General features: G+C 56.9%; 50 protein-coding genes and 1 pseudogene (1 of these 51 cut by a window edge). 23 read left to right on the plus strand and 28 right to left on the minus strand.

The annotated features are described in order from the left end of the window. A pseudogene (locus tag B3M52_RS20000) lies at nucleotides 1–119 on the plus strand (maleate cis-trans isomerase); the annotation flags it as partial. On the opposite strand, the gene B3M52_RS02870 reads toward B3M52_RS20000, so the two are convergent. Together B3M52_RS02870 and B3M52_RS02875 are read right to left on the minus strand one after the other, a co-directional pair. Beyond that, nucleotides 116–1,009 carry a DMT family transporter gene (locus B3M52_RS02870; protein ID WP_075197011.1) on the minus strand — a complete coding sequence of 298 codons (894 nt, stop codon included), beginning with the start codon at nucleotides 1,007–1,009 and terminating at the stop codon, nucleotides 116–118. The pseudogene B3M52_RS20000 and the gene B3M52_RS02870 overlap by 4 nt on opposite strands. A 144-nt stretch (nucleotides 1,010–1,153) precedes the next feature. Further along, complete coding sequence (locus B3M52_RS02875) at nucleotides 1,154–1,633, minus strand: hypothetical protein (RefSeq protein ID WP_051947025.1); 480 nt, start codon at nucleotides 1,631–1,633, stop codon at nucleotides 1,154–1,156. 221 nt (nucleotides 1,634–1,854) lie between these two features. Here B3M52_RS02875 and B3M52_RS02880 point away from each other — a divergent pair, with 221 nt between their 5' ends. Next, entirely contained in the window at nucleotides 1,855–2,031 is a 177-nt protein-coding gene (locus B3M52_RS02880) for a DUF1328 domain-containing protein (RefSeq protein ID WP_007152648.1), read from the plus strand. A gap of 26 nt (nucleotides 2,032–2,057) precedes the next feature. On the opposite strand, the gene B3M52_RS02885 is transcribed toward B3M52_RS02880, so the two are convergent. Then, nucleotides 2,058–2,582 carry a shikimate kinase gene (locus B3M52_RS02885; RefSeq protein WP_036210277.1) on the minus strand — a complete coding sequence of 175 codons (525 nt, stop codon included), beginning with the start codon at nucleotides 2,580–2,582 and terminating at the stop codon, nucleotides 2,058–2,060. 179 nt (nucleotides 2,583–2,761) lie between these two features. Here B3M52_RS02885 and B3M52_RS02890 point away from each other — a divergent pair, with 179 nt between their 5' ends. Then, nucleotides 2,762–3,463, plus strand: a complete 702-nt coding sequence (locus B3M52_RS02890; RefSeq protein WP_286748692.1) for a lytic transglycosylase domain-containing protein — start codon at nucleotides 2,762–2,764, stop codon at nucleotides 3,461–3,463. Nucleotides 3,464–3,468: 5 nt separating this feature from the next. Here the strand turns inward: B3M52_RS02890 and B3M52_RS02895 are convergent, their stop codons facing one another. Continuing rightward, nucleotides 3,469–4,095, minus strand: a complete 627-nt coding sequence (locus B3M52_RS02895) for a LysE family translocator (RefSeq protein WP_036209386.1) — start codon at nucleotides 4,093–4,095, stop codon at nucleotides 3,469–3,471. Between the two features lie 36 nt (nucleotides 4,096–4,131). Then, complete coding sequence (mtgA, locus tag B3M52_RS02900) at nucleotides 4,132–4,833, minus strand: monofunctional biosynthetic peptidoglycan transglycosylase (protein ID WP_036209384.1); 702 nt, start codon at nucleotides 4,831–4,833, stop codon at nucleotides 4,132–4,134. A 64-nt stretch (nucleotides 4,834–4,897) separates the two neighbouring features. On the opposite strand from mtgA, the gene B3M52_RS02905 reads away from it, so the two are divergent. Then, the gene (locus tag B3M52_RS02905; RefSeq protein WP_036209383.1) at nucleotides 4,898–5,590 is read left to right on the plus strand and encodes a pseudouridine synthase; all 693 of its coding nucleotides are present in this window, start codon (nucleotides 4,898–4,900) and stop codon (nucleotides 5,588–5,590) included. A gap of 55 nt (nucleotides 5,591–5,645) precedes the next feature. On the opposite strand, the gene B3M52_RS02910 is transcribed toward B3M52_RS02905, so the two are convergent. After that, nucleotides 5,646–7,388 carry a PHB depolymerase family esterase gene (locus B3M52_RS02910; RefSeq protein ID WP_286748694.1) on the minus strand — a complete coding sequence of 581 codons (1,743 nt, stop codon included), beginning with the start codon at nucleotides 7,386–7,388 and terminating at the stop codon, nucleotides 5,646–5,648. Nucleotides 7,389–7,620: 232 nt separating this feature from the next. Between B3M52_RS02910 and B3M52_RS02915 the strand changes: the two genes are divergently transcribed. Beyond that, nucleotides 7,621–8,265, plus strand: coding sequence for a DsbA family oxidoreductase (locus tag B3M52_RS02915; RefSeq protein WP_085679603.1), 645 nt, complete (start codon nucleotides 7,621–7,623; stop codon nucleotides 8,263–8,265). 49 nt (nucleotides 8,266–8,314) lie between these two features. Here B3M52_RS02915 and putA read toward each other — a convergent pair whose 3' ends face one another. Continuing rightward, on the minus strand, nucleotides 8,315–11,944 hold the full coding sequence (gene putA / locus B3M52_RS02920) for a bifunctional proline dehydrogenase/L-glutamate gamma-semialdehyde dehydrogenase PutA (protein WP_085679600.1): 3,630 nt from the start codon (nucleotides 11,942–11,944) through the stop codon (nucleotides 8,315–8,317). Nucleotides 11,945–12,113: 169 nt separating this feature from the next. Next, entirely contained in the window at nucleotides 12,114–15,614 is a 3,501-nt protein-coding gene (locus tag B3M52_RS02925; protein WP_127401753.1) for an NAD-glutamate dehydrogenase, read from the minus strand. A gap of 158 nt (nucleotides 15,615–15,772) precedes the next feature. On the opposite strand from B3M52_RS02925, the gene B3M52_RS02930 reads away from it, so the two are divergent. Further along, nucleotides 15,773–16,225, plus strand: coding sequence for an Lrp/AsnC ligand binding domain-containing protein (locus B3M52_RS02930; RefSeq protein ID WP_007152658.1), 453 nt, complete (start codon nucleotides 15,773–15,775; stop codon nucleotides 16,223–16,225). A 43-nt stretch (nucleotides 16,226–16,268) separates the two neighbouring features. On the opposite strand, the gene yeiP is transcribed toward B3M52_RS02930, so the two are convergent. Both yeiP and B3M52_RS02940 read right to left on the minus strand, forming a co-directional pair. Then, a complete protein-coding gene (gene yeiP / locus B3M52_RS02935) occupies nucleotides 16,269–16,835 on the minus strand; it encodes an elongation factor P-like protein YeiP (protein ID WP_075197003.1) in 567 nt (188 codons plus the stop codon). Between the two features lie 88 nt (nucleotides 16,836–16,923). Continuing rightward, nucleotides 16,924–17,961, minus strand: a complete 1,038-nt coding sequence (locus B3M52_RS02940) for a threonine aldolase family protein (protein WP_036209376.1) — start codon at nucleotides 17,959–17,961, stop codon at nucleotides 16,924–16,926. A 256-nt stretch (nucleotides 17,962–18,217) separates the two neighbouring features. Here B3M52_RS02940 and B3M52_RS02945 point away from each other — a divergent pair, with 256 nt between their 5' ends. The 4 genes from B3M52_RS02945 to B3M52_RS02960 all read left to right on the plus strand — a co-directional run bounded on the left by B3M52_RS02945 (nucleotide 18,218) and on the right by B3M52_RS02960 (nucleotide 22,297). Beyond that, complete coding sequence (locus tag B3M52_RS02945; RefSeq protein WP_286748697.1) at nucleotides 18,218–20,311, plus strand: TonB-dependent siderophore receptor; 2,094 nt, start codon at nucleotides 18,218–18,220, stop codon at nucleotides 20,309–20,311. Nucleotides 20,312–20,470: 159 nt separating this feature from the next. Then, complete coding sequence (locus B3M52_RS02950; protein ID WP_227517877.1) at nucleotides 20,471–21,019, plus strand: sigma-70 family RNA polymerase sigma factor; 549 nt, start codon at nucleotides 20,471–20,473, stop codon at nucleotides 21,017–21,019. Further along, nucleotides 21,016–21,771 (plus strand): anti-sigma factor, encoded by a 756-nt coding sequence (locus B3M52_RS02955; RefSeq protein WP_085679589.1) that lies wholly within the window; start codon nucleotides 21,016–21,018, stop codon nucleotides 21,769–21,771. Before B3M52_RS02950 ends, B3M52_RS02955 begins: the two co-directional genes overlap by 4 nt. A gap of 106 nt (nucleotides 21,772–21,877) precedes the next feature. After that, nucleotides 21,878–22,297 (plus strand): DUF7282 domain-containing protein, encoded by a 420-nt coding sequence (locus tag B3M52_RS02960; RefSeq protein WP_036209368.1) that lies wholly within the window; start codon nucleotides 21,878–21,880, stop codon nucleotides 22,295–22,297. A gap of 47 nt (nucleotides 22,298–22,344) precedes the next feature. Here the strand turns inward: B3M52_RS02960 and B3M52_RS02965 are convergent, their stop codons facing one another. The 3 genes from B3M52_RS02965 to B3M52_RS02975 form a co-directional block, all read right to left on the minus strand. Beyond that, on the minus strand, nucleotides 22,345–24,921 hold the full coding sequence (locus B3M52_RS02965; protein ID WP_286748698.1) for a DUF2339 domain-containing protein: 2,577 nt from the start codon (nucleotides 24,919–24,921) through the stop codon (nucleotides 22,345–22,347). Between the two features lie 40 nt (nucleotides 24,922–24,961). Further along, nucleotides 24,962–25,288 (minus strand): hypothetical protein, encoded by a 327-nt coding sequence (locus tag B3M52_RS02970; RefSeq protein WP_036209362.1) that lies wholly within the window; start codon nucleotides 25,286–25,288, stop codon nucleotides 24,962–24,964. A gap of 121 nt (nucleotides 25,289–25,409) precedes the next feature. Continuing rightward, nucleotides 25,410–26,030 (minus strand): pyridoxamine 5'-phosphate oxidase family protein, encoded by a 621-nt coding sequence (locus B3M52_RS02975; RefSeq protein WP_085679583.1) that lies wholly within the window; start codon nucleotides 26,028–26,030, stop codon nucleotides 25,410–25,412. Between the two features lie 93 nt (nucleotides 26,031–26,123). Here B3M52_RS02975 and B3M52_RS02980 point away from each other — a divergent pair, with 93 nt between their 5' ends. The 3 genes from B3M52_RS02980 (at nucleotide 26,124) to B3M52_RS02990 (ending at nucleotide 30,257) form a co-directional block, all read left to right on the plus strand. Beyond that, the gene (locus B3M52_RS02980; protein WP_213479494.1) at nucleotides 26,124–27,554 is read left to right on the plus strand and encodes a PLP-dependent aminotransferase family protein; all 1,431 of its coding nucleotides are present in this window, start codon (nucleotides 26,124–26,126) and stop codon (nucleotides 27,552–27,554) included. 41 nt (nucleotides 27,555–27,595) lie between these two features. Continuing rightward, entirely contained in the window at nucleotides 27,596–27,739 is a 144-nt protein-coding gene (locus B3M52_RS02985; RefSeq protein ID WP_007152669.1) for a DUF3096 domain-containing protein, read from the plus strand. A 94-nt stretch (nucleotides 27,740–27,833) separates the two neighbouring features. Then, on the plus strand, nucleotides 27,834–30,257 hold the full coding sequence (locus B3M52_RS02990; RefSeq protein ID WP_085679577.1) for a putative bifunctional diguanylate cyclase/phosphodiesterase: 2,424 nt from the start codon (nucleotides 27,834–27,836) through the stop codon (nucleotides 30,255–30,257). Between the two features lie 24 nt (nucleotides 30,258–30,281). Here B3M52_RS02990 and B3M52_RS02995 read toward each other — a convergent pair whose 3' ends face one another. Beyond that, nucleotides 30,282–31,145: a DMT family transporter gene (locus tag B3M52_RS02995; protein ID WP_199447130.1), complete on the minus strand. Its 864-nt coding sequence runs from the start codon at nucleotides 31,143–31,145 to the stop codon at nucleotides 30,282–30,284. 121 nt (nucleotides 31,146–31,266) lie between these two features. Between B3M52_RS02995 and B3M52_RS03000 the strand changes: the two genes are divergently transcribed. From B3M52_RS03000 to B3M52_RS03010, 3 genes are all read left to right on the plus strand, one after another. Further along, a complete protein-coding gene (locus tag B3M52_RS03000; protein ID WP_041334166.1) occupies nucleotides 31,267–32,190 on the plus strand; it encodes a helix-turn-helix domain-containing protein in 924 nt (307 codons plus the stop codon). Between the two features lie 135 nt (nucleotides 32,191–32,325). Continuing rightward, nucleotides 32,326–33,069 carry a substrate-binding periplasmic protein gene (locus tag B3M52_RS03005; protein ID WP_051947020.1) on the plus strand — a complete coding sequence of 248 codons (744 nt, stop codon included), beginning with the start codon at nucleotides 32,326–32,328 and terminating at the stop codon, nucleotides 33,067–33,069. Between the two features lie 251 nt (nucleotides 33,070–33,320). Next, entirely contained in the window at nucleotides 33,321–34,943 is a 1,623-nt protein-coding gene (locus tag B3M52_RS03010; protein ID WP_085679571.1) for a M28 family metallopeptidase, read from the plus strand. A 12-nt stretch (nucleotides 34,944–34,955) separates the two neighbouring features. On the opposite strand, the gene B3M52_RS03015 is transcribed toward B3M52_RS03010, so the two are convergent. Then, entirely contained in the window at nucleotides 34,956–36,689 is a 1,734-nt protein-coding gene (locus tag B3M52_RS03015) for a BamA/TamA family outer membrane protein (protein ID WP_286748699.1), read from the minus strand. 130 nt (nucleotides 36,690–36,819) lie between these two features. Next, entirely contained in the window at nucleotides 36,820–37,194 is a 375-nt protein-coding gene (locus B3M52_RS03020) for a hypothetical protein (RefSeq protein ID WP_286748700.1), read from the minus strand. A 110-nt stretch (nucleotides 37,195–37,304) separates the two neighbouring features. Here B3M52_RS03020 and B3M52_RS03025 point away from each other — a divergent pair, with 110 nt between their 5' ends. Then, nucleotides 37,305–37,874: an NnrU family protein gene (locus B3M52_RS03025; protein WP_286748701.1), complete on the plus strand. Its 570-nt coding sequence runs from the start codon at nucleotides 37,305–37,307 to the stop codon at nucleotides 37,872–37,874. Nucleotides 37,875–37,878: 4 nt separating this feature from the next. Here the strand turns inward: B3M52_RS03025 and B3M52_RS03030 are convergent, their stop codons facing one another. Both B3M52_RS03030 and B3M52_RS03035 read right to left on the minus strand, forming a co-directional pair. Beyond that, nucleotides 37,879–38,772: a sigma-70 family RNA polymerase sigma factor gene (locus B3M52_RS03030; protein ID WP_286748702.1), complete on the minus strand. Its 894-nt coding sequence runs from the start codon at nucleotides 38,770–38,772 to the stop codon at nucleotides 37,879–37,881. Nucleotides 38,773–38,797: 25 nt separating this feature from the next. Beyond that, nucleotides 38,798–39,250 carry a carboxymuconolactone decarboxylase family protein gene (locus B3M52_RS03035; protein ID WP_286748704.1) on the minus strand — a complete coding sequence of 151 codons (453 nt, stop codon included), beginning with the start codon at nucleotides 39,248–39,250 and terminating at the stop codon, nucleotides 38,798–38,800. Nucleotides 39,251–39,394: 144 nt separating this feature from the next. On the opposite strand from B3M52_RS03035, the gene B3M52_RS03040 reads away from it, so the two are divergent. Continuing rightward, nucleotides 39,395–40,240, plus strand: a complete 846-nt coding sequence (locus tag B3M52_RS03040; protein WP_040474317.1) for a DUF72 domain-containing protein — start codon at nucleotides 39,395–39,397, stop codon at nucleotides 40,238–40,240. A gap of 1 nt (nucleotide 40,241) precedes the next feature. Here the strand turns inward: B3M52_RS03040 and B3M52_RS03045 are convergent, their stop codons facing one another. From B3M52_RS03045 to B3M52_RS03065, 5 genes are all read right to left on the minus strand, one after another. After that, nucleotides 40,242–40,883 carry a response regulator transcription factor gene (locus B3M52_RS03045; protein WP_286748705.1) on the minus strand — a complete coding sequence of 214 codons (642 nt, stop codon included), beginning with the start codon at nucleotides 40,881–40,883 and terminating at the stop codon, nucleotides 40,242–40,244. Between the two features lie 54 nt (nucleotides 40,884–40,937). Then, nucleotides 40,938–42,287 carry a cache domain-containing protein gene (locus B3M52_RS03050; protein ID WP_007152681.1) on the minus strand — a complete coding sequence of 450 codons (1,350 nt, stop codon included), beginning with the start codon at nucleotides 42,285–42,287 and terminating at the stop codon, nucleotides 40,938–40,940. Between the two features lie 193 nt (nucleotides 42,288–42,480). Then, the gene (locus tag B3M52_RS03055; RefSeq protein WP_075196986.1) at nucleotides 42,481–43,773 is read right to left on the minus strand and encodes a TRAP transporter large permease; all 1,293 of its coding nucleotides are present in this window, start codon (nucleotides 43,771–43,773) and stop codon (nucleotides 42,481–42,483) included. After that, nucleotides 43,770–44,315, minus strand: coding sequence for a TRAP transporter small permease subunit (locus B3M52_RS03060; protein ID WP_007152683.1), 546 nt, complete (start codon nucleotides 44,313–44,315; stop codon nucleotides 43,770–43,772). The genes B3M52_RS03055 and B3M52_RS03060 overlap by 4 nt, the downstream gene beginning before the upstream one ends. A 120-nt stretch (nucleotides 44,316–44,435) precedes the next feature. Continuing rightward, nucleotides 44,436–45,518 (minus strand): TRAP transporter substrate-binding protein, encoded by a 1,083-nt coding sequence (locus B3M52_RS03065; RefSeq protein ID WP_286748706.1) that lies wholly within the window; start codon nucleotides 45,516–45,518, stop codon nucleotides 44,436–44,438. 536 nt (nucleotides 45,519–46,054) lie between these two features. On the opposite strand from B3M52_RS03065, the gene B3M52_RS03070 reads away from it, so the two are divergent. Further along, nucleotides 46,055–47,347 (plus strand): hypothetical protein, encoded by a 1,293-nt coding sequence (locus B3M52_RS03070; RefSeq protein ID WP_286748707.1) that lies wholly within the window; start codon nucleotides 46,055–46,057, stop codon nucleotides 47,345–47,347. Between the two features lie 12 nt (nucleotides 47,348–47,359). Here B3M52_RS03070 and B3M52_RS03075 read toward each other — a convergent pair whose 3' ends face one another. After that, on the minus strand, nucleotides 47,360–49,303 hold the full coding sequence (locus B3M52_RS03075; protein WP_286748708.1) for a sigma-54-dependent Fis family transcriptional regulator: 1,944 nt from the start codon (nucleotides 49,301–49,303) through the stop codon (nucleotides 47,360–47,362). Between the two features lie 377 nt (nucleotides 49,304–49,680). Between B3M52_RS03075 and B3M52_RS03080 the strand changes: the two genes are divergently transcribed. After that, complete coding sequence (locus B3M52_RS03080; protein ID WP_075196983.1) at nucleotides 49,681–51,483, plus strand: flavin-containing monooxygenase; 1,803 nt, start codon at nucleotides 49,681–49,683, stop codon at nucleotides 51,481–51,483. Between the two features lie 118 nt (nucleotides 51,484–51,601). Here B3M52_RS03080 and B3M52_RS03085 read toward each other — a convergent pair whose 3' ends face one another. From B3M52_RS03085 to B3M52_RS03100, 4 genes are all read right to left on the minus strand, one after another. Next, the gene (locus B3M52_RS03085) at nucleotides 51,602–51,778 is read right to left on the minus strand and encodes a hypothetical protein (RefSeq protein ID WP_178380819.1); all 177 of its coding nucleotides are present in this window, start codon (nucleotides 51,776–51,778) and stop codon (nucleotides 51,602–51,604) included. An 87-nt stretch (nucleotides 51,779–51,865) separates the two neighbouring features. Continuing rightward, nucleotides 51,866–53,476, minus strand: a complete 1,611-nt coding sequence (locus B3M52_RS03090; protein WP_007152688.1) for a BCCT family transporter — start codon at nucleotides 53,474–53,476, stop codon at nucleotides 51,866–51,868. 129 nt (nucleotides 53,477–53,605) lie between these two features. Then, nucleotides 53,606–54,463, minus strand: a complete 858-nt coding sequence (locus B3M52_RS03095) for a DMT family transporter (RefSeq protein WP_286748709.1) — start codon at nucleotides 54,461–54,463, stop codon at nucleotides 53,606–53,608. 186 nt (nucleotides 54,464–54,649) lie between these two features. Next, nucleotides 54,650–55,531: an AEC family transporter gene (locus B3M52_RS03100; RefSeq protein ID WP_007152690.1), complete on the minus strand. Its 882-nt coding sequence runs from the start codon at nucleotides 55,529–55,531 to the stop codon at nucleotides 54,650–54,652. Nucleotides 55,532–55,791: 260 nt separating this feature from the next. On the opposite strand from B3M52_RS03100, the gene B3M52_RS03105 reads away from it, so the two are divergent. The 3 genes in view from B3M52_RS03105 to B3M52_RS03115 are tightly spaced (at most 19 nt apart) and all read left to right on the plus strand, a layout consistent with a single transcriptional unit that may run on beyond the window. Then, on the plus strand, nucleotides 55,792–56,604 hold the full coding sequence (locus B3M52_RS03105; RefSeq protein ID WP_127401771.1) for a gamma-glutamylcyclotransferase family protein: 813 nt from the start codon (nucleotides 55,792–55,794) through the stop codon (nucleotides 56,602–56,604). Between the two features lie 9 nt (nucleotides 56,605–56,613). Then, entirely contained in the window at nucleotides 56,614–57,339 is a 726-nt protein-coding gene (locus tag B3M52_RS03110) for a hypothetical protein (protein WP_075196979.1), read from the plus strand. A 19-nt stretch (nucleotides 57,340–57,358) separates the two neighbouring features. Continuing rightward, nucleotides 57,359–57,671, plus strand: partial view of a diguanylate cyclase gene (locus tag B3M52_RS03115; protein WP_286748710.1) — the 5' end (the start) only. The gene runs 4,742 nt beyond the window's last position; 313 of the gene's 5,055 nt are visible here — the first part of the coding sequence; the start codon lies at nucleotides 57,359–57,361; its stop codon lies off the right edge, out of view.

The following is a 57,671-nucleotide window of genomic DNA, read 5'->3' on the forward strand; positions in this document are numbered from 1 at the left end:
CGGGCAAGCCGGTACTGACCGCTAATCAGGTCAGCTTCTGGGAGGGGCTGAGGCTGTGCGGCAAACTGACCCCGCAATCCGGCCTGGGTACCCTGTTCCGGGTAGACCCCTGGAACTAGGCCGCCTGTTTTCGCTGCTGCGTTACCACCAGGGCAACCCCGGTGATGGAGATAACACCCCCAATCATCGCAAGCACGCCCAACCTTTCATCAAAGAGCCAGTATGCTTCCAGCGCAGTGACAGGTGGCACCAGATAGAAAAGACTGGCCACCTGTGAGGCAGCACCGCGCCTGATAAGCCACATCAACAGCAGAATCGCCCCGATGGAAACACCGAACACCAGCCAGACCATCGACCAGATCAACGGCTGAGCCCACACCACCTCACGGGTTTCAAACGCAAAGGCACCAACGGCGAAAAACGTTGCCGCAGCACTGTACTGAATGAACGTACCTGCGACGAGATCCGACTGGGTGCCGTTACGTTTCTGGTACACCGTGCCCAAGGATATGCCGCCCAGGGACAGCGCAGCCCAAAGCAGAGTCCAAAGCGGGAAATCGGAAGCAGAAGCACCACCGCCGAACTTTTCCAGCAACACCAGTGTTACACCGACCAGGCCCAGTGCCAGGCCCAGCCATTGCCGGCTCGAGACACTTTCCTTCAGCACCAGAATGGCCACGGCCGACGTTACCAGCGGCTGCAGGCCGACAATAAGCGACACGATTCCCGACGGCATGCCCCCCTGAATCGCGTAGTAAACCCCGCCCAGATAACAGCCATGCACCAGCAGGCCGGTAACCGCCAGATGACCGGCACCACGCCAACCAGGCCAGCGGGTTTTCATTATCCAGGCGAGTACGCTGAGCAGTACCAGCGTAAACAGCATGCGTATCAGCAGGAGCGTAAACGGCTCAGCGAAGGGTAAACCATACTTGGCGCCAATGAAGCCCGTGCTCCACAGCCAAACAAAGAGCGCCGGCACAAAAAACGAATAGAAAATCGGGGGCATACGGTTAACCGAGAGGCAGACGAATGTGAGTCTGCCCACTGTAACCTGTGACTGACAAACAAAACAGATACAGTAAACGGAATTAACAACCAGTACAGATGTTCAGGGCGGGTCTGTATGGCCGGTGCAATTCCGAAACGCCGTCTAGATGCTGTCGTTCTTCTTGTCCGAGTCGTCCATCAGTTTGCGCTCGGTTTCATTCCACTGTTCTGATAAAGCGTCGTAGGCGTTGGAGAAGCCCTGCTTGGCACGTTCCCAGGCGGAGGATGAACTGGCCTGCAGCTCGTCATACCATTGCTGGACGCGTTGCCGCTGCTCCTGCAGTGACTCAAGGCTTTTCCTTGACCGTTCCCGGGCCGTGTCACTCATGTCGTCCCAGTTCTGATCCAGTTCCTGCTGTAGCGTGTCTATGCGCTTGTCGAGAGCTGAGAGCGTATTTTCAATGGCTGTTTCCGCCTCTGCTTTCTGGTCCGCACCGAACTCCTGCAACGCCTGGCCAAGCTCGCGGGTTTCTTTTTTCAGCGACTCAACCGAAGAATCCCCGGACGATTCCGCCTGCAGGGAACCGGACATGCCAAGTGCAAGAACGAAAGCCAGAGAATAACCGAGTTGTTTGAAGAGCATTGAAATTCTCCCGATATTATTTGGTAGACAGTAACAACTTTTGTCGTAAAACCGCACCTTAGCAAAGCTTAATCAACCGACAATAAAGGTAATTAGACCAACAAAACAATCGTTTGCAGCACAAATCATTCTCTTGCGAAGCGTTTTCGGACTTCCACTATTTGTGGCTTTCAGGCCCATGTGCCACTTTGAAGGTGACGTTACACAACAGGAGAAATACTATGCTCTATTGGGCTATTGTATGCCTGATCGTCGCGGTAATCGCCGGCGTACTTGGTTTTGGTGGTATCGCGGGGACAGCCGCAGGGTTTGCGAAAATTCTGTTCTTTATCTTTCTGGTTCTGCTGGTTATTTCACTGGTGGCCAACGCGCTTCGGGGCAAAGGACCGAAACCCTAGAAGTCTTCGCGTCCGGCGGCATGTTTTTAACGTGTCGCCGGCATCTGCAACATCACCGCCGATATGTCGTCGCAAACGTCTTCCTGACTCTTACCAACACAATTGACTGCCACGTCCGCAGCCCGCGAGTAAAGCTCAAAACGTTCCCAAAACAGCTGTTCCAGCGACTGATCCGGTCGTCGGGAGATGCCACGGGCGCTGTAATCCCCTATCCTCGCAATGACCACCTCCAGCGGAATATCAAGAAACACCACGAGACCATCAGCTTTCAGGTGGCTCATCGCAGGTTCGCTGTAGACGGCGCTGCCGCCCGTGGATATCACCTGACGCCGCACATCCAGCCTCAGCAATACCTGCTCCTCAATTCGCCTTAGTGCCTGATAGCCATCCCCGTCGACAATGTCCTGCAAGGTGCGACCTGCTTCCTCCTGAATCAGCAGGTCCGTATCGATAAACCCCAGGCCAAGCTGTTTTGCCAACAGCACCCCAACCGTACTTTTGCCGCTGCCGGGCATTCCGATGAGTACAAGGTTGCTGCGGGACGTATTCAAAGGCACAGAATCTCCAGGATGTCGCCAACAATGAGAATTGACCGGCTATATTGAGAAAAGTAACACTTTTCCGACAAACATTGCGGTTTCTTCAGGCAATTAACGCCGTATAATCCGCCTTACGGTTGTTATTTACGAATGCAGGCGGCGTTCTTGATCATGCACTCCAAGAGTCAACGATGATAAGCGGCAAAACCCTTCTCACTTCCTCGCTGGCATTTCTGCTACTGGCTTTCGTTGCGCCCGTATCGGCGGACAGTATCAAGCGTATTGTGCACCCCGACGGTACCGTGGAGTACACCAACGTCAAGGGCATTGGCGACAAGCGTGCGTCAACAAAGGATGAAGTGGTTTACCGCTACACTGACGACAATGGCGTGGTTGCCTACAGTGGTATCCAGCCCGCCAGCTCGAATTTCAGTGTCATCCGGTTCCACTGCTACGCCTGCGATCCGGATTCCAACGTGAATTGGCGCACCACACCGCTGTTCCTGTCGCCCTACCGGGATGAAATCAAGACGGCCGCCAGGGAGTTCAACGTTGACCCCGCTCTGGTTCGGGCTGTCATCCATGCGGAATCGGCGTTTAATGACAAAGCCCTGTCGCCCAAGGGAGCCCAGGGGCTGATGCAGTTAATGCCTGCCACCGCAGAGGAGCTGGGTGTTCGCAATGCCATGGTGGCCCCGGAGAATATTCGCGGTGGAGTCAATTACCTGGCCCGTATGCTCAAGCGCTTCGACGGTGACATCAAGCTGGCAACGGCCGCCTACAATGCCGGCCCGGGGGCCGTCGGGCGCCATGGCGGCATACCACCCTACGCGGAAACCCGCGCCTATGTGGAGCGGGTTGGAATCCTTCATCAGCGCTACGCCAGTAACTGACCGGCCTAACCGAACGCCAGCCAGGCGCCCACCAGCATCATCAGACTGCCCGCCACACGGTTAACCGTGCGAACACCACCGCCTTGCTTTAGAGCCTTGCGCAGAGTCTTTCCACCGTGGGCGTAGAGCTGTAGGCAGAGGAACTCCAGGGCCAGTATGATCAGGATGAGAACCGTGAGTTGTGGCGCCATTGGCAGTTTACTGTCGATAAACGGCGGCAATAGCGCAATGAAAAACGCCCAGCCCTTCGGGTTGGCAATAGCGGTCACAAACCCCTGGAGCGCCAATTGCACCCTTGAACTCTCCACCGGTTGCGAATCCTCCTCCGGCATGGCCATTTTGCCCCGGGACTGCCACATCTGGATGCCCAGCCAGGCAAGGTAGGCGCCGCCTACAACCTTGAATACGTCGAAGGCCGTCGGGTACTTCAACATGAAGGTTGCCACACCCACCGCCGCTGCAGTCGCCACTACGGCCACACCAACCAATTCTCCGGCCATCATCCACAACGCCCGCTTCACGCCAATGGTAATACCAAGGGACAGCGCCAGGGTCATACACATGCCCGGCGTAATGGACACCACAAAAAACGTCGGGATAAACGCGGACAGCAGGGCCAGGTTCAGTGACATCACAGACAGACTCTTACGTTGAGAGAAACCGAACTCTTAATTATACAGACCACGCAGATAATGCAACCCGGACAGCTGAGCCATCTGCCCACGAATCCAGGCCACCCTCTCCCATACATAGGAGGAGGGGCTGGCGGCACTGAGCACTTTCGGATTGGGAAGAACCGCAGCAAGCCGTGCTGCCTGGGTTTGCGACAGCCGGCTGGCGGGGATGCCGAAAAAGGCCCAACTGGCAGCCTCAACACCGTAGATCCCATGGCCGAATTCGGCGATATTCAGGTACACCTCCATGATCCGACGCTTCGGCCAGATAGCGTCGATACCGAGCGCCAGTCCGGCCTCCAACGACTTGCGCACGAAACTGCGTCCGTTCCACAGGAACAGGTTTTTTGCCGTCTGCTGGGTGATGGTGCTGGCGCCCCGCAAACCCTGGCCCGCACGGTATTCCGCAAGTGCCTTGCGAATGGCGCTGAAATCCACCCCCTGATGGTACGGAAAGCGTTGATCCTCACTGGCCACCACTGCCAACGGTACCCAGGGTGATATCTCGTCCAGGCTAACCCACTCCTGTCTGAGCTCGTGGCTGGAACCGGAAAACAGATGCCCCAGCATGAAGGTGGACGTCGGCGGATTCACGAACCGTAGCAGGACAATCAATGCGATTATCAGCAGCAAAAAGCCCACCAGTAACCAGGCAAGCGCGCGCAGGGATTTTTGGATCACGGATCGTTGAGCCACGGTGTTATCATCACCCAGGTTTGGGAATCACGGAGAAAGTCGGAAAGACTATAACATTGCCACTATGAAGCTTTCCCGAATTCTCAGTAATCAAAACGGTGTCAGCCGCAAGCAGGCCAACGCCCTGGTCGCGGCCGGAACGGTTACAGTGGACGGTTGTATCTGCAGGGAGACAGCCCGGGAAGTCGACCGTTTCAGCACTGTAGCCTGCAACGGCAGGGTTATCCAGCACGGGGACCGGGCCCACTACCTGATGCTGAACAAACCGGCCGGATACCTCAGTGCCACGGCGGACAAGATTCACAAAACCGTAATGGAGCTGATCGACCCGGAACTGCGAAAAGACCTTCACATTGCCGGCAGGCTTGACCGCGCCAGCACCGGTTTGTTGATACTGACCAATGACGGAACCTGGTCACGAAGGGTTACGGAGCCCAGGGTAAAGCTCCCCAAAGTCTATCGGGTCACCACGGTCGAACCGGTTTCAACCGATGCCATAGAGCGCTTCGCACAAGGAATCTGGTTCGAATACGAACAACTGACCACCTCTCCTGCGCGCCTGGAACCACTGTCTGCCAACGAATCCAGGGTAACGATCTACGAAGGCCGCTATCATCAGATCAAGCGTATGTTCCACGCAACGGGCAACCGTGTGAGTAGCCTGCACCGGGAACAAATGGGCGCGATAACACTGGACCCAACGCTGAAGCCCGGGGAATTCCGACCACTCACCACCCGCGAAATTATTCTGGAATAACAACGAAACAGGGGGCGGTTTCCCGCCCCCTGTGATCGCCTGTCTTCGATGGCGATCAGTTACATTGGCCGGCTTCGAAGACGCCGCTGTCGGTCTCCTTCACCCAGCTGTAGGTGCCGGATACCGCGCCCAGGTAATCGTTACCACCGGTGGTGTAGTACCCCCCTGAATAGTACGCCCGGCCAGCGGTATCATGGTTGAGATGGGTATCGTTCCAGTCCTGGCAGGTGATATCGCCGCCGGAGCCACCACCATCACCGCCTCCGCCGGTTCCGCTGCAAGCGCTGGGTTCGGACGTATACCAGAGCCCCGGATCGCCCTCATAGAGGGTGACATTGCTCCAGGTGTCGAAGGAGCCCCCGATGTCGATGTCGTCGCCACTGGCATAGGCCCTCAGGTTGGAGTTACCTCCAGCGTAGGCCCGGTTTGCCGAGATGTGGGCATTGGGCGACGCTGTCGCCTGCTCGCAGGTCTCGGTAGGTGCGTTGGGGTCATACACCTCGACCTGACGGCTTTTCGTCGTGGTATTGCTGTCGCTGTCAGTCGCACTGTAGTCGCAGGTGTAGGTTCCGACCGTTGACGTATCCACCGCACTGCAGTCAGCCGTTACCGTCAGTGAACCGTCCTCGGCATCCTGCCCGGTGGCACCCGGATCGGTAAACGTGGTGTTGATCGCCACGGTCATCGGGTTATCGCCGATTAGTGTGATGACCGGAAAACCCTCGGGCTCGGTTCCATCGCGGCTGTGGCGGTTAAAGAAATCCCAGATGATATCCGGATAGCTGGGCCCCACCCTCACGGACCATTTGCCATTATTACCATGCTCTCCGCCAACCCAGTAGTGACCATGATTGGTATCCTGGGTATTGGGGGTCGACAGGGGGCCGTCCAGGTAGACGGTTTCAACCACCGAACGCGCTCCGTTGGTGCCATCCTGGGTATAACGGATGTGCTCGCAGCTGTGGTTGTTCTGATAATAGGGTGAACAGGCGACTGACGAGGCGTAGGCCTGGCCCGTGGTCTGGAACCCGGACTCGCCAAACACCTGCAGGTGCGCATCCCGGGTGTTATCAGCCGCCTCTCTCAGCACGGTACAGTCGTTCTCGTTCTGCAACACCATAAGCGGGATCGGATACTGGTCGTCCACCTCCGACTGCATGTCGGAGGATACCCGCGATACGCTGTGAAACGTCGCACTACCGGGGCACTGTCCGGACAACGAGACAGACGCAGAATCCTCACCGTACGGCAGGCCCGAGGCAGGCGCGGCCGCCGCCCAGTATTCGTTATGGGCCACCGAGGCTACGGTTGCCATGGCACCGCCGGAAGACAGGCCGGTGATATAACGGCGATTGGCGTCAATGGTGTAATTGGATTCAACAGCCTGTGCAATCTGGTGCAGGTCCTCCACTTCGCCAGCGCCTTCATGGCGATGGTGATCAAACCAGAAGCCCCAACAGTTTTCATTACGCAGCCCGTCGTAGCTGGTAATGAAGGGGGCAACCAGAATGAATCCGTACTCATCGGCTGCGGCTTTCAGCCCCCAGTCATTGAGCACGTCGTTGTTGGTCTGTTTGCAACCATGCAATGCCATCACCATGGGTGCAGGCGATTGCACGTTCGAGGGCACGTACACCTTGTAGTTACGGGCCCTGGACTGATTGTAGGATTGTTGTGGCAGGGTATAGGAATCTGTCTGGCCCGCGACCGCGGGAAGAGCAGGAATCATCAGGGCGGCGGAGGCCAGCAATGCCGATAGCGTGCCACCGCGCACCTGACGTGCGATGAGTTGGAACATCTTGAGCTCCTTTTATTGGATTTATTGTTCGGCAGTGTTGCAACTGAAAGATACGTGCCAGGATTGCAGGTTGCTGATTTCCCTCATCCCAGGGATTGTTCCGAATAACGATATGCCCGGAACGCCGGACAGAGGTGTCCGAGCGCCCGGACGGCCAAGAGCCTGCACGGGCAGTCATCCGCTTAACTTTCAGGTACCCTGCCCTTATTCGCCCTTACACACAGGAGCCACCATGACCCCAATAGCCATCGACATTGTTTCCGATATTGCGTGCCCCTGGTGCGCCATTGGTTATGCCCGCCTGGAAAAGGCGATGGACGCCCTGAAAGACGACATGGACTTCACTGTTGCATGGCATGCCTTTGAGCTGAACCCGGACCCATCCGGTGACGGCGAACCCATCCTGCCCGCCCTGAGCCGCAAATACGGCCGTAGCGAGGACGAGATGAGAGCCAATCAGGCGCAGATGATGGATATTGCCAAGGGGCTGGGACTGAACTTCGAGAAGCTACAGGAACGTCACACTCGCAACACCTTTGACGCCCACAGGCTGGTGAAGTGGGCCGGTGAGCAGGGCAGGCAGACCGATATGAAAATGGCGTTTTTCGAGGCCTATTTCGGACGCGCCGAGAATATCTCCAATCCGGATACGCTGATCCACTGTGTGGAAACGATTGGCCTGGACGGCTCGCAAGCGCGCGAGGTACTGGCGTCTGACCAGTATGCAGAGGCTGTTCGGGAGGAAGAGGCACAGTATCAGCAGGCAGGTGTGTCGGCAGTTCCTGCTTACATCATTAACCAGAAGTACCTGATATCCGGTGCGCAGGAGCCAGACACCCTGATCAACGCATTCCGGGAGATCGCTGATTCTGCCTGACCAAAACCCTTGCAACGCCCTTCCCTGGGCGTTGCAAGGTGACAGGTCGTTACTCGGATGCTGCAATCAGGCTGGCGTTGCCACCCGCCGCCGTGGTGTCCACACACAGGTGGCGCTCAATCACAAACCTCTGGTCTAGCCTGTGTTCGGTGATCAGCGGTAGCAGCGCACCTTCCCGCTTCGCCAGGGCCTGACGGTACTCCTTCAGCAAGGACGGCTCAGCGCAGCTTACGGCTGCCTGGAAACCACGCGCCTGGGACAATGCCTCTGGCTCCAACAGGCCCTCAATACCCACGATCGGCAAACCGGCCTTGGCAGCACGGTCAACCGTATCCTGGGTGCCCGGCGCAACCACAACCACCTTGTTGCCCTGGGACAGAGCCATTGCAGCCTGCTCCAACGCGGTTTCCTTGTCCGGACCAAGACAGAGCACCACACCCCGGGCATGATTGCTCAGGCGGTTCAGCTCACCCGTTGGCCCCGGCAATTCCTCGGCATGGGCGTCCAGCGGTGCTGGCACATCACCGAAAACAGGCTTCATGGCTTCAATTCTGGGCTCCGGCGCAGGCGCTTTCACATCCACTACCTTGCCAATCAGCCCTTCAAGCTTCTTGATATCCACCGCTTTGGCACTGACATCCGCCGGGCGTTCAACCGTTTCGCCTTTCAGGAAACGACGCACGTACTGCGGGCCGCCGGCCTTGGGGCCGGTACCGGAAAGACCTTCACCACCGAACGGCTGAGAGCCGACAATGGCACCGATCTGATTGCGGTTAACATAGGTGTTGCCCACCTTGATACGGCTGGCGATGCGTTCGACGCGGCGGTCAACCCGGCTGTGAACACCGAAGGTCAGTCCATAGCCCTTGGCGTTAACGCTATCGACGACTTTGTCCAGGTCCTTGGCCGCGAATGTGGCCACATGCAGCACCGGGCCGAAGATTTCCTCTTCCAGCTCTTCAATGCCGCTGACACTGATCACCGCAGGTGACACGAAGTTGCCTTTCTCCGGCACCGTCATTTTCTTCATCAGCCGGCCCTTGGCTTCATATTTGTCACAGTGGTCGACAATCTTTTTTCTGGCCGTCTCATCGATGACCGGGCCAACATCGGTGGACAGTAACCAGGGATCACCAATGCCCAATTCATCCATCGCGCCATACAGCATTTCCAGCAGGTGGTCGGCAATGTCTTTTTGCACATACAGCATGCGCAGTGCAGAACAGCGCTGGCCCGCGCTCTGGAAAGATGACGCCAGAACATCCCGCACCACCTGTTCCGGCAGCGCCGTGGAGTCCACGATCATGGCGTTCAGACCACCGGTTTCCGCCACCAGGGTGGCATCGGGGGCCATGTTCTCGCTCATCTTCTTGTCGATGCGCTGGGCCGTCGCAGTCGAGCCGGTGAAGCAAACGCCGGCGACCCGCGAATCGGATGTCAACGCCCCGCCAACCGTCGCACCGGTGCCCGGCAGCAACTGGATCACATCTTCCGGAATACCGGCCTGGTGCATCAGCTCCACGGCCCTTACCGCCAATAGCGAGGTCTGCTCGGCCGGCTTGGCCAACACAGCATTGCCTGCTACCAGGTTGGCAAGAATCTGGCCGGTAAAGATCGCCAGCGGGAAGTTCCAGGGCGAAATACACACCACGACTCCGCGCGACTCACCGCTGTCCTTGTAGCGAATACCTTCGTTGGCATAGAACTGGGCGAAGTCCACCGCCTCCCGAATCTCAGCGACGCCATCCAGCAGCGACTTACCGGCTTCGCGGGTGGCCAGCGCAAACAGCTCGTAGGCATTTTCCTCATACAGGTCAGCGACCTTGCGAAGACACTCGGCCCGCTCTTCGGCGGACCGGGCCGACCAGGCCTTGAAGCCTTCCTGAGCTGCGGTGATTGCTGTGTTCACGTCCTCCTCGGACGCCTGCGTCACATGGCCAACCGTGTCTTCCGCGTCGGCGGGGTTACGGACCATTTGCACTTCCGCACCGGATACTTCGCCAGCGATGATCGGACCGCCTTTCCAGCGATGGTCACGATAGGCGTCCCGGCCTTCGTTGATTTCCGCAACCGTCACCGGATCGGTGATGTCCCAACCCTTGGAGTTTCTGCGCTGTTCGCCGAAGAGCTTGAAGGGGTGGACGATCGCCTTGCTTGAGATATTACTGCCCATCTCTTTAACGGAGTCTATCGGGTCTTTGGCGATTTCTTCCGGCGTAATGCTCTTGTCCACGATCTGGTTCACGAAGGAACTGTTGGCGCCATTTTCCAGCAGGCGACGTACCAGATACGCCAACAGGTCTTTATGGGGGCCAACCGGGGCATAAATCCGGCAAGGCACACCACTGGTTTTCAACACTTCGTTGTGGAGTGATTCACCCATACCGTGCAGGCGCTGAAACTCATAGTTATCCACGCCTTTGGATTTGGCCAACTCGAGCACCGCCGATACCGAGTGGGCATTGTGGGTGGCGAACTGCGGATAGATCCGGTCGGTCATGTTCAGCAGCTTGGTTGCGCAGGAGAGGAACGAAACGTCACTGCAGGCCTTGCGGGTGAATACCGGGAAACCGCTCAGGCCCATTACCTGGGCGCGTTTGATCTCGGCGTCCCAGTACGCGCCTTTTACCAGGCGCACCATAAAGCGACGGTCGTACTTCTCAGCCAGCCCGTACAGCCAGTCCAGCGCGAAGGCTGAACGCTTGCCGTAAGCCTGAACCACAACACCAAAACCGTCCCAACCGGCCAGTTCCGGGTCCGCGACCAGGGCTTCAATGACGTCAAGGGACAGATCAAGCCGATCCTGTTCCTCGGCATCAATATTGAACCCCATATTGGCCGCTGCGGCCTTCTTTACCAGCTCTTTGGCGCGGGGTAGCAGTTCGCTCATCACCCGCTCTTTATTGCCATATTCGTATCGGGCCAGTAGTGCGGACAGTTTGACGGAGATACCCGGATTCTTGCGCACATCGCCTTTGCAGGCCTTGGCAATACTATCAATGGCATTGGAGTAGGAGTCGAAATAGCGCTTGGCGTCCTCATCGGTGCGGGCAGCCTCACCCAGCATGTCATAGGAATAGGTATACCCCTTTTCCATGTATTCTTTGGCTTCGTCCTGGGCTTCGTCGATATCACGGCCCAACACGAACTGACGGCCCATTTCCTTCATGGCCTGACCGGCAACCGTGCGAATGACCGGCTCGCCGAAACGCTTCAGCAGCTTACGCAACGTGTCACCCACGCTGTGTCGCTCAGAGTCTTTCAATAGATTGCTGGTCATCAACAGCGCCACGGTCGCCGTGTTGATCAGTGCTGAGGACGCCTTGCCTACGTGAGTACCCCAGGCGCCAGAAGTGACCTTGTCTTCGATCAGCTCGTGAATGGTCATATTGTCCGGCACACGCAGCAACGCCTCAGCCAGACACATCAGTGCAACGCCTTCCTTGGTCGTGAGGCCGTACTCCGCCAGGAATTTTTCCATAATGGTGGACTTGGCATTCTTGCGGACGCTGCGTACCAGATCGGCGGCGCGCTCCGAGATTCCATCGCGCTCTGCCCGGGTCAACTGGGCGCCAGCAATCATCTCACTAATCACCTTGTGTTCGTCCGCGAGGTAATAATTGCGGATGGCCTGCCGGCTATCGACCAGTGTGGGAGTCTCTGATTGCTGCGGTCTCATGGTTGAACCCTCTCAGTTGTTTATCTTTCCCGCATTCTACCGGGAACGACAAAGACTATTTGACTGTAAAAACCATACAAGCGCGACGTTCAGGCTTTTTTGGTTAATTAAAATTTACATTTTTCCTGTGAAATGATTAATTTTCAGACGAAAACACCCTGACAGATGACTAAGCTGCCTTTGCAGCCAGCTCCCGAAGCACGCCGTGGGCCACCGAGAACACGGCACAATCCACGTCACTCGCGGCCTGCATATCAGCCAGCATCTTTTGCCAACGGCTCAACAGAGCCTGCTTGTCTTCACGCCAACGTTCAAGCGACTGCTCAGGAGACATCGATCCGCCCCCTTCGGACGCGAAGGACAGTACACTCGCGGTCAGATTCCGCAACTGGTGGTCCAGTTCGTCCCTGTAATGAAGCGTCGCCAGTACCTGCCAGTGCCCTCGGGCCTTGAAGGCACGCATCTGACGGTCCAGCCAGGTCAGTTTGAGACCTTCACCCAAGCTGAAGTACACCCAGGCCACCGACTCGAGATCCCGATCCAACTGACGGCCGATTTCGATGATATCCATCAGCCAATAGCGGCTTTCTGCAGAGGCAGCATAGGCTGCCAGTTTCTCCGGAACACGGTGTTCACAGTATTTATCATAGCGTTCCTGCCACCGACTTGCAGGAATTACCGCCTTCAGACTCTCTGTCGATGCCAGCACTTCCGCCAGTGGCTGCTGATAGTGGGCAATGCAGGCTTTCGGGTCCAGGTCAGCCCGGCGATTGTGCAGCAACCAGCTGGTACTGCGGGTAACCAGTCGAATCACATCGCTGAACAACTCCGCCTGTACGCCGGCACTGATTTTCCCGTCAAGCGCTTCAATCGCTTTCCACTGGGTCTCTACGTCATGGATCTGGAGGGAGATCAGGTAGCCGGCGGCAATCCGGCCACAGTCGGCACCGGTGGCATTACGCAGCTTGTCCGCCCAACTGATGCCCATGCGATTCACCATATCGTTGGCAATCTGCGTTGCTGCGATTTCCCCGCGCAGGGGATGGGCATCGATCGCGTCTGGAAAACGTTTGAGCAACGAGCCGGGAAAAGCGGAATACAGGGCCTTGGCGAAACGATCGTCGTGAACAATAGGAGCAGCCTGCAACGCCTGCTTCAGTTCAATCTTGGCGTAGGAAATCAACACCGAAAGCTCAGGGCGAGTCAGCCCCGAAGCACGCTCTCGCCGCGAGCGGAGTTCCTCGTCGTCGGGCAGAAATTCGAGGGACCGATCAAGTTTCCCCTCTGCCTCCAACCGCCGCATCAGGCGTTCGTACTCGTCCGTAGTGGCAACCGCCCCCGTGGCGGCCAGGCTCAGAGCCATGGCCTGACGGAAATTGTTCCGCAGCACCAGCTCCGACACTTCCGGAGTCATTGCCCGGAGCATCTGGTTACGCTGCCTCAGCGTCATCTTCCCGCTTCGCACCCGCTCGTTGAGCAGAATCTTGATGTTTACTTCATGGTCCGAACAGTCCACCCCACCGGCATTATCAATAAAGTCGGTATTGGCGGCACCACCGGTTCTGGCAAAACCGATGCGAGCAAGCTGGGTGAAACCGAGGTTTCCGCCCTCACCAAGGACCCCGCATTGTAGCTGGTGGCTGTCTATCCTTACGGCATCGTTGGACTTGTCGCCGACGTCGTCATGGGTCTCGCCAGCCGCTTTCACGTAGGTGCCGATACCACCATTCCAGAGCATGTCCACCGGGGCCTGCAACAGCACACTGATCAACTCATTGGGCGGCAGGCGGGTTTCACGGATGCCGAGGCGTGCCTGCATCTGCGGCGACACGGGAATCCATTTGGCAGCCCGCGAGAACACACCACCACCCTCGCTGATCAGTTCTGCACTGTAGTCCTCCCAACTCGATCCCGGTGTTTCAAACAGGCGCTTGCGTTCGGCGAACGACGCCGCTGCATCCGGCTCCGGATCCACAAAAATGTGCAGGTGATTGAAGGCTGCCACAAGGCGAATGCGATCCGACAGCAGCATACCGTTGCCAAACACGTCCCCGCCCATGTCGCCAATACCCACAACGGTGAATTCGTCGGCCTGGGTGTCGATGCCTTTCTCAAGGAAATGACGTTTGACCGACTCCCAGGCGCCCTTCGCGGTAATACCCATTTTCTTATGGTCGTACCCCTCACTGCCGCCGGAGGCAAAAGCGTCACCAAGCCAGAAGCCGTATTCCCCGGAAAGCCGGTTCGCAATGTCAGAGAAGGTCGCCGTGCCTTTGTCGGCGGCCACCACCAGGTAGGTGTCATCGGCGTCGTGACGGACCACGTCAACCGGTGGCACTACGCTGCCTTCATTCAGGTTGTCGGTCAGGTCCAGCAGACCGCGGATGAATGTCTGGTAGCAGGCAATACCCTCTTCTTTCAGCGCCTCGCGTGAGCCGCCTTCCGGAGGCTGCTTGACGACAAAGCCCCCTTTGGCACCCACGGGTACGATGACCGAATTCTTGACCTGCTGGGCCTTCACCAGCCCGAGTATCTCTGTGCGGTAGTCTTCGCTACGGTCGGACCAGCGCAAACCACCACGGGCCACGGCGCCTCCCCTGAGGTGAACCCCTTCCACCCGAGGGGAACACACGAATACCTCGAAACGCGGGCATGGCTTGGGAATATCCGGGATGCTGGAAGGATCGAGTTTAAGCGAGATATAGCCTTTGAACTCGCCGGTGTCCTGGCGTTGGAAATAGTTGGTTCTGAGGGTGGCCTTGATCAGTACATAAAACCGCCGGAGGATACGGTCGTCGTCAAGGCTAGTTACGGCTTCGAGAGCCCCAAGAATCCGGTTCTCGATGTGCTCGGATTCTGTTTCCCGATTGCCCAAAACAGGATCGAAACGAGCGCTGAAGAGGGCGACCAGCAACGCCGTGATATCCAGGTGCCGGGCCAGGGTGTCGGCAATAAAGGGCTGGCTAAATCCGAAGCGCAACTGCTTGATGTAGCGGGAGTAGGCTCGCAGCAGGCTGACTTCACGCCAATTCAGACCCGCCGCCATCATCAACTGGTTGAAGTCGTCGTTTTCAGCGAAACCATTCCAGATTTCCCGGAACCCTTCCTGAAGTCGCGGTTTGGCCGCTTCGACATCTGCGCCACGGCAGCGGGAATGACATTCCACGGTAAAATCACTGACACCGAACTGCTCGCCGTCACGCCGCCGAATACGATACGGGTGCTCCCCCAACACTCGCATGCCAAGATTCTCAAGGATCGGAATCACATCTGACAGAATCACCGGCTTGCCCTGACTGTAGAGCTTGAAGTTCAGTTCCTGCTCTCCCTGCTCCGATGATGTGTAGAACCTCATGGGCACATCAGAACTGAGGGCAATGGACTGGATTTGCTGGATATCGCCAGCGGCCTCCGCGACGGAGAATCTCGATCGGTAACTCGAAGGGAACCCGCCGCTGAACATCCCCGCCCAACGCTTTCCTTCCGCTTTACCCAACACCTCGGTCAAACGGCGGTGCAACGCGTCGTCCCAGGACTGGGACTCCTCCAGCATCGTCGCCACAACATCACGCAGATGGCCGGAATCGTCCGGGTCGTAGTCCTCACCCTCCAACGCCTCGGAGAGCTGTTCCAGGAGGGTTTGCTTTTGAGGGGAATCGGAATGGGTCATCGGAGATCTCCGGGGATATCAACTGGGGCATGTATGACGGAACATCCCCAGTATAGACAACTCACGAAAGACTCTTTGCCCATAAAGTTTTAAAATGCAGGCAATTTGATTATATTCTTGGCTTTGTATAGCCGTATATCCATATCGAGAAATAAGTTATGGTCGAATTGGACAGGATCGATCACTCCATCATCCGCGAACTGCAAAAACACGCACGGGTGACCGTCACCGAACTGGCGTCACGTGTTGGTTTGTCAAAAACCCCCTGCCAGGTCCGTATGAGGCGCCTCGAAGAACAGGGCTATATCACGGGTTACACAGCCCTGATCAATCAGACCAAACTCGGACAGAGTCATATTGCCTTTGCCCAGGTCACCCTGAACGACACCAGCAGCAATGCCCTTGCGGCCTTTAACCATTCGGTGAAGCAGATTTCAGCGGTAGAGCAATGCCACATGATTGCCGGCAACTTCGACTACCTGCTGAAAGTACGCACGCGGAACATGGCGGAATACCGGCAAGTGCTGGGGGAGCAGATATCGGCGCTGCCCCATGTGTTGCAGACCAGCACGTTTGTGGTCATGGAGAATGTGAAAGACGCGGGGCTATGAGCCACAACGGCACCGAAAGCCCCGCTATCGGGTAAGCCGAGGATCAAACCCGCCCCAGAAACCGCCGCTCATCGACATTGACCTTAATGCGGTCGCCCGTGGAAATATGCTCGGGCACCTGCACCACCAGGCCGGTGGTGAGTCTGGCCGGTTTGGTGCGGGCAGTGGCCGAGCCACCCTTTACCGACGGGTCGGTTTCTTCGATCAGCAGGTCCACCGTTGGGGGCAAATCCAGCGCCACTGGCGCATCGCTCACCAGAATCACCATCAAGCCCTGAGTCTCTTCGTTGATGAACAGCAGCTCATCGGCAATGGCCTCGCCATTCAGGCTGTACTGCGTATAGTCCTCGCTATCCATGAAGACGTACTCCTCGCCATCCGAATAGGAGAACGTTGCTGGCCGACGGACCAGATCCGCCAGGTTCAGCATATCGGAGTCCTTGAAGGTCTGGTCGATCTTGTAGCCGGTTACAACGTCGTAAAGGCGCATGCGATACAGGCTGCCACCGGCACGCCCCTGCGGGACAGAACGCTCAATATCTTTTACGAAGTAGACACCACCTTCGTACTCGATCGCCGAATTCTTTTTGATTTCACCTGCTTTTGGCATTGCTACGGATTCCGGAATTTAAAGTGGGACAAACAGGGTGCTGATATATCATGAAGCGACGACGCTGGCGAGAGGCCCGACACCAAAATCAGGACACCAGCGCCCGCAAGTCCGCCAGAAAGCGATCAACCTGCTCCGGGGTGGTCGACCAGGAGCACATCAAACGGGCACTTCCGCCGATGAAATTGTAGAACTTCCACCCTTTGTCACGCAGCGCCGCCTGCACCGGGTCAGGCATTTCTACAAATACGCCGTTCACTTGCCTGGGGTAACGGAGCCCGATACCCGGCAAGCCTTCCAGGCCCTTCGCCAGTCGCTCTGCGCAGGCATTCGCGTGCCGGGCATTCTCCAGCCATACATTACCTTCAAGCAGCCCGCACCAGGGCGCGGAAATGTAGCGCATCTTTGACGCCAATTGCCCCGCCTGCTTGCAGCGCCATTCGAAGTCCTCTGCCAACGCACGATTGAAGAACACAACGGCCTCCCCCAGAGCCAGGCCGTTCTTGGTGCCCGAGAAACACAGTACGTCCACGCCAGCTTTCCAGGTAATCTCGGAAGGGTGAACATCCAGCGCCGCTACGGCATTGGCGAAACGAGCTCCGTCCATATGGATATTCAAGTTGAAACGATCAGCCGTTTGCCGGATCGCGCGTAGCTCGTCTGGAGAATAGACAGTACCCACCTCAGTTGCCTGGGTCAGGCTCAGGGCCTTGGGTTTGGGGTAGTGGATATCCGTGCGTTTGGTAACCAGGTGCTCAATACTCTCTGGCGTCAGCTTGCCGTTCGGCCCCTGCCCCAAAAGCAGTTTTGCACCGTTGGAAGCGTACTCCGGCCCGCCACACTCGTCGGTCTCGATGTGCGCCAGTTCGTGGCAGATCACACTGTGGAATGACTGCCCCATGGATGCCAGTGCCAGTGAGTTTGCGGCAGTGCCGTTGAACACAAAAAAGACATCGCAGTCGGTATCGAATAGGCCCCGAAGCCCATCGGCGGCTCGTTGTGTCCAGCGGTCTTCCCCATACGCCGGCTCGTCAGAACCATTCGCCTCGGCCATTGCGGACCAGGCTTGCGGGCAAATGCCACTGTAATTATCACTGGCAAACTGTTCTGACTCAGACACGGGCATACTCCTGGAAGGCTGTATCGAAAAGACTGATAAGACCTTAACTCTATTTGCAAAACTCCGAATTTGCTACTCAAAAAAGTGCTTTCCTCAGCTCGTCACGACATGCCGCCGAACACAGACCTACGAGTGAGAATGCCACCCGAAATTATTAATCATAATGAGATTGATTTGCATTATTTAATGCGGCTGATATGATTGCCGCCATCCAACATGAACATCCGTTCATTTCTCTCCCAGCGTTTTCCGGAGGTTTTCGATGGCCCAGTCTCCCACCCCGCACCAGCTCACGCTGGCGATCAGGCGCACACTAACCCTTTTGGCAACCTGCTCGGCAATCTGTGTTCCAGCTATCGCGGCTGCGCAGGACGATGACAGCGAACCAACGAGTCTGGAGGAGCTGGTTGTGTCCGCAACCGCTTTGAAAGTGGAAGCCCCGTTGATGGAAACCCCCCGGCCCGGCTCGGTGGTGGAGCAGGAGGAAATGGAAGAGCGCAACGTGCAGGCGCTTGATGAAACCTTCCGCTACCGTGCCGGAGTGCTCTCGGGACAGTATGGTGAGGACAACGATACCGACTGGTTGAAGATACGTGGTTTCGACCAGTCGACTTATCAGGACGGCCTGAGAATCTATCGCGAGGGGTTCTATCAATGGCTGCCAGAGCCCTTTGGCCTGGAGCGCATAGAACTGCTCAAAGGCCCTGCGTCCATTCTGTACGGCGAAGCGCCTCCGGGTGGTGTGATTAATGCCATCAGCAAGCGACCTACCGATACTGTTCAGGGCCAGATCAATCTGCAGGCAGGAACCGATGAGCATCGCCAGCTTGGGGTCGATACGTCCGGACCCGTCGGCGATCGAAACGATCTCAGCTACCGTCTGGTTGGCTTGTACCGCTATAACGAAGGCGATCTGGATTTCACCGAGAACGAGCGCTACTACCTGGCCCCAAGCCTGACCTGGGAGATGTCTGATAGCACCGAGCTCACCTTATTGGCAAGTATCCAGAAGGACGACGCCATTCCGACCAATCCGTTCAAGCTGCCATTTGGCACCATAGACGACACGCCTTTTGGCAAAGTGGACCCGTCCACCAACTACAGCGAGCCAGGCTACGACACCAACGAACGCACCCAGTCAGCCATCGGCTATTCACTGAGTCATCGCCTAAACGACACCTGGACCTTCGAGCAGGACTTCCGCTACAGCCAGGTAGACCTGCTGTTACGCAGCAGCTTTATCTTCTTCCAGACAGGTCCGCGGGAAGGTCAGCGCTATCTGGTCTACCGGGACGGCGAGATCAACAGCTGGACAATAGACAATCGCCTGGTGGGCAAGTGGTTTACCGACCGCACCGAACACACGTTGCTGTTCGGGGTGGACTATCAGGATCTTGAAAACGAGGGCAAACAGAACGGCGCTGGAGGATCTACTCCGTTTGGCGGTCCTATCGACCTGTTCGACCCGCAGTACGGCAACTTCACGCCAATCACTGCCACAGATCTGATCGTACAGGACATCAACAAGCAGCAGACAGGCTACTACCTGCAACATCAACTGCGCCTGGATGATCGCTGGGTGTTCCTGGCCGGTGGTCGCTTTGACCAGGCCGAAGTCGACAGCGTTAATCGTACGGCCGGCACACGCCAGGAAGCCGATGCTGATGAATTCTCCCTCTCCGGTGGTGTGATGTACCTGGCGGACAACGGATTCTCGCCCTACGTGTCCTACACCGAATCATTTCAGCCTATTTCAGGTACTGATGGCACTGGCGACCTTTACGAACCAAGGAAAGGCAAGCAATTGGAGGCCGGCGTCAAAATCGCTCCGGACGATCTGGATGGCTACGTAACAGCGGCGATTTACCGGATCGAAGAAGAGAATTCCCTCGGCACCAGCCAAAGCGGTTTCCAGATCCAGGACCGGGAGCGCACCACGGCTGGCTTTGAACTGGAGAGTGTCAGCTACCTGACCGACCAACTGGAACTGACCGCCGCGTACACGTACAGCGATGCCACGATCAAGGAAACCGAGACCGACAACAGCGAACGCGCAGCCCCGCTTATCCCTAGACATATGGCGTCAGCCTGGCTGGATTACAGTTTCGTCGACCACGTGCCAGGCCTGAAAATCGGCGGCGGCGCACGCTATGTGGGCTCTACTCGCGACGGCACGACCGATGTTCCCTCTTACACGGTTCTGGACCTGATGGCCCAATACGATGTAACCCGCAACTGGCAGGCACAGGTGAACGTCACCAATGTTGCGGACCGGGAATACGTCGCAAGCTGTGATTACTGGTGCTACTACGGCGAAGCCCGCAGCGTGGTTGCCAGCGTCCGCTACCGTTGGTGAAGGGCTCACACACAAACTTGCTTGACGAAATAAACCCGAACACGGCAATCTGCGTATCACGAGGCAACTTTTCACACACCCGTTGGCGACTCCTGCATGTCTGAACCGTTCAGTTCATCCACCACTGGCCGCGCCCCATCAGGCGCGGAGTCGCCATCCATGTCAGAGTCCCCCGACCAACTCAGCCAGCTTCTTAAGGGCGTTGCCGCAAAAGACCGCGCAGCGTTTGCAACACTGTATGAAGCAACGGCGCCGAAACTTCTTGGCACCATCACCCGTATCTTGAATAACCGGGGCTGGGCCGAGGAAGTCGTGCACGATACGTATATCAAGATCTGGCGAAAAGCGGATCAGTTCGACGCGTCCAAGGCCTCTGCGATTACCTGGATGGTCACCATTGCCCGCAACGGTGCTATCGACGAGCTGCGAAAGCAGCCGGCAAGTCGCAAGGCACCGGAAGATGAGCTGGAGCAGCTTGCCAGCAAAGAACCCAATGCCCAATCACAAGTGGAAAGCCAGCAGACCGTGAACCGACTGAACCTATGCCTGGAGGAGCTGGAAAAAGATCGCCGCGACATGGTGCGGTTGGCCTATCTTAACGGCTGGTCCAGAGCAGACCTGGCCACGCATTTCGATCAACCGGTGAATACTGTCAAAACCTGGCTACACCGGGCGCTGAAACAACTGAAAGGGTGTCTCACACCATGACCGACCGCGACGATCTGGACATGCTGGCAGCAGAGTTCGTCCTGGGCACACTGGATGCCCGGGAGCGGGCCACTGTGGCCGTGCGTCGGCAAAGCGAACCGGATCTCGACGAGATGATCTCTGCCTGGGAGCAGCGTTTGTCTGCACTGGCTGATGAAGTAACGCCGGTCACGCCAGACCCCGAGCTGTATCAGCGGATTGAACAAGATATCGATGCCCTCGAGACGCGCCGGGCAGGTGTCGATACTGACAGCCTCGATAAATCCAACGTGATTTCCCTGCACAAGCGCCTCCGGCGTTGGCAGTGGAGTACAGCCCTGGCGTCAGCCGCTGCCATGGTGCTGGTTGCGGTTCTCGTATTCCAACCTGCGCCAGAGCAGGGCCCGCAGTCGTTTGTGGCCGTGTTCCAACAGAATGACCAGCAGCCGGCCTTCATGCTCTCGGTAGACCTCAACAACCGTCAAATGCAGATTCGTCCGGTAACGGCCAAACCCATGCAGGGAAAATCCTACCAGATGTGGATAAAGGCCGATTCGCTTGGTCCGAATCCGCGCTCCCTGGGCGTACTTAACGACAACTTTGAGCTGGAGCGTGCAGCCCTTCGTGACTACGATCCTGAACTACTGAAGGAAGCCACCTTCGGTATCAGCGTAGAGCCCGAAGGCGGTTCACCTACTGGCCAGCCCACCGGGCCGGCTATACATGGCTACCTTTATCCCGTTGCTGATGGCACATCCGACCCTTCTCACTGATTCTTTTTTCCTTGCTGAAACTTTTGGGAATCACATCCCGTAGCTGTAGTTACACCCATCGAACAAGACATCAAGATGGGATCAACCCGAAAGCAAGGAGAACACAATGAAGAAGCATTTGATGACAAGCGCATTTCTAGCCGCAACTCTGGCTTCTGGTTCCGCATTGGCAATGGACAACATGAAAGTCGGGGTTTGGGGAGACAATCAGTCAGTTGCGGACGGCACCGTCACTGCCAAAAAAGTCGTTGCCGAGGAAAATGGCTGGCTCGTAGTGCATCGCACGGATGAAAGTGGCAAGCCCGGCCCGGTCGTGGCACACGCGCCCCTTCGCAAGGGTAAAAACACAGATGTGGCCGCCATTTTGACTGAAGACGTCAAATCCGGTGACATGCTGATGTTGATGCTTCATAGCGAAGACGGCGGCATGAAAACGGGCATTTTCGAATACACCCTGGGCGCCAAGGAAGATGGTCCCATCAAGAAAGACGGTAAGCTTGTGATGAAAACCATCACAGCGAAGTAAGCGACCGGCAAACAACTGGGTGGGGCCGCTCCCGCGGCCCCACCTGATCAGTCGGAGGGGGCATGATTACCCGCTGAAGGCTGCGCTTTCCGATACATCCAGGCCAGTCCCAGTAACGCCAGCCCAAGCCCCATAAACGCCGCCACTCGCCAAAGCCCCTGTAGGCCGGCCATATCGACCAGAAAGATCTTGGCAATCACCAGTCCCAACAGAGCCATACCAGCCTTGTAGAGCACCGCATTGTCACGCTTGGCGGAGTAGGCAATAGCGCCGATCGCGTACAAAAGGCTGACAACCGAATAGCTGTAAAGCTCACCCTCTGACATACCGAACGACAACCCCATGTCACTCCCCTGCCAGAGTTGCCGGATCTCCAGCGCGGTAAACAGCAGAAAACCGGCAGACGCCACGCACAACGACCAGAACCGGGGCGCAAGCAAGGGAAACCGGCTGACCGCAAGCGCCAGCAGAATGGGACCACCGTAGGCGGGAAGCAGCATATTGATGATCGGTGTATCACCAATATGGCCGCCGCCCCACCAGGGATTGTGCAGCGTCACCAAAGCGAGATAACTCAACATCGACAGCGCAACCAGTATCCGCGAGAACAACCGGTACAGCCAGGCCAGTGACTCACTTGCCCCGGCACGCACCATATAGGTCACGCCCAGTGCACCCCAGAGCAGTGTGTTGATTGCGGCCTCGGTAAAGCTGTACTGCTGGGAAAAAATATCGCCATCGTAAAGCCAGTAACGCATCTCGGCACCCAGGAACAGCACCAGTAGATGCAGGGTTGCCCCCTCCAGCCAAGGACGAATGGCACGATCCTTCCCCGCCAGCCAGGTAGCAATGCCGGCAAACAACGTCGCCCCACCATAGCTCCAGAGTGACCAATGGAGACCGGTATCGTAATCCTGTAGCCAGGGGTTGAACGTCAGCCGTGCCACCACCAGGGCCAGGGCCACCTTCAACAGCAGGTGAAGTTCGGGCATCTGATAACGACGCGCCAGCCAGGTAAGGCTGACAAACTGAGCAGACAGGGCGAGGGTGAGTGACGCCTCACGAACAATCATTATCGCCGCCAGGGAATAGCTGACGTGTGCCGCCATCACTGCCCAGACAACGCCCACTCGATAGCGCTGCACGCTTTCGAGCTTCCACGCGAGAACGCCGTAAACGCCGCCAACCAGCAACATTGCAACCGACCAGGCGGACGACGTCTGGTAGCCGTGTACTAACAGCCAACCCAGCACCGCCCAAACCAGTGGCGACAACAGTGTAAAGGAGGCCCATCGGCGGCGATCATTCTGGCGAACCCAGTGCCATAATCCGAGCCCGGTGGAGAGTATGGCGGCCCCAATCAGGTAGGACAGCAAACCACCCTGATGCTCCGGCGCCATCTGCGTAACATAGGTAACCTCAGAGCCGTTGCGCCCGACGTATCCGAGCCACCCCAGCGCACTGACCAGCACCGCGGCCCAGGGCAGGAACCAGAACGCTCCACGACTCTGCGGCACCAGAGCTGCTGCCGGCAATATGAAAAGCCAGCTCCAGAAAAACGGGCGATCACCCTGCCCGACCATCGATAGCGCCCAGAGAACCAGCAGCGATATCAAGACTTCCCGTAAATACGGCAACGCCTGCTTTGCGCGAACCGGAACCATGGCAAATACCACAAACAGGGCGGCGATGTACCAGGCTGTTGATGCGCCGACGGCGGCTCCGCTGGACGTGGCCAACCACCACAGCAACGCGCCGGATAACGTGGCGTACCAAAGCCAGTCCCGATAGACATAACGCATCAACATCAACGAACTGACGGTGATCAGGAAACTGTAAGACAGCACAAAAGCCACGCTGCCATCATCGCCACCGATCAATAACGGCACCAGATAGGCGCCACTCAACCCCATGACAGCAAGCAACGGGCCATGAAACAGCGACAGCACCATGGTACCCAGAGACACAATGGCCAGCCCGAACAGGCCCACGGTAGGGCCGACCAGCCCGTAATGGTGAACGCCCGCCAGCAATGCCGCATAGAGGGTGATACTGCCTCCACCCGCTAGCGCCGCAAATACTTCGTTTGCACCCCGGTTGCGACGACGCAGGTACTCCGCTCCCGCATGCAACGCAAGACCGCTGAATAGCGCCAACATCAATTGCTGCGATGGGCCGATCATTCCTGCGTTGATGGAGTGGCTGACCATGAAAATACCGGCCAACCCAACGCTCAGGCCACCAAGCCAGACCATCCAGTTATCCTTCAGGGCCTGGACAAAGCGAGATTTATCGCGTGACGTCGCATCCGCTCCCGGGGAGCTTGTGTCAGGAAAGGGGCTTGTGTCAGAAGAGGGGCTTGATTCAGAAGGGGCTGGCGTGTCCTCGACAACGGCTTCGTCGAGTTCAAGCTCCAGCTCCGGGGCCGGCTGGCCTTGGTCTTTTCCGCCCAAATGTTGCTTTAGATAAGTCACTTCTTCGCGCAAACGGGACACTTCCCGGTTCAGGGACTCAAGGCGTTCCGACTGATCACGACGTCGGGAAAACGCAAGAATACCCAGCACGGAGCCCACCGGCAGGAGTATGGCAAGACCAAGTGCCAGAACAATCAATAATGCTTCCATGCTGCCCCTCGTGTGTCAGGCGCCCGACATAAGGGCCCGCTTATCCAAAATAATCCTGCATCCAGTCCACCAGCGTTTGGGCACTGACCTCCGACAACGCCATGCCCTGGAACTCATCACCCACTTCATCATCGATGGTCACGAACTGATACAACAACACGCCTGGCTGGTTGTCGTGCAGGATCAACGTTATGCGGCGACGGGTGCGCAGACAGTCAATGGTCATGACATCCGCAGGAATACCCGAATCACGCATGCCCCGGCGCACTTCCAACACCGGGTTGATGTGCTCATGGGCAGCCTGGATGCGGGTATGGGCATCACTGGCAATATCGGACAAGGCTTTCAGGGGATCAACATCGGACATGCGTTGCTGCCTGTGTTATCTGGCAAGTAAATGAAACGATTGTGAACACAGTTTACCTTGAATGACCCCCAATCATAACCTGCCGGCCAACGATCGGGGTGCATCAACGCCTACACTCACCTTACGCGGGCAGCACACCGTGCCACACCGGGAGCGCCATATCCTCGGGTTCCTCTCCAGGACCGCCATCCCGGCTTTTGAACGCGCCCTCCTCGATCGGAATCCGGAACAATGCCGTCGCCTTCCGCTCCTTCGCATTGGGGGCACGCACCTGCTCCCAGCGGCCCGGTTCAATCTGATTAATGATGGCCTGAAACGCGGCGTCGAACTCACGATCATCCGACACTGGCGAGGCCCTGCCGAACAGCACCAGCGATTCATAGTTGGCACTGTGGTGGAACGCTGACTTAGTCATTACCCACTGGTTTGTCACGGCAAATGAAATGCACAACTGTTGTCCCGATGCCAGCGTCTGCGCCAACCTGCCACCGCTGAGTGTATGCAGGTAAAGGTCGTCAGCAAGACGCCAGGCCGTGATCGGGATGATGCGTGGCTCACCTTCTTCAACAAAACCCACATGCGCTGTTTTTAACCGATCGATCAGGGCGTAAGCCGGCGCCCGCTCATAACTGGCTCTCCTGGCCGCGCGCTTCACCCGACTGCGAGGACAGCAAGACAGCGGTGATGACGGCGGTGATAACGGTAGTGATAAAGGGATATCCGTGATTTCCTTCCGAGACATCGTATGCTCCTTATGCAAAGTACGCCTTTATTAGAAGCAACATCTGATACCATGGAAAGATCCAGATTATATATTTCAATAGGACCAGTTAAAGTGATTGACGATATACGGTTCGAGCACACCACACCGCTGCAAACACAGCTTTATCAACACCTGTCCCAACGCATTATCCATCGACGTTACCTGCCGGGAAGCCAACTGCCCTCCAGCCGTCAGCTGGCAGCAGACCTGGGTATCAGCCGCAACACCGTCAATGCCGTTTACGACCAGTTGAAAGCCGAAGGTTTCCTGCAAAGCCGGGCTGGTCGGGGCGTATTCGTGCATCAAGACCTCAACCTGGCCATCAACCAACCCACCGGTGGAGCCATTCAAACCACGCAGGCCATGACCTTGCCGCCACTGCCGCCGGCTCCGGCCAGCCGCCTGAAGCTCGGGGAGGACGCCAACCTGCCCTTCCAGCCCGGGCTGCCCGACATCAACGCCTTCCCCATTCGCAGTTGGAACCGAATACTGCACCATCAGGAGAGCCGAACAAGCCTTCGCGGCTATGACACAACCCAGGGTTACCAGCCATTGCGCAGAGCCATTGCTGATTATTTACGAGCTTCCCGCGGGGTGCGTTGCCAGGAACACCAAGTGATCGTGACCAATGGGGCTCAACAGGCGCTGTCGCTGATTGCAGACGTGTTGTTAGAACCCGGTGACAGGGTCTTTGTTGAGAACCCCGGCTACCGGGGCGCCCGATACGCCCTTGGCCGTCACGGCAACCCACTGCTGCCCGTACCGCTCAAGCAACAGGTTCTGGATGTCGGCGTCCTGGACAGCCTTGGCGACGCCAAACTGCTGTTCTGCACACCGACTCACCAATACCCCATGGGCGGTATTCTCGATGTCTCCCAGCGCATGGCACTGCTACAGTGGGCGCGCCGAAACCAGACGTGGATCGTGGAAGACGATTACGACAGCGAGTTCCATTTCTATAACAAACCGTTTGCAGCCATTCAGGGCATGTTCGATACCGCCCCCGTTCTCTATGTGGGTAGCTTCAGTAAGACACTGCTGCCAGCCCTACGCGTCGGCTACCTGATCGTACCGGAGGCACTCGTCGACCATTTCCTCTGGGCCAAGCGTGTCAGCGGCGGAGAGACACCGTTACTGACCCAGGCAACCATCGCCGAGTTCATCGACAGCGGCCAGTTCACACGGCATCTGCGCCGTATGCGCCAACTCTATCGTGATAAGTGGCATCATTTTCAGGCGCGGGTTACCGAAAAGCTTGGCGGCAGGCTGGCCCCTATAGCGGAAAGTGCCGGGATGCATTTGGTTCTGAAAGGCAATGTGGATGACCTTGCCCTGAGTCAGCAACTGAGAGACCTGGGCTTCGGCAGCACGGCCCTCAGCGAGCACTACATCGGAAAAACCGCGCTAACCGGGCTGGTGATGGGATTCGCGAGTGCGAGCGAGTCACAGATCGAGGCGTGCGTGGATGCACTGTGCAGACTTACCGACTACGATGAAAGATAGAAAAAACACGCTCCAACGTACTCGACGAGGATATTACGCTTATGACACTTCACCTTGAACTGGCGCCACTGATCAGCCTGGGCGCGGGCATTGGCATACTCGTGTTTCCAAAGCTGCTGAACTACATCGTGGCGGGCTATCTGATCATCCTCGGTGTCCTGGGGTTGTTGGGGCATACGTTGTAAGCCGACGCCCCATTGAGAAAATGCCACCTACTGGCACCATTTGTGGTGCGCCATTTATGTTGTTTTGCACCATGTATGGAGAGTACCGGCAGCCATGCGACGCAAAGGACAGCAACCCAATCTTCAAAGACAACTGATTGCGCTGGTGGCAGGACTGTGCCTCACGATCATCCTGACGGTGTGTTTCATGGTCGCCGTGGTGCAGGTGCAGTCGGCAATCACTGCCTATACCTGGGGCGAAAGCGTCTGGTCCCGAGCGCAGATCGATACTGTCCACCACCTCAACCGGTTTTCCGAATCTGGTGATTTTTCGCACCTTGCGAAGGCGAGGCAGGCGCTGGCGGTTCCCATCGGCGATCTGCACGCCCGCGTCGCCATCACCTCCGATACGCTCGATTGGCAACGTGCCAGGCATGGTTTTCTCCAAGGGGGCAACCATGAAGAAGACCTGACCCGCATGATTCTGCTGATCCGTCTTTTTTCGTGGCTTGATCAACTGGAGCGGGCGTTAACCGCCTGGGAGGGCGCCGATGACCTGCTGTTTGAACTGGATCAGATCGGCAACGCGATGGAACGAGAGTGGTTGGCGGCACCTCCGGATCGCGAGCAACTGCAGGCCCTGCGAGACAAGCTCGCGATTGTTGACCAGCAACTGCAGGTGAATGCCCGGGAATTCCGCCTTTCCATGGGAGACGCCTCGCGTTGGGCCGCCAGCTTCCTGTCTGTTGTCAGTGCATTGTTCCTGACTCTTGTGGCGCTGCTGTCCTGGTTCCTGGGATTCCGGCTGGTGAGACTGCTCAATCGAACCGAGCAGAACTTCCGCTCGATCTTCGAGCAGTCCGCCATCGGTATCATCCAGATTGATACCGAGGGCCGAATCGTTAATGCCAATCAGGCGACCTGCGACATCCTTGGCTACCGGCCCGATGACCTTGTGCATCGCCCCTATCGGGAGCTGGTCCATCCGGAAGACTGGGACGTTGCCCGGGAAGAACGACGGGATATCAGCTTCGGTAACATCGACAGCTATACGACCGAGCATCGCATTGTTCGAAAAGACAATGACTTCTTGTGGGCCAGGCTCACCGTATCCCGCGTGTGGGATGTGCCCAGCGCTTCAGCGTACTTCACAACGGTTATGGAAGACATTTCCGAGTCTCACCGTCTGTCGACTGAATTGAGCTACATGGCGACCCATGACAGCCTGACCGGCCTGATAAACCGAAGAGCCTTTGAGCAGCAGCTTGCCAGCCATCTCGGGCACGTCCGCAACGGAGGAAAGCAACACGCCCTCTGCTACATCGACCTGGACCAGTTCAAGCTGGCGAACGACACGTCGGGCCATGACGCGGGCGACCAACTTCTGCGCCAGGTATCCGACATCATTTCAAAGAATCTACGCGAAGCGGACATCCTGGCCAGACTGGGCGGCGACGAGTTCGGTATCATTCTTCAGAACTGCGACCTCGACACCGCCCATCATGTGGCTGAAAAGGTGCGGGCCTCTCTCGACCACCTGGTGTTCTCCTGGCAGCAAACCAGCCACACCATCAGTTGCAGTATTGGCGTGGTGCCTATAACCGCAGAAAGCGCGGGCATCAGCGCCCTGATGAAAGCCGCCGACATTGCCTGTTACACCGCCAAAGACAGCGGCCGCAACCGCGTGTGCGTGATGTCGATGGACGACAAGCAGATGGCCTCCCAGCAGGGCGAGATGGAATGGCACAACCGCATTCAGACCGCGCTTCAGGACAACCGCTTTTTCCTTGAATGCCAGATAATTGCCCCGCCTACGGGCCGGGGCAAGGGGTTGCGATACGAGGTGCTGATTCGCATGCGCTCACAGGATGGTTCGGTGGTGCCTCCCAGTGCTTTCCTACCCCCTGCGGAGCGCTATGGCATGGCATCGAGAATCGACCGCTGGGTTATCGAGAATGTACTCGAAAAACTGTCCGCCGCCCCAGAACACCTTGGTGCCTTGGAAGCCTGCCACATCAACCTGTCTGGTCGCTCGTTCGATCAAACAGACTTCGCGGATTTTGTGGTTGGCAGGTTCCACCATTACGGGGTTCCAGCGAACAAGATCTGCTTCGAAATCACCGAAACTGCCGCCGTCCATAACCTGCTGGAAGTTCAGGCCTTTATGAAACGCCTGAGCGACATGGGGTGCAGCTTTGCCCTGGACGACTTCGGTTCAGGGTTGTCGTCGTTTGGTTACCTGCGCCGATTACCAGTTACCTGCCTGAAGATCGACGGGATGTTTGTTCGCGATATCGTCACCAGCAAAACAGACCTTGCAATGGTCAGGGCCATTCATGACATTGGCCGAACCATGGACATGATCACGGTGGCCGAGTACGTCGAGTCCGAGGATGCAGCGTCGTTACTGAAGGAGATCGGCGTGGATCTTCTCCAGGGCTTCTGGGTCCATCGGCCTTCCTCACTGGATGACATCCTCGGCACGGAACCCAGCCGTCTCTCGGAAAAGGTGACGCATCTGAAGCTCCATACAACGTAGCGGTTTCCGAGGCCCCACGGGATATCATTTGACTCGGCGAAACAGCACGTAATTTCCCAGGATGGCCAGTAGGGCACCCAATACGGCGGTTGTTGTCCATTCAAAGCCTTCCAGCCAGGTCGATACACTCAGGGCAACCACCGGAAACAGCACCGTTGCATAGCCGGCCCGGTCGGCACCGAGGGTCTGGATCACAGTGATGTAGCAATAAAACGCAATAATGGAGCCGGGTACCGCCAGGAAAACCGTTGCGCCCCAGAAGGTCGCGGAGGTTGGCACCACCCACTCCACTCCCTGCAACAGACACCAGACGCCGAGGATCACAGCGCCGTAAACCATGGCCCAGGCATTCGCCACCAACAAGGGGATTTGCGCCAGCCGAACCTTGATACTCACCAGGTTCCCCATGGAAAACCAGAACGTGCCGGCAGCCGCAAACAGGATGCTGGCACCGGTGGCGTTGCCAAGCTGCAGATCATGCCAGAACAGCAGGGCCACGCCAGTAATCCCCAACGCCACCGCGGGATACAGACGGGCGGTGGGCTTCAACCGCAACCATAGCCAGCCATTCAAGGCATTGAACAGCGCCGCCAGTGAAAACACCACCGCCAGCAACCCACTGGTCATGGACTCGGCGGCACGGTATATGAGCAGGAAATTCACGCTGTACAGCGTCAGCCCCTGCAAAAAAAGCCAGCCATGCTGCTTGAGCGTCAACGTCTGCAGGCGCCCAAGCAATGCAAGCACCACCAGAGCCACAACAGAAGCCATCAAAAAACGATAGAACACCGAAACATCCACCGGCGCAGACTCAACCTGCAGGCGAATGGCCGTCCAGGTCAGGCCCCAGATCAGCACCGTCAAACCGTAGTGCACGGAAATCGGCATAACAGTCATTCCCTTTAATAAGTGACACATTGATATATCTAGTGGCCGATCTTATGACAGCGCGAAGGGGAAAACTTGTCAGATCCTGCGCAACCATGGATGATTCTTGCGGAGGCCCGATATGCAGACCAGCTCACCCCAGATACCCGATTCAACGAAGAATCCCCACAGGGAACGCCGCGACATTGTGGACGCGCTGCGAGCCGCTGGCGTGGCGCCTCAAAAGCTCATGGAGCTGGACCAGGGCCGCGCCCTCGCACAGTGGCAGAACCGCAAGGGCGAGGTGCGTTACGAACGACCGCGCCATCACGCCCTGAGCATTTACATTAACGAGGGCGACAAAGCGAGGCGGGTGGTAAACGGACGGGCCGTGAGCCAGGGCTTTCCGGGGGCTGTTTGCCTGTTTCCCGCCGGCAGTCAATCCACCTGGCAGATCGACGGCCAATTTGAATTCTTCCACCTCTACTTCAATGACCTGGACATCGCCCGCTGCGCAGAACAGACCTGGGACTGCGAGCCTGACCGGGTTGAACTCAGTGAGCGATACCACACCCAGGACCCGGTTCTGGCCCAGGCGGGCCAGTTACTGGCACTGAGTGACTGGCTCGCCCCCGGTCAGTCCATGGCGATGGATCACCTGGCCCAGTGGCTGTTACTACAGGTGGTTAGTCGTCACTCGAACGTACAGCAGGCAACTCCCTCTGTTACCGGACAACTCTCACTGCGTTACCGCCGATTGCTACAGGAACGTATTCACGCGCAGTTGGACCGGACGTTGACCCTCGCGGACATGGCGGGCTGGGTTAATCTGAGCCCTTACCATTTTGCCCGCCTGTTCCGGGCGACCTTTGGCTGCGCACCCTATCAATACGTTCAGGAACAACGCCTGACCCGGGCCCGGGACCTACTCCGCCAACCGGGAAGTAAAATCACTGCCATCGCCCTCAACTGCGGTTTCAACGACGCCAGCCAGTTCAGCCGGGCATTCAAGGCGAGGTTCGGAGAGACACCTTCCGTCTACCGTGCCCGGACAAACGCCAGATAGAACGTCAGCATTACCTACCACTTTCACTACATTGCCAAAATGTAAAGAAGAGGAATCCAGCATGCCACGCTGGATTCCTCTTCAATATCATGCCGCACTCCGTATATACCGTAACCATACATGTGGAGTGCGTTCATGAAAGGAAAATTCGGGCTGACAATGGCCCTGATGTTAACGGCAGGTTGTACGACTGCCGCAGAAGAACTGCGGATCTACACAGAGCAATACCCTCCTTATAACATGACCACCAATGGTCAGCCATTTGCCCATTCAGAAGCAGACATCACAGGTCTTTGTACCGATGTCGTGAAGGCGCTTCTGGGTAAAGCCGAGCTGGATTACAGCATTAAACTCCGGGACCTCAGCTATGGCCTCAACCGGGCCGAACGGCATCCTGACCACGCCATCTACTGCGTATCCAAAACAGAGGATCGAGCGCCTTTTTTCGACTGGGTGGGGCCACTGTCCTCCATCGAATGGACACTGTTCGCCAAACCCGGTTCGTCCATTGAACTGAACACCCTGAACGATGCCCACAGCTATCAGATCGGTGGGTACAAGGGCGACGTCATGACCAACTTTTTGATCGACAAGGGCTTTGACGTTTCCGCAATCAGCAATAACGGCCTGAATGCGCGCCGCCTGGTCCAGGATCAGATTGACCTCTGGGTAGCTGACGGTCTGGCTGGCCCGTACCTGGCTGCTGATGCGTCCGATGTAACCGGGCTCGAGCGCGTTCTGGTGTTCCGTGAAACGCCAATGTATCTCGCCGTCCACAAGGACACCGCCCCCGAGATCCTGCAGGCTCTGAACAAAAGTTACCAGGCACTGGTTGAGTCCGGCGAAAAGGAGACCATTTCCCGCTCCTACGGATTCTGAGCGCACCGCAAGAGCGCCCTTCCTGCCTCCCAACGCCGACGTGACCAACACTCACGTCGGCACCTCTCGAAACCTAACGTTTTGTAATGTTTTCCGCCTGGATGGACAAAAAATCCGCGACTAGTCTTGCGGTAGGCATCGATGGAAGTAGTGATGCCCGGGCGCCTGTTTAACATCCATTCAGGCCTCCCCGCGCTGAAAGTCCGCCACAAGCGGACCTAACAACAAACTCCCAGGATTGGAGAATCACAATGAAAATCAGCACCGCAAGCCGCACCATGGCTTTAGGATCCCTTTTCTTTGCATTAACCGCACACGCCTCGCCAGGCCAGAAATCCACCGGCGATTTACTCAACGATTTCTGGAGCCCGGATCGAATCAGTCCGTTTGAGTGTCGCTTTGGCATTCTCAATAGCACGCCATTTGGTCTGCCCCGCTGCATGCAGGCAAGCAACATCCAATACCACCTGGACCGGTTATACGGCATTGCTGAAGCCAATGATGGCAATCGCGCTGCCGGCTTACCTGGATACCAGGCGACGGTCGATTACGTTAAAACCACACTGGAGAGTGCGGGCTATGACGTAACCATCCAGCAGTTTCCTTTCAATGCCTTCTACCCGACCGGAGACGGCATTCTGCAGGCCACGGCACCCACTCCGACTGACTATGTCTGGGAAGAGGACTTTACCTACCTGTCCCAGACCGAGCCGGGCGACGTGACGGGCATGGCCGTTGCCGTTGACGTTCAACTCGGCCCCGACAATACCTCCACCAGTGGCTGTGAACCCGAGGACTTTACCGACTTCCCCGCTGGATCGGTCGCCGTCATCCAACGGGGAGCCTGCGCCTTCGGGCAGAAAGCAACCAACGCGGCCAATGCAGGTGCCGCGGGTGTGGTGATCTTCAACCAGGGCAACACGGAAGACCGCAAAGGCCTGATCAACGCCACGCTCGGCGATGACTACGCCGGGGGAGTTCCCGTCGTGTTCACCACCTACGACATTGGCGCTGGCTGGGTTGAGCAGCAGGACCTCCAGCTCAGAGTCGTGACCAACGTGGTGAGAGAGCAAACCGAAACCTCCAACGTGATTGCCGAAACCAATCGGGGCAACCCTGACAACGTCGTGATGACGGGCGCTCACCTGGATTCAGTGTTTGAAGGGGCTGGTATCAACGACAATGGCTCCGGCAGCGCTGCGCTTCTTGAACTGGCCCTGCAAATGAAACGGGCTCACCCCCGTAATCAGGTCCGCTTTGCCTGGTGGGGTGCGGAAGAGGCCGGCCTGGTTGGCTCAACGTTCTACGTCAACAGCCTTTCCCAGGAAGAGAAGGACAAGATCAAGGTCTACCTGAACTACGACATGATTGGTTCGCCCAACTTCGGCAACTTTATCTACGATGGCGATGGTTCTGACTTCGATCTGGCAGGTCCTCCGGGATCAGCCGCCACGGAGGCGCTGTTCGAGAAGTACTTCAACCTGCGTGAAATCGCCTCAGAGGGCACGCAAATCAGCTTCCGCTCAGACTACGCGCAGTTCTTCGAGGACGGCATTGCGTTTGGCGGGCTGTTTACCGGTGCGGAAGTGCTGAAAACCGAAGAGCAGGCGGCCAAGTTCGGTGGCGAGGCTGGCGTTGCTTTCGACCCCTGTTATCACTCAGCCTGTGACGACATCACCAACGTCGACGAGCTCGCTCTTGAGATCAACGGCGATGCTGCCGCCTTCGTGACCAGTTGGCTGTCACTCTCAACGCGAGTGATTGACGAGGAAATTGCTGCCGCGGAAGAAGCAGAGCCGGCCGCTGGCGCCCGCACACTGCAAGTGGAGCAGAAGCACGACATCACCCATTGGGGCGACAAGTGGATCAAGTGACATGACTGTCGCTTAGAATCGCGAACGACCCCGCAACAAGACCTGCACCTGGTCAACGCTGTCATCTCCCGCCAGCGGGAAGGCGAAGTCCAGGTGCAGCATTCGCTGTACTTCGATCCGGCTTGAGGCCAGCCTCAGGCCGAATCCCACATCCGTCAGTACGCCGTCATCGGGTCCGCTATTGCGACCATCATCAAACCAGGCTCTGCCTACATCGGTGAAAATCACTCCCCCCATGCGAAACAGCTCGAAAGGGTGCCAGTCCGGGAAGTAACGGCGCTCCAGTGTCCACAGCGCTCTTCTGTTGCCCTGCTGGTAGTTGCTCGGATAACCACGAAGGCCATTGTCACCGCCAATAAGAAGCTGTTGATCCACGGTCAAATTGTGCGCTGCCGTGAACGACAGGTTGGTGTACCAACTGTTCCAGTCCACTGCCCCGCCATGAAAGTACTCCAGGCTCAGGGTTCCGATAAGGTTCTCGAAACGGTGCTGGTCAAATCGCCAGGTGCCGCTCTGACTGAACCCGTAGCTGGCGTAGTTGGTGTCAGTGGCCAGCAAAGCATCCCGGAAGTCCATATTCAGTACGGCGCGGTCTTCCGTCGCTCCAAATCCCGGCGAAGAGTACCCCAGCTCGGTACGCCACACAAAGCCGTCCCGCACGTCCTCGACCCGTTGCAGACGAGTCAGGTTGGTCATTTCCCGGAAGCGGTTCTCACGGTAGTCAAACCCGACCCATGGGTAGCTCAGTGTCCGATCATCGGGCAGAAGGTCCAGATTGGTTTCATCCGGTAAGCGCTCAAACGCCCGGGCATCGTAGCGAAAACCGGCAAGCAGTCTTAACTGGCTGCCATTGCGTTCTGCCAGTCGCCAGCCGACATCAACACTGGCAAAATCGCGGTCCTGCCGATAGTCCGCAATTGCCTCCGCCCCCACATAGCGGGATTGTTCGCGAATGTCATCCTCACCACTCAGGCCAAATCGCCACTCCGCCAGCTCACTGTAGAATGGACGCTCAAGGTAGGCACTGCGACCGCGCCCATCACTGCGCTTATCGTAGGAAAGGCCTGCCTGCCAATGGGAGCCAAGCACGTTCGGATCATCGAAATCGACACTGGTCTCGCTGCGGTCGGCATCTTTTTTGTGGGAAATCCCCACGCTCTTGCCAGAACCCAGGAAATTCGGATCAGAAAGGCCGGTGTTGGTTTTATTCTCGCCTCCCGTCCTGGAAGCACCAACGCTCGGCAGTAACGTCCAGGTGTCACGTGCAAGGACAGTGACTTCCAGCTCATTCCCGCAAACGCGGGTAACACCGATCCACGCGGCCGTCAGGTACTCACTCTGCCGCAATATACGTTCGGATTCGTCCAGCGTACCCGGTTGGTAAACGTCACCTTCGTCGAACACCAACTGGGCACGCAGGGCCGATTTCCAGGTCGGGGTATTTAGAGCGTTCAACGTGCGATAAAGAAAGTTGTCCTGTTCAGGATCGGTGGTATCGAAGATCGGGCGCCGAATAATGTTTATTCGGCCGATTCTGGCACCTGCCGGAATATCCAAGTCGCTCTGGCGAGCCAGTTGGTCCCGGGGCTGGTCAAGATCAATGGCCTCCGGCTGGATTTCGCTGACAATACAATTGTCGGTGTCAATTTGCGCCCAAGCAATCTGACTGAAAGAGAGAGTCCCAGCAATAAAGAGGGCTCGGCTTTGGAGCCGGAGGACACTATCGAGGCATTGAGTACGGGTCATCGTCTGGCCACAGAACACGGAAACTCACTATGGTGTTGATGTTACCCCACTATAGTGCCGATTCAGGTGTTCGTCCGGGATACTCGCATAAAACACTGTCCATACATCCTGTACGTCATTGGTTAAAAGCTTATTCAACCAATCCGGACTGCGGGACAAGGCAGTTCATCGCGCTGAGGGCGACATCTCGAAACACCTGTTCCGAGGCGATCACACTCGGAAAACGATCATAAACCGCACGTCGGCAGGCCGATGTACGGGTCTCCCCTTCACTGACGCACGTCGAATGAGCCCTGGAGTCCGAATCCTGTCCAGTCGCGTCCTCACACAACACGGGGAGTTGGCGAACGACCCAGTCCATGGCTACGCTAAGTTCGACTGGATTATCCGCAAGGTTGGCAAAACGGCGGGCATCCACGGGTTGCGGGCGCTCCCGGGTCTGCTCCCAAAGTACGAACAACAGGGCTGCGGAAACCAATACGACCGTGACTTTTGGAAACTTCATGGGGCCTTCTCAATCCGGTAAAACAGGCTCCGGATGATAAACGCTTGAGGCTGCCCTGTCCCGGTTTGCGCAACTATACTGTCTGGAATTTCTCAACGGAGTATGGGTAAATGGCAACACTGATCGTTGGTCTGGTTTTATTTCTTGGCGTGCACTCTCTGTCCATCGTCAACGAACCGCTGCGCAATCGCCTGCACAACTCCCTTGGCGAAGGGGCGTTCAAGGGGCTTTACTCGCTGGCCGCATTGGTCGGTCTGGTTCTGATCGTTTGGGGGTATGGCAACGCCCGCCTCGACCCGACCGTCATTTACACATCTCCAGGCTGGCTCCGGCACCTGGCCATGTTCCTTCTGATTCCGGTCTTTCCCCTACTGCTGGCCACCTATTTCCCGGGCAAGATCAAGGCAAAACTTGGGCACCCAATGCTCGTCGCGGTCAAGCTCTGGGCTTTGGCTCACTTACTCGCGAACGGGATGCTGCACGACCTGTTGCTGTTCGGCTCTTTCCTGGCCTGGGCCGTGGTGGATCGGATCTCCTTGAAACGCAGAACCCAGCGGCCGATTGCGACCCTGCCGGCCAGCAAAGCGAACGATGCCATAGCGGTTGTTGGTGGCCTTGCGGTTTATGCGGTGCTGGTAATGTGGGCCCACCAATGGCTCTTCGGGGTGGCGCCAGTGTGACACCCTAAACACGCAACTCTGGCAGGTGGCCGGCCAAATGCCGTAGTTTGTCCGGGTTGCGCACGACATAGACCGACTGGATACGGCCATCCACCACATCCAGTGTCGTGATCTGTGGCAGCCCATCCTGTTCGATGGTCAACCATCCCGGTAGCCCATTCACGAAAACGGCTTTAACCCACCGAGGGCTGGGCGATGCAGACTTGCGCGCCACGCCTTCAAAGAACCGGCTGATCCTGTCGGCACCAAGAATCTGGCGCCGCGCTGCAATCCTCTTTCCCCCACCATCGGTATGCAGTATGGCGTTCTCACTCAGCAGCGCCTTCAACGTTGCCACATCGCCACTGCGGGCGGCGTCGAAGAATCGATCGGTCAACTGATTATGCTCGCTTGAACTCACCTCATAGCGCGGGCGCTCAGCCTGCACACGTTTCCGGGCGCGGCTTGCGAGTTGGCGGCAACTGGCTTCACTGCGTTCCAGGCTCACAGCGACCTGGCTGAAATCCAGCCCAAATACATCGTGCAACAGGAATGCAGCACGTTCCAGGGGAGACAACCGCTCCAGCGCCAGCATCAGGGCAAAGGACACATCACTGGCAAGCGCCTCGGCGCCTGCCGGAGTGTCCTGACTTTCGACTATAGGTTCCGGCAGCCAGGGACCATCATAGACCTCCCGCTGCCGATGAGCGGCGCGAAGGCGATCAAGACAAAGCCGGCTGGTGACCGTGGTCAGGTAGGCCCGCACATCATCGACTGACAGGTGATCGGCATGGTGCCAACGCAGGTATGCATCCTGCACCACATCCTCTGCCTCCGTCACCGAACCCAGCATGCGGTACGCGACGCCTGTCAGGTATCGGCGCCAGTGATCAAACTGATGCGCGGGCTGTTCATTCATGGCAATTGGTTCCCGGCGTACTTGGTTACAGTTTACGGTCATTCGGGTGAACCGCCCGAAAGCCCACGCTGATCCGGTTCCAGACGTTGATCGCACCGACCAGCAACGTCAGGTCGACGAACTCCTTCTCGGTGAAATGCGCTCGCCCCTGCTCGTAATCCTGACTGGGTGCACCGGTGTCAGCCACGTTCGTCAGTGCTTCGGTCCAGGCCAGGGCAGCCCGTTCACGAGGTGTGTAGAGCCCGGACTCACGCCAAGCGGACAGCAGGTAGAGCCGTGCTTCACTTTCACCGGCTTTGCGGGCATCGCTGGTGTGCATGTGCAGGCAATAGGCGCAACCGTTAATCTGGGATGCCCGGGTTTTCACCAAGTGGATGAGGCTGTGTTCCAGCCCACAACTGCCAACGTACTCCTCCAGCCGGGTCATTGCGGCGATGGCGTCCGGGGAGGCCTTGTAGGCATTCAATCGCGTTTCCATTATCTTACTCCTCTGCATGGGGGGACACGAGGTGGCATCATGTCCACGTAGGTTCTACAGAGGTAGACGGGGCAGCCCTGATGTTTGTGACATACAGAGACTAATTTTTAGCAGACCCTTGATAAACGGTGGTAAAACGGGACCATGGCACAACCCTACTTTCTCGGCTGCCCCCAGTGGCAACATCCCGACTGGACCAGCCGACTCCCTCCCGGTCAGAGCCCACTGGCGCGTTACAGCAGTGCCCTCAATTGCGTGGAGGGCAACACCACTTTTTACGCCACGCCCAGCCAGGAACAGTGCCGACAGTGGCGGTCACAGGTGCCCGATGACTTTCGTTTCCTGTTGAAGTTTCCACGCCTGATCACCCATGACCGTCTACTGAGTGGCGCTGGCCGCGAAGTATCTGACTTTCTTGAGATAATTGCGCCACTCAACGATGTGCTTGGCCCCATCCTTCTGCAACTTCCCGCCAGTTTCGGGCCAGAGCGTCTGGAAAACCTCTGGCGATTTATGGATGCCCTGCCCCCGACCCTGACCTGCACCGTTGAGGTTCGCCACAGTGCGTTCTTTGACAAGGGAGAGGCCGAGAAAGCCCTGAATCGTGGCTTGAGAGAACGCCGCATTGCACGGGTGTGCATGGACAGCCGGGCACTCTTTGCCGCGACCCCGGATAACGAGGAAACACGCGATGCACAGCGCAAAAAGCCGCGAGTACCAGTGCATCTGCTCCCTGTGGATGCAGCGCCGGTGATCCGCTTTGTCGGCCATCCCGACCTGGAGGCCAACCGTCCGTTTCTCGCACCCTGGGTTGAGCGCGCAGCTGCGTGGATCGAGGAAGGGAAACGTCCCTATATTTTCATGCACATGCCGAACAAGGGCGATGCCCTTTCCCTGGCGGCGCTCTGGAATGAGTTACTGCGTGAACGGGCACCCATGGTTGATGCCCTGGACCTCGACGAGACCCAGCCCCAGATGGGGCTATTCTGACTCAGAGCAACTGCTGGTCATAGGCGTACTTGGTCAGCTCCGCCGTGGTATTCAAATCCAGCTTGGACTTGATGTTTTGCCGATGGGTTTCCACCGTTCTCACGCTGATGTTGAGCTCATTGGAGATGGCTTTACTGCTAAGCCCTTTGGCCACTCTGGAAAGAATGGCCTCCTCGCGGCGAGTAAGTTTGCTCTCCACCGGCTCCATTGTTTCCCCATGACGAAACAACGTCTCGGTCGCTGCCCGGCAGATGTAGGTGGCGCCATCAGCCACGGTACGAATAGCGCTCACCATTTCCTCAACCGATACGTCCTTCAGGATGTAACCCTTGGCGCCATGAAACATCAGCTGTGAAATGTATTCCCGGTTGTCGTGCATGCTGAGGATAAGCACTTTCAGATCGGGATAGCGCTCCTGGAAAATTTTGGTTGTTTCAATCCCGTTCATGTTGGGCATACTGACATCCATCATGATCACGTCCGGCTTCAGGTCTTTGACCCGTTTCAGGGCCTCCAGCCCATCGGTTGCCTGGCCGACGACGTCGATGCCCTTTTCCTGTTCCAGCCGCGCCCTGATACCTTCCAGGACAAGGATATGGTCATCGACCAGCATGACCTTCACTACAGATTCTGATGTGCTCATAGGACCGTTACCGTCAGGTTTACTAGACCGCCAGGCTTATCCTTATTCTTTCGACTATGCCTGGTATTGTTTGAACGAGGCCATTATCCGGGTTCCGTTTCCTGGCCGCGGAGACACCTCAAACTCCCCACCCAAAAACTCCACACGCTCGCGCATATTACGCAACCCGATGCCTCGCCTGGCGTATGCATCTTTCTCGGCAATGCCTACGCCGTTGTCGGAAATACACAGAAAGAGCCCCTCCGCATCCTCTTCCAGGCTCAGCGCCAACCGGGTGGCCTGGGCGTGTTTCTCAACGTTCGACAAGGCCTCCTGAACAATACGATACAGCGTTGTAGCCACCTCCTCGGAAATATCCTCCTGCGGTGGCTGGATATCTATGTCCATAACGATCCCGCTACGTTCACGGAAGTCATCCAGCAACTGGTTGAGCGCCGCCAACAACCCCAGGTCATCCAGTACGCTGGGGCGCAGATCATGGGAAATACGCCGTACTTCCTGTATCGCACGGTTTAAAACCTCTCCGCCTTTCACCAGTGACTCCTGGGCGACGGAGTCACCCTCTGGAATATGGGTCATGGCCGTCTCCAACCGATATTTCACAGACACCAGCAGTTGGTTGATGCCATCATGCAATTCCCTCGATACCCGGCGGCGTTCTTCTTCCTGGTGTTGCACGGTCTTGTGGCTCAGCTCTTTCAGATTCTGGTCCGCCAAGCGATGTTCGTGCACATTAAACAGAACCCCCGCAGACACCACAACACCGATTGATACCATCAACGCCAACAGAATGGCCCACAGGGTCTGTTTAACGTTAGCGTCCACGCCCGCTTCGATAGCCCGCATCTCAGCGGCAATATCATCGATATACAATCCCGTGCCAAACATCCATTGCCAGTCTTCAATCTGTTCAACGTAGCCAACTTTATCCACTTCCTTGCCGGTGGAAGGCTGCTGCCACAGATACTGGTAATACCCTCCGCCATTGTCAGCAATCCGTATCAGATTCTGGATCAGATAGTTCCCGCTACTGTCCTGGAAATCGTACATATCCCGTCCGACCAGGGCCGGCTGTGCTGCGTGGACCAGGTTCAATCCGTCATGGGTGTAGGCATAGAAATAGCCGTCGTCACTGAATGAGGCCTCCTGCATCAGAGCCATAACCTTGTCGCGGGCTTCATCATCACTGGCCGCGTTCTGACGGACAAATTCGATAGCGGTGCGCATTATGGAAACGTAGTCTTTCAACGCTGTTTCCTTGGACCGCCGCAGGTTCTGCTCAAAAATCTGCAGTTCGCGTTCCATGAGTATGTCGCCCTGGTGCAAGGTCACCGCGGAGAAAATACCGGTCACCACCAGCAGGGGAACCAGAGCGAGCAGTATCAATTTTGTTCTTAACGACATGACCGTCACATTGTCCTTTATAAGCACACGCCATCTAGGCATCGGTTGCGAGACTCCATCAGTCTAACCCAAACCGTAAAAAAGAGCGGGCCTGGAAAAGAGTCTCCCCAGGCCCGCCAAACCTCCAGTCAAGGTACTTCAGCCAAATCGAAACATGCCCTCAGCGTCATTAATAAAAGCCTCCAGAACTCGCTCAGGAGGATGACATACCAAAGAACGCGGGGAAGATCAGGATCGCGATCAGCACCATTATCTGCAGCAGTATGAATGGCGCCACACCGCGATAGATGTCGGTGGTTTTAACCTCGGGTGGTGATACTCCTTTCAGGTAGAAAAGACTGAACCCGAAGGGCGGCGTCAGGAAGCTTGTTTGCAGGTTCATCGCGATCAGGATGGCGAACCAGAGCATATTGATACCCATCAGTTCAGCGATGGGCGCCAGAATAGGTACGATGATGAAGGAGATTTCGACAAAGTCGATGAAGAAACCCAAAACCAGAATAATGAGCATGGTCAGGATCAGGAAGCCCCATTTCTCACCCGGCAGTTGCAGCATCCACTCCTCCAGCAGGTAGTCGCCACCGGTGTAACTGAACACCATGGAGAAGGCGGTTGCCCCTACCAGAATGGCGAAGACCATGGCCGTCACCTTGACCGTATCCCGAGAGCTTTCCCACATCATCCGCCAGGAAAACTGGCGATAGGCCACGGCCAGAACCAGCGCGCCGACGGCACCCAGGGCTGAAGATTCGGTCGGCGTTGCGATACCGGTAAAGATCGAGCCCAATACCACAACAATCAATGCCAGCGGCGGTATGATCGCCATCAGGGCTTTGCCGATTTCCTGTGCCCGGCTGTCATCGCTATCCCGCGGCATCGCTGGCGCCGTTCCCGGCGATCGCCAACTGACGAACAGGATATACCCGATGTAGAGCCCCACAAGCACCACACCGGGGATCACCGCGGCCTTGAAAAGGTCCCCTACAGGCAAGCCGAGCACGTCACCGAGGATGATAAGGATGATGGATGGCGGCACAATTTGCCCCAGGGTGCCTGACGCACAAATGGTGCCGCAGGCAAGCTTTTTGTCATAGCCATTCGCCAGCATGACCGGGAGCGAAATCAACCCCATGGCCACGACACTGGCACCCACCACTCCAGTGGAGGCGGCCAGTAAAGCACCGACCACGATGGTGGATATCGCCAGCCCCCCGGGCAGTCCACCAAACAGTCGCCCCATGGACTCCAGCAATTGCTCCGCCAATCGGGTGCGCTGCAACACGATGCCCATATAAATGAACAGCGGTATCGCCATTAACACCGTGTTCTGCATGATGCTCATAATGCGGAATGGCATGAAGGCAAACAGTTGCGGCCCCTCTGCAATCAGGCCAAAAATCAACGCAACGCCGCCGAACGTAAACGCAACAGGAAAGCCCCACAGCAGCATGAAGAGGCAGACCCCAAACATTATCATCCCGATCATGCCAGACCTCCTGCACCGGTTTGCTCGTCGTAGGCGGACTCTTTGACAAGAACCCTGAGAGCGAAGGTCGCCATGCCCACGCTGGCAACCGCCAGCCAGAATGAAGAAAACGGAATCAGCCCTTTAACAATAAAGCGGTAGGGCAAACCTCCCGGATCTCCGCTGCCTTCTCCCATGTGATAGGCATCAAGCATGTATCCCCAACCCAGCCAGGCGATCATGGCGGCAATCGGAAGCGCAAAAAAAAGGGCCCCAACAAGATTGACCCAAGCCTTGAAAGCTTCACTGCGGCCGGCATAAAGAACGTCCACTCGCACGTGGCCATCCGTCCTCATGGCGTAAGGAATGCCCATCAGAAAGACGACGGCGTACAAGTGCCACTCCAATTCCTGCATCCCAATGGATACCTCATTGAAGGCATACCGAGCCACCACATCGTAGAAAACGTTCAGCATCATCAGGACAAATGCCACGCTTGCGACCCAGCCACACGCTCGAGATACAGCGCCTAACCCGTCATCCACAGCAATTAACCAACGCATTACAACTCCTCTTGCCGAAGCGGGGACTCCGGACCAATCGGGATTAAATAGGGCTCATGAAAACACCCGAATGCCGACGCTTCTTGCGAAGCGCCAAGCATCCGGCCAATGGCGGGAAACTTACTCTTCCAGTTCGGCCATGGTGTTCAGGTAGGCGCGCTCGGAGATGTCGATGTAAGCACGTGTTTTGTCCAGATAGGCCTGCTGTGACTTGATAATGCGCTGACCTTGCTCGTTATCCCTGGAATACGCTTCCAGGACCTTTTCGTTAGCTGCGACCATGGCTTTGAAGATATCGTCCGGGAAGGTTTTGACCTTGACGTTCGGGTACTCGTCACGAATGGATGCCCAAGCTTGTGCATTGGCATGCACGGATTGGGTCAGCATGTCGTAGGATGCCGTACGCATAGAGACACGCAGAACTTCCTGCAGATCCGCCGGCAGGTCCTCCCAGACATCCTTGTTGATCAGGAACTGCAACTCGGTGGCGGGTTCATGCCAGCCGGTGTAGTAATAGTCAGCAATCTGCTGAAAACCCAGACGCAGGTCCAGGGCCGGGCCTACCCACTCAACCGCATCGATGGTGTTGCGCTCCAGGGCAGTGTAAAGCTCTCCCGGCGGGATGTTGGTAGGATTAACGCCAACTTCGGCAAAGACTTCGCCAGCAAACCCGGGGATTCGCATTTTCAGCCCGTCGAGGTCTTCCAGGGTTTTGATTTCTTTGCGGAACCAGCCGCCCATCTGGTTGCCCGTATTACCGCCCGGGAACGACAGCATGTTATGGGGCTCGTACACTTCCTGCATCAGCTCCATACCGCCACCGTGGTAGAACCACGCCCATTGCTCCTGAGCGTTCATACCAAACGGCATACTGGTGAAGTAAAGGGTGTTGGGCACTTTGCCCTTCCAATAATAAGACGCTGAATGGCCCATATCGTATTGGCCCGCTTTAACCATATCAAAGACGCCAAAAGGCGCTTTGTGGCGGTTGGCGGAATCGATCCGGATCTTGAGCCGACCGTTGGACATTTTTTCGGCCATTTCCGCCATGTTCTTGGTGGCATCACCGAAAATCGGGAAGTTCGGCCCCCAGGTTTCTGCTAGTCGGAGGGTGTAGCTCTTATCATCAGCGTGGGCAAAGGACGTGAACAGCACGGAGAACACCACTGCGGCGGTCGCAGCAGCTTTCAAGAAGTTTTTCATGATCTTGTTCCTGTTGTGTTTGTTTTATTAGAACGATGCTCGGGTCGTCATTCGCGACTTATGGTCACGATTTGAGCGAGAACTAACAATCCGTAGGAATGACCAAACCAATACGTAGTGATTACTTAGAACGCCGCAGAAAAACTACGTATTAATACTTAGAGGTATATCCAACTCCTGCCCACCGTTTAAATTTGTAATCGCTAATAGTCCCGCCGCGCCCAAGCAAATGTCCCGGCTGCCGGGTCGATTGCATAAAATGTATAAATAACAGCGAACTAAGGAACCAAAATCGCCCCGATAGCATGTAACGCTCAGTCTCACCGTGTATCGCTCTGTAAGCGCCAACTTCCTGACGATTCTCACCCGAAAAACCCTGAACCAGACCGCATATAACCGAAAAATGCCGCTGTAAGATTCGTCCGAACTCGTCAATAAATTGGTGCGAAACAATGTCAACTTGCGGCAATAATTTAACGAAGCATGGACTGCTGACTCTATCTTTAGCGGTTCTGCTTTCGGGCTGCGGTCTCGACATGGCGTCCTCAGACAACGCCACGACACCACAGTCAGAAGCGTCAACCACTCCGGCGGCTGAAACGGTTGAGCTTGCCGGCGCCGCCATGAAAGGCGTTATTCAACAAGGCCTGGTGACCGCCACTCGCCTGATATCCGACAAAGACGGCTACTATGCTCCACAGCGACAGGCCGCAAAACCGGTTTTGACAGCAAACGACGGTAGTTATGTGTGGCAATTGCGAGGAAAGGCGGACAGCTGGGCTTTGGTAGAACTTACCGCTGACAGTAATACCCGCATGACTTGCGACGTCGTTCCCCAATGCGAACGCAGCGGCGCCGAGCCGGTTGCCTTTGGCGACACCATGATGCTGGACGATAGTTTCAGTCTGCGCGGAGCCGGTGATCTTCGCATGGAGACCGTCAACCTCACGCCGCTGACCCATTTGGCCGTGGCGCTGGCTGAGCGTAGCGAGAATGGGCTCTCCCCCGATGCACTCTCTGGGGCCTATGAAAGGGTTGAAAGCTGGTTTGGCCTGGCAGCAGGCTCCTTGCGCCTCGACCCGCCAGACCTGACTCGCCTGGACGAGTTTAACGGCGTGTCTGCCGATGCCCTGCAGGTCGCCGTTGCCAATGCGGCTTTCCTTGCCCTGGTCAACAACAACGCCCAATGGAACAACATTTCCGATGTCCTGAACAACGTGGCAACCCAGATTCTCGAAACCGGCCAGATCAGCCTGATGGGCGACGGCGAAAACATCGCTCTGGCCGATCTCGTGTCTGCCGCGGCAGTGCAGGCCTCTGAGCTGCAGGCCGAGGTGGACTCGAGCGTCATCAGCCAGAGACTCGTGGTGGCCGAATACCGCTACGTACAACGCTTCAAGACCATTGCAGAGGTATACGGCGAAGACGACACCAGCGTTGTCGACACACCAGAGCCCGATACCAGTGACGACAACAGCACTGGAGATACTGTCGCCGACAACGGAACGGACAACGACACCAGCGAACCGCCGGCCCCCGAGCCAAGCCCCGAGGACACCGTTCCGGCCAACGCAGCCCTGCTAAGCTGGACCGCGCCGCTCACCAGAGAAAATGGAGACAGTCTCGCAATGGGCGAAATTGCCGGCTTTGAGGTGGTTTACGGCAACAGCGAGGACAGCCTGGACCAAAGCCTGGCCGTTGGCGACGCCTCTATCGACGAGTTGCTGGTGGACGAGCTCACCGAAGGCACCTGGTACTTCGCTATCCGCACCCTGGATACGGATGGCAACCGCAGCCGGTTGTCAGAGGTGGTCTACAAGCAGATATAATGCAGCGTAGACTTATATTTTGCTTTGGAACCTCGGCGCCTCAATCGCCTGCTGCTGCATCCAGCGATAGATAGTCGGGCGTGACACTCCATAACGACGTGCGACCTCAGAGACGTTCCAGCGATATTTCTTTAGTGCCGCCAATAACGGATCGCTCTCGTCGGGGTCGACATCCCGCTCAACGCTCGTTGCCGCGATCGCAGGATCTCTCAAGCACTCGTCTGGTAGGTCATTGGCCGTGATCTGTCCATCGTCGCAGGTAGCTTCTGCAAACGCCAGTGCATTAACAAGCTGACGAATGTTACCCGGCCAGTCATAGGCAAGCAGCGCACTCATCGCATCTGCCCGGATTCGAACATCGGGCAGCTGTCCCTGGTCGATCAGGTGTGTGAGTACCCGGTTAATGACATGCTGTCGGTCAGCCCTTTCTCCCAGAGAGGGCAAGCGCAGCGTGGCCCCATTCAGCCGGTAATAGAGGTCAGCGCGGAACGCACCATGTTCAATCAGTTGGCCCAGGTCCTGGTGCGTGGCGGCTATCACGCGACAGTTCACTTTCACGGGACTGTCGGCGCCCACTGGCAGAATTTCGCCTTCCGCCAGCACCCGCAGCAGCCGGGTCTGGAGCTGCAGGGGCATATCCCCGATTTCGTCCAGGAACAATGTCCCACCATCCGCCTGCTGGATCATTCCCCGCATTCCTCTGGCCCGCGCACCGGTAAACGCGCCCGCCACGTACCCGAAAAGCTCGCTCTCGATCAGTGACTCGGGAATGGCTGCGCAGTTTACGGCAACAAACGCCCGTCGGGAGCGGTGGCTGGACTGGTGTATTGCCCGGGCAAGCACTTCCTTGCCCGTGCCGGTCTCACCCAGCACCAGCAGCCCGACATCTCTGTTCCTCAGTCGTTTGGCAAGGCCAAGAGTTCGCCTCATGACGGGGTCATCCGCTGCCAGCGCATCTAGCTCAGGCACAGATTCATCAGTGGGCAGGGCGTCAGAAGATGCGGAAGCCGTCGACTTGATCCTAGGCTGGATCAACGCTGCAAAAAAGGTATTGCCACTGATGCAGTGCCTGAACGCCCTGACCTGATCATCCTGATCGTAAGGGATGCTCCAGATGTCCCTTAACTCGCATTCAAACAGGCTGGTCAGCTTGGTATCGCTGCCGTTTCCATGGCTCCACATGAGTGAACGACCGGCTGTATTGGCGGCCTCCACGCACCCATCCCCGTCAATGGCGAACAGGTACTGGCCATTTACCTGCACAAACTCCCGCGAGGCATCACACCGGAAGACCGTCTGATTGCGATAACGGCGGAGGAAATAGGCGTCCTCAATCATGCGGGCGTAGAGCTGGGTAAGGTGCAGTGCAAACGTCTGGCTGCTGTGTGGATCAGGCGAATCCAGAGCCGAAATATCGAGTACCGCAAGCAGGTTGCCCAGCGGATCAAGAATGGGCGCCGAGGTGCAGGTCAAGCTTATATGGGTTGCATCGAAATGGTCGACCCGGTGACATGTCAGGGCCTGCCCCTCTTCAATACACGTACCCACAGCACAGGTGCCCGCGTACTTCTCACTCCAATCGGCCCCCAGGTACAAACCGGCTTTACGCAAACGTTGGTCAGAACGCCGATCCCCCAGAAACTGCACGGTAACGCCCCGGTGATCCGTCAACAACAGCACATAACCCAGCTTTGCGATATTCATATACAGTTGCTCAACGCCGGCCCGAGCCACGTTGAGAAATTCATCGACCGAGTCCTGATGCTCCCTCAGGGTTTGATGAGTCACGATCCGGGCACGACGCGGCTGGCTCGGGTCCAGTCCGTACTCGTCAATACATCGCTTCCATGAGCGACCAATCAGTTCGGACTCCGGAGATAAAGCCGCACACACGCCTTCATCCGTATAACTTAGAATCGTATCTATGTGGCGCCGCTGTGCCTGTTGCATCGTCATGCCAAGCTCCTGCATTGCTCTGATATTGTTGTTGTCATTTACGATGAGATACTGCTTCGTCGTTCTGACAGCCTATACCGGATTACCCGGCATCAACATCCTCCTTTAGTGCCTGAGTGATCGTTACACCTGTAACGCATTTACAGGCAATCGCATTACAGCCGTAATGCCAGGGCCTTCTGCCACATGGCTCCGCCACCCCCTCCTCCTTTCACAAAAATCCCTGAAACCCCTTTATTTCAGATACCTGGAAAATAAAAAGCCCTTGGAGACCGATGTGGCACGTCATCTGCTCCGTTCCTATTAGCGTGTTCAACAACGCACCGGGGATCAAAGACTCCCCGCCAACAAAAACAATGGAAATCTGGAGAACCGTGATGACCGAAACCCAAATCACCCCCACCCAACGAGTTCAGCAGTGGCTTGACGGGTTCAGCGAGATACTGCAGTCGAGCGATCCTGGAAGGGCGGCGGAACTGTTTGAAGCAAACGGCTTCTGGAGAGATCTTGTTGCAATAACCTGGAACATAAAAACCCTGGAGGGCCGGGACCATATCCGCGACATGCTGGAACAGACCTCGAAACATGTCCTCCCCAGCAATTGGAAGGTTGCCGAAGACGCGACAGAACAGGACGGCGTGACCGAAGCCTGGATTACCTTCGAAACCAGGGATGCTCTGGGTAAAGGGCACATCCGGCTTCGCGATGGCGGTGCCTGGACCCTGCTGACCACCATGCAGGAATTAAAGGAGTTTCCCGAGAAGAAAAACTTTCTTCGACCCAAAGGCGCTCAGCATGGAGCGACCAAGTCACGGAAAACCTGGCTTGAGGCAAAGCAGGACGAAGAACAGGAACTGGGATACAGCCGCCAGCCCTACTGCGTGATCATCGGCGGTGGACAAGGGGGCATTGGCCTGGCCGCCCGTCTGCGGCAACTGGACGTGCCAACGATTGTGATCGAGCGAAACCCGAATCCAGGCGATTCCTGGCGCAACCGCTACAAGTCTCTTTGCCTGCATGACCCGGTCTGGTACGACCACATGCCTTACCTGCCGTTCCCGGACCACTGGCCCGTTTTCGCGCCGAAAGACAAAATCGGCGACTGGCTCGAAATGTACACCAAGATCATGGAGCTCAACTACTGGAGCTCAACAGAGTGCACGGGGGCGCGCTACGATGAGGCCAGTCAGGAATGGGTCGTGGAGGTGGTTCGGGACGGCGAGAAAGTCACCCTTCGCCCCAAGCAGCTCGTGCTGGCTACCGGCATGTCGGGCATCCCCAACATACCCGATATTCCCGGAATGGACAGTTTTGAAGGCGAGCAACACCACTCCAGCAAACACCCCGGTGGCGCTGCCTATAAAGGCAAGAAGTGCGTAGTCCTGGGCGGAAATAACTCCGCACACGATATCTGCGCTGCGTTATGGGAGAACGACGCCGACGTCACCATGGTTCAGCGTTCATCAACCCACATCATCAAGTCCGACACTCTGATGGAGCTGGTGCTAGGCCCACTCTACTCCGAAGAGGCGGTACAGAACGGCATGACCACAGAAAAGGCCGATCTCACATTTGCGTCGGTGCCCTTCAAAATCATGCCCGATATGCACATCCCGGTTTACGAGCAGGTCGCCGAACAGGATGCGGACTTCTACAGTCGGCTGAAGCGAGCAGGGTTCCTGCTGGACTTTGGCGATGATGGCTCAGGGCTGTTCATGAAATACCTGCGCCGTGGCTCAGGCTATTACATCGATGTCGGTGCATCCGAACTTGTCGCCCAGGGCGAAATCAAGCTTAAAAGCGGGGTCGGTATTGAACGCATCAACCCCCGATCTGTCACCCTGACGGATGGCACCGAACTGCCGGCCGATCTGATTGTTTACGCCACCGGCTTCGGCTCCATGAATGGCTGGGCGGCACGAATAATATCCCAGGAGGTCGCCGATAAAGTTGGAAAGTGCTGGGGTATGGGATCAGATACCACCAAAGACCCTGGCCCCTGGGAAGGTGAGCTGCGCAATATGTGGAAGCCAACGCAACAGGAAGCCCTCTGGTTCCACGGGGGCAACCTGCACCAGTCACGCCACTACTCGCTGTATCTCGCACTTCAACTGAAAGCCCGAAAAGAGAGCATCGACACGCCAGTGTACGGTATGGAAAACGTTCATCACCTTTCCTGACACCGGGATGGCTGGCCTCGGCCAGCCATCAACCGTGATCAGCACATTCTACTGTTGGGCAATGCGCTGATCCTCGCGTCAATTTAGCGTTTTGACGGAAGTCGCGCTTCTGTCAGGTTCATTGATTGTCATCCCGCACCTTCTGCAATTTTTGCAGTTTTTCGTGCAACAACGCCTCGAGCTTAATCAACTCTTGGCGATTCTTTTCGTTGGGCCTGTTGGTATAGAGCTCAACATAAGTCTGGGTGACCTCACTGAGGATCGGGTGTAGCTTTTTATAGGCTTCATCGACCATGAACAGCCTCCTTCCGTTGCTGATCAACGTCGTTGCTGATACCTAAAGCATAAGCAAGGCATTAACTCTGTGCAATATTTGATCAGGTCACAACTGCTCCGGCCGCGGTGGACTGCCCACCCTCACTTCGCTGAGTTTCTCCTGGGCCAGGCCGCGGAACAGGGCAAACATCATGGCGAATACGAGGATGAACATCGGCAGGCCAACCACGGTGATCACTTCCTGCAACGCGGTCAGCCCGGCGTCACCGGCAAGTACGATCAGCATCGCTGCCAGCATGCCTTCAGACACACCCCAGAAAACGCGTTGATGCCAGGGGCCCGGGTCCGGCGAGCCCGTGCATAACATATCGACCACCAGGGAAGCGGAGTCCGATGAGGTCGCGAAGAAGATGGCGACAATCACAACCGCCAGGCCCTGAATCAACGTAGCCCCCGGAAAGTTTTCGAAGAACGCGAACATGGCCAGGGGAACACTTTCCCCTACGGCTTGTGACAACACCCCCGCCTGTTCGCCCAGCGCCTCCCTGGCCTCCGGCCCAATGCCATCGATCTGCATTGCTGACCAGCCGAAAATGGCGAACCAGATCAGGGTGAAGATTGATGGCGCGAACAGGACCCCGAGCACGAATTCACGGATGGTCCGCCCCCGTGAAATCCGCGCCACGAAGATTCCGATAAAGGGCGACCAGGTCACCGTCCAGGCCCAGTAGAATACCGTCCAGCTGCCCTGCCATCCCCAGCCGCCATCGTCGCCGGTATAGCTTGCAAGTGTGTCGTTCCAGAAGGCCATGGGCAGCAGGTTCGATATGTAGAGGCCAAACGTCTCAACCACGGCTCGCAGAAGGAAAACCGTCGAACCGGTAAAGAGCACGAATACCATCAGGCCAACGGCCATACCGATATTGATGTTGGACAACCGCTTCACACCAGAGTCCAGCCCGGCGACGATCGACCCCACAGCGACGGCCGTCAGGATGGCAATGATCAGCACCTTGGTGATTACCGCATCCGGAATGCCAAACAACTCAGTCAGCCCGGCGTTGATCTGCTGCGTGCCCAGCCCGATTGACACCGCCACACCGAACAGCGTGCCGAGGATCGCAAACACATCGAGAGTCTTGCCGAGAGGCCCGTATATGCGGTCGCCGATCAACGGATAGAACACCGAACTGAAGCGCATCGGCAGGTCGTAACGATAGATAAAATACGCAAAGGCAAGCCCCGGCATGGTGAAGATCGCCCAGGTGTGCAGCCCCAGGTGGTAGATAGCGAAGCTCATGGCATCGTCGGCGGCTTCGACCGAATAGGGCTCGACATTCGGCCTCGGCGGGGAAGAAAAGTGCGAGATGGGCTCGGCCACGCCCCAGAACATCAGCACGGTACCGATGCCGCCGGCAAACAGCATGGTGAACCAGGAAATATTACTGTAGGCCGGTTTCGCGTCGTTGCCGCCCAGCCGGATGGCGCCGAATCGGCTGAGCGCAACCCACAAGAGGAACGCTACCCAACTCGTCACCCCGAAAATGAAAAACCAACCCAGGTTGGTAACAATCCATTCACGCCCCGCTCCGAAGGCCTCTCCGATTGGGCCGGGCGCAATCAGGAGCACGACCAGAAACAGGATCATGATCCCAGCGGACGTGAAAAAGATGGTCGGGTTGGTCCTGAGACCCAACTTTTTTGCGAGAGCTTCCATGACGATTCCTCCCCGAGTCTTTCCGACAACATAGGAGCTAATCGAACGGCACGCCAAATTGTGGGCGAGATTTCATGTTTCTGAAGGCAAATGGCTATCGCCAGAGAACGCTGAAATCCCGGTTGATTACTACTGGGACTTGCTCGAATAGACGCTCAAGGCCGTCACTGTGACCAGGATGAGCCCCATGCCGAGGAACTGGACGCCGCCCAAGCTCTCATTGAGCAATAAAATGCCAAAGAGCGTAGCGGTAACAGGTTCGACCATCGCGACAACGGCAGCGACGGTTGGTACGGTGTGCTTGAGACCCACGATATAGCTTATAAAAGACACGCCACCACCGAGCACCCCCAGCGCCATGAACATCGGCCATTCCGGTGCACCCAGCACAGCAACGACCTGCACAAGGCTGGCTGGCCAGATCAGAACAATACCGAGCACGGCAAACGCGATCACCAGAGCAGCCTGAGGGCTGCCGTTCCTGGCAGCAAACTTGAAGCCGAAAATAAACAATGCATAGGACAGCCCCGAAAGCAGGCCGGCAACCACGCCAACCCACGTAATACTGCTACCGCCAACGTCATAGATACCCGTGAGTAGAGCGATGCCGACAATAACGATGACAATGGCCACGCATTTGAACGGCGTTGGCTGCTCAAGCCCGATGGCAAAGGAAACCAGAAACACGAACACCGGGGCGCAATACATGAGGGTCGCCGCGACGGCAACGCTGCCCTCGGAGATACTGAGGAAATAAAAGGAGAAGTTGCCCGCCACGCCAAGGCCGGCCACCGCCGCCCAGAACCAGAGCCGCGGCTTGGCCAATCCGCTGTTCCCAGGACGTAGAATCAGCCAGACAAGTACAAACAGCAGGCCGACAATCCCCCGGTAGAACGAGACTACGAACGAGCCCCACCCTTCTGCGAGCAGGATGGCGCCGATACCACCCGAAAGCCCCCAGAAAAGGGCTGCAAGCGCTACAAGCATTGCACTTCTTAGCGCGCGGTCACCGGATTGTTCTGGCGTGTGATCAGTCAGAATACTCTCCCGCCCGGCCAAACGATTGCTGGTAGACACGGTTCATTCAGGGTGACTGCGGAAACTGGGCACCGTCAATACGTTGGAGCCGCAAGCCGACCTGATGTTCGCCGCAGTAATCCCGGGCGCTGCCCCCTACGCAAACAGGGCAAAAATTACGGCAATCCCCAAAGAAACCAGCAACGACATTGGAATAGTCAAAGCGATCTCCTGCGACGGCCCTTGATAGCGCACCGACAGTACGTAGCTCATTACCGCCACCGGCATCGCACACTGAATCAGGAAAACCTGCGCTTCCATGGCGCTCAACGGCCAAATCAGCAACAGCACCCACGCAAGGGCTAGACCACCCAATGGCCGATACAGACTGAACACGAGAGGCCTTAGCATATCCCGCGCGCCTGACAGCCGCAGGTTGGCAATAGAGCTGCCCAATTGCATTAGCATTATCGGTACGGTAATCGAGCCCAGCATATCCAGCGTTATCATCACCGGTCCAGGCGGGCGAATGTTTGTCGCCAACAGAAAAGCACCTGCGATCAATGCCAGGACGGGCCCGTTCTTCAGCATTGCCCTGATGGAAAACCGCCCGGACAGGCAGCCGATTCCCAACGTAAAATGACTGACCTGAATCACCGAGGAAATCACCACCGCCAGCCCAAGCGACTGCGGACCAAACAGCGCAAAGCACACCGGAATCCCCATATTGCCCGTATTCGGGTGCACCAACGCCGGAAGATAGGACCTCACCGGCAGGCCAGCTAGCGTAAGCAACAGTGCAGTGACCATCGCCATGACGACCAGCCAGGCCACGGTAATGCCTACAAGGGCACCCATTCCGAAAATGTCCATATCCATGCTCAATACGGAGTGGAGCAGCAACGCGGGGATTCCAACGGTGGTAACCAGGCCAGCCAATGCCTTGCCGTCAAAAAAATCGGTTTTTCGGCCAAGAATGGCCCCGAGGAGTATCAAAGACAGCAGAGGGACAAGGGCTTCTGTGAGATGCTGAATCATAGTGAATAAAGAGAGGTCATGGTTTCAGGCTAAAGGGAACGGGGTTTGGCACTTTCAATACTCGGGTATAACTTCAACGCGAGATCATAAATAATGATGCCATATAGACTACCATTAAGCCCCAATATCCCGGGGTAAAGGTAACTCCGCGAAAACCGATACCTGGCCGTATTGCTGATAAGCCAATCTGCCACCGCCTTTGCCGTGGCAGGTTATAGAAAAGTACCTGAGGGCAGGTTAACCTGTAACCTATTGAATCTATGTTTTACTACTTTGGCTTTGGCTCCAACATGAGCATGCTCTCGCTGAGAGCGAAGGGTGTCGAGCCTCGGGCATCTACGAAAGCGGTGCTGCGCGGATGGCGGTTACGCTTCAACGTGCAGCACTTCTTCCGCCATGAGGGTGGTGTTGGCAACATCGAAAACACCGGCCACCCGGACGACCGGGTTCTCGGCGTGCTCCATGAATGCCCCGACGAGGCGCTTTCTCTGTTGGATCAGGCCGAAGCTTACGGGCATGGCTATAACCGCATAGAGATCGAGGTAGAGCCGGATAACCCTAGCGCGGCAATGGCCCCGAAGGTCTCTGCTCTCACCTATGTGGGCATGCCCCAATTTATCGACAACGACTGCCGACCAAGCCGTCGTTACCTGAACATCGTTCTGGAGGGAGGCCGCCAGGCCGGACTGGATGGCAAATACCTGGAGTCACTGGCCAATCAGCCCATTCATCAACTTGATGAGCACCCAACGTTCGCGGCACCACCCGGAGACTACCCAACATTTGACCGGGCGTTGCTGGCAAAACAGCCGCTGTACACGGCCCTCTACGGGGCCGTGTTTGATATGTCCGAGGCGAGGCCTCTGCACCACTTCCTCAAAGGCTTTTTTGGAGGCAGGGACATGACGCTTTTTCACCTCAGACGGCTGGACAGCAGCAACGTTGATGAAACCATGGACGATATCCGGAACGGACGCCTCAACAAGGCCCAGAAGCGATACCTCAACGCCTATCTGAACGAATACGCCAGAGAGTATCGCTACGTCGGCCGCTATAACTATGATAAAGACTGAGGAGCTCTCATGCCGTCTTTCCCGCCAGCCCTGGCACACAATGCCATCGAAGAGATCCTGCCGGATCTGTTTTTTGTCAGTGGTGCCATGGAAACCGTCCTTATGGACCTGGATTGGCAATTCAGCCGCAACATGACCATCGTCCGTGACGGTGAACGGCTGATCCTCATCAATACGGTCCGCCTTGATGATGACGGCCTGGCGGAACTGGACCGACTGGGAAAAGTAACCGACGTGATTCGGCTTGGCGCTCTGCATGGGCGTGACGATGCGTTCTATGTTGACCGTTACCAGGCGCAGTACTGGGTGATGCCAGGTCTGGAACCGGAGGACCAAAGCGGGTCTGAAAGAGAGGCAAACGTCCTCGGCCAGACGCTGCCCCTGAGTGACGCATCGCTATTTCAGTTCCAAACTACCAAACTTCCTGAAGGCGTACTCCACCTCCAGCGGGATGGCGGCATCCTGATAGCCTGTGACGCCCTGCAGAACTGGCTGAAACCCGACGAGCACTTCTGCGACGCCTCGCGACAGCGAATGGAGCAGATGGGCTTCTTCACACCCGCCAACATTGGCCCAGTCTGGCTGCAGGCGGCGGAACCTGCTGCCGAGGATTTTAACCGGCTCAAAACACTGAACTTCAAACACGTTCTCTGTGGCCATGGCCAACCCCTACTGGACAACGCCAAAGAGGACTTCAGCGCCACCTTCGATCGAGTGTTCCATTGCCAGGCGTGATCCCCAGGAGCGGCACCTGATGCAGAGCGAATTACAGCTGCCCGGATACACAATCTCCTTCTGCCTCTGGAGAAAAGCAGGCCGGGCGGCCTATCGCGCACGGCGACTCTCGGACGGTGCAGACGTCTGCATTGAAACCCTTGATACCGAATATCCCGACCGCAGGCAGGTGGCCACGCTCAATCACGAAGCCAGCATTGCTTCACGGCTCGACGGCGTGAAAGGCGTACGCAGGGTTCATGACATATTGCCACACGGTAGTGGGAACCTGGCGCTCGTCACCGATCCCTGTGAGCGTTCGCTTGCCTCGGTAATGGCCGAGAGCCGTAACA

This window comes from Marinobacter sp. UBA2688, from assembly GCF_002352785.1.
Taxonomy (GTDB): Bacteria; Pseudomonadota; Gammaproteobacteria; order Pseudomonadales; family Oleiphilaceae; genus Marinobacter; species Marinobacter salarius.

Excerpts from the sequence above, each read along its gene's own strand:
- B3M52_RS02870 (WP_075197011.1), bottom strand. The coding sequence starts at position 1,009 with ATGCCCCCGATTTTCTATTCGTTTTTTGTGCCGGCGCTCTTTGTTTGG.
- B3M52_RS02875 (WP_051947025.1), bottom strand. The coding sequence starts at position 1,633 with ATGCTCTTCAAACAACTCGGTTATTCTCTGGCTTTCGTTCTTGCACTT.
- B3M52_RS02880 (WP_007152648.1), top strand. The coding sequence starts at position 1,855 with ATGCTCTATTGGGCTATTGTATGCCTGATCGTCGCGGTAATCGCCGGC.
- B3M52_RS02890 (WP_286748692.1), top strand. The coding sequence starts at position 2,762 with ATGATAAGCGGCAAAACCCTTCTCACTTCCTCGCTGGCATTTCTGCTA.
- B3M52_RS02895 (WP_036209386.1), bottom strand. The coding sequence starts at position 4,095 with ATGTCACTGAACCTGGCCCTGCTGTCCGCGTTTATCCCGACGTTTTTT.
- B3M52_RS02905 (WP_036209383.1), top strand. The coding sequence starts at position 4,898 with ATGAAGCTTTCCCGAATTCTCAGTAATCAAAACGGTGTCAGCCGCAAG.
- B3M52_RS02910 (WP_286748694.1), bottom strand. The coding sequence starts at position 7,388 with ATGTTCCAACTCATCGCACGTCAGGTGCGCGGTGGCACGCTATCGGCA.
- B3M52_RS02915 (WP_085679603.1), top strand. The coding sequence starts at position 7,621 with ATGACCCCAATAGCCATCGACATTGTTTCCGATATTGCGTGCCCCTGG.
- putA (WP_085679600.1), bottom strand. The coding sequence starts at position 11,944 with ATGAGACCGCAGCAATCAGAGACTCCCACACTGGTCGATAGCCGGCAG.
- B3M52_RS02925 (WP_127401753.1), bottom strand. The coding sequence starts at position 15,614 with ATGACCCATTCCGATTCCCCTCAAAAGCAAACCCTCCTGGAACAGCTC.
- B3M52_RS02930 (WP_007152658.1), top strand. The coding sequence starts at position 15,773 with ATGGTCGAATTGGACAGGATCGATCACTCCATCATCCGCGAACTGCAA.
- yeiP (WP_075197003.1), bottom strand. The coding sequence starts at position 16,835 with ATGCCAAAAGCAGGTGAAATCAAAAAGAATTCGGCGATCGAGTACGAA.
- B3M52_RS02940 (WP_036209376.1), bottom strand. The coding sequence starts at position 17,961 with ATGCCCGTGTCTGAGTCAGAACAGTTTGCCAGTGATAATTACAGTGGC.
- B3M52_RS02945 (WP_286748697.1), top strand. The coding sequence starts at position 18,218 with ATGGCCCAGTCTCCCACCCCGCACCAGCTCACGCTGGCGATCAGGCGC.
- B3M52_RS02950 (WP_227517877.1), top strand. The coding sequence starts at position 20,471 with ATGTCAGAGTCCCCCGACCAACTCAGCCAGCTTCTTAAGGGCGTTGCC.
- B3M52_RS02955 (WP_085679589.1), top strand. The coding sequence starts at position 21,016 with ATGACCGACCGCGACGATCTGGACATGCTGGCAGCAGAGTTCGTCCTG.
- B3M52_RS02960 (WP_036209368.1), top strand. The coding sequence starts at position 21,878 with ATGAAGAAGCATTTGATGACAAGCGCATTTCTAGCCGCAACTCTGGCT.
- B3M52_RS02965 (WP_286748698.1), bottom strand. The coding sequence starts at position 24,921 with ATGGAAGCATTATTGATTGTTCTGGCACTTGGTCTTGCCATACTCCTG.
- B3M52_RS02970 (WP_036209362.1), bottom strand. The coding sequence starts at position 25,288 with ATGTCCGATGTTGATCCCCTGAAAGCCTTGTCCGATATTGCCAGTGAT.
- B3M52_RS02975 (WP_085679583.1), bottom strand. The coding sequence starts at position 26,030 with ATGTCTCGGAAGGAAATCACGGATATCCCTTTATCACTACCGTTATCA.
- B3M52_RS02985 (WP_007152669.1), top strand. The coding sequence starts at position 27,596 with ATGACACTTCACCTTGAACTGGCGCCACTGATCAGCCTGGGCGCGGGC.
- B3M52_RS02990 (WP_085679577.1), top strand. The coding sequence starts at position 27,834 with ATGCGACGCAAAGGACAGCAACCCAATCTTCAAAGACAACTGATTGCG.
- B3M52_RS02995 (WP_199447130.1), bottom strand. The coding sequence starts at position 31,145 with ATGCCGATTTCCGTGCACTACGGTTTGACGGTGCTGATCTGGGGCCTG.
- B3M52_RS03000 (WP_041334166.1), top strand. The coding sequence starts at position 31,267 with ATGCAGACCAGCTCACCCCAGATACCCGATTCAACGAAGAATCCCCAC.
- B3M52_RS03005 (WP_051947020.1), top strand. The coding sequence starts at position 32,326 with ATGAAAGGAAAATTCGGGCTGACAATGGCCCTGATGTTAACGGCAGGT.
- B3M52_RS03010 (WP_085679571.1), top strand. The coding sequence starts at position 33,321 with ATGAAAATCAGCACCGCAAGCCGCACCATGGCTTTAGGATCCCTTTTC.
- B3M52_RS03015 (WP_286748699.1), bottom strand. The coding sequence starts at position 36,689 with ATGACCCGTACTCAATGCCTCGATAGTGTCCTCCGGCTCCAAAGCCGA.
- B3M52_RS03020 (WP_286748700.1), bottom strand. The coding sequence starts at position 37,194 with ATGAAGTTTCCAAAAGTCACGGTCGTATTGGTTTCCGCAGCCCTGTTG.
- B3M52_RS03025 (WP_286748701.1), top strand. The coding sequence starts at position 37,305 with ATGGCAACACTGATCGTTGGTCTGGTTTTATTTCTTGGCGTGCACTCT.
- B3M52_RS03030 (WP_286748702.1), bottom strand. The coding sequence starts at position 38,772 with ATGAATGAACAGCCCGCGCATCAGTTTGATCACTGGCGCCGATACCTG.
- B3M52_RS03035 (WP_286748704.1), bottom strand. The coding sequence starts at position 39,250 with ATGGAAACGCGATTGAATGCCTACAAGGCCTCCCCGGACGCCATCGCC.
- B3M52_RS03040 (WP_040474317.1), top strand. The coding sequence starts at position 39,395 with ATGGCACAACCCTACTTTCTCGGCTGCCCCCAGTGGCAACATCCCGAC.
- B3M52_RS03045 (WP_286748705.1), bottom strand. The coding sequence starts at position 40,883 with ATGAGCACATCAGAATCTGTAGTGAAGGTCATGCTGGTCGATGACCAT.
- B3M52_RS03050 (WP_007152681.1), bottom strand. The coding sequence starts at position 42,287 with ATGTCGTTAAGAACAAAATTGATACTGCTCGCTCTGGTTCCCCTGCTG.
- B3M52_RS03055 (WP_075196986.1), bottom strand. The coding sequence starts at position 43,773 with ATGATCGGGATGATAATGTTTGGGGTCTGCCTCTTCATGCTGCTGTGG.
- B3M52_RS03060 (WP_007152683.1), bottom strand. The coding sequence starts at position 44,315 with ATGCGTTGGTTAATTGCTGTGGATGACGGGTTAGGCGCTGTATCTCGA.
- B3M52_RS03065 (WP_286748706.1), bottom strand. The coding sequence starts at position 45,518 with ATGAAAAACTTCTTGAAAGCTGCTGCGACCGCCGCAGTGGTGTTCTCC.
- B3M52_RS03070 (WP_286748707.1), top strand. The coding sequence starts at position 46,055 with ATGGCGTCCTCAGACAACGCCACGACACCACAGTCAGAAGCGTCAACC.
- B3M52_RS03075 (WP_286748708.1), bottom strand. The coding sequence starts at position 49,303 with ATGACGATGCAACAGGCACAGCGGCGCCACATAGATACGATTCTAAGT.
- B3M52_RS03080 (WP_075196983.1), top strand. The coding sequence starts at position 49,681 with ATGACCGAAACCCAAATCACCCCCACCCAACGAGTTCAGCAGTGGCTT.
- B3M52_RS03085 (WP_178380819.1), bottom strand. The coding sequence starts at position 51,778 with ATGGTCGATGAAGCCTATAAAAAGCTACACCCGATCCTCAGTGAGGTC.
- B3M52_RS03090 (WP_007152688.1), bottom strand. The coding sequence starts at position 53,476 with ATGGAAGCTCTCGCAAAAAAGTTGGGTCTCAGGACCAACCCGACCATC.
- B3M52_RS03095 (WP_286748709.1), bottom strand. The coding sequence starts at position 54,463 with ATGCTTGTAGCGCTTGCAGCCCTTTTCTGGGGGCTTTCGGGTGGTATC.
- B3M52_RS03100 (WP_007152690.1), bottom strand. The coding sequence starts at position 55,531 with ATGATTCAGCATCTCACAGAAGCCCTTGTCCCTCTGCTGTCTTTGATA.
- B3M52_RS03105 (WP_127401771.1), top strand. The coding sequence starts at position 55,792 with ATGTTTTACTACTTTGGCTTTGGCTCCAACATGAGCATGCTCTCGCTG.
- B3M52_RS03110 (WP_075196979.1), top strand. The coding sequence starts at position 56,614 with ATGCCGTCTTTCCCGCCAGCCCTGGCACACAATGCCATCGAAGAGATC.